This window comes from Salipaludibacillus sp. CF4.18 (assembly GCF_051262595.1).
In the GTDB taxonomy this organism is placed as follows: domain Bacteria; phylum Bacillota; class Bacilli; order Bacillales; family Salisediminibacteriaceae; genus Salipaludibacillus; species Salipaludibacillus neizhouensis.
Genome location: NZ_JBIMEV010000014.1, coordinates 1 through 57,671 on the forward strand (window position 1 = coordinate 1; position 57,671 = coordinate 57,671).

Below are 57,671 nucleotides of genomic sequence, written 5' to 3' on the forward strand. Positions count from 1 at the left end.
TTTTAATACAGGAGACGGTATTTCCGGGACTCTTTTAATGAGTCGGCTGATTGATTTATTAGCTTCGTGTAAAACGATCTCTTTATCGAGTGTTTTCATGATACGGTTTTCCATTACAATTTTCCCGTTAATGATGGTTGTTTCTACATCTGCCCTCGTCGTAGAGTAGACAATACGGGAGATCGTATCAACATCGTAGGACGGATACATGTGAAAATCATTCAGATTCATAATATTCAAATCCGCTTTTTTTCCAACCTCTAAACTGCCGATTTCATTTTCCATGCCCATTGCTCTAGCTCCATCGATTGTCGCCATTTTAAACACTGTTTTTGCATCCATAGCCGTGGGACCGTGTTCCGGTTTTTGAATGAGAGCGGCCAATCTCATTTCATTAAACATATCTAAATTATTGTTGCAAGGGGCGCCGTCTGCTCCAAGGCTGACACATATATGGGCATTTAATAGACTTGGAATTTCCGCAACCCCGGAAGCCAACTTTAAGTTAGATCCTGGGCAGTGAGTGACATTCACTCTATTCCTTTGAATGATTTGTTTCTCTTCCTCACTTAACCAAACACAGTGAGCTAAAATTAATCGCTCATTCGCAAGTCCAAGATGATCCAGGTAAACAACATTTCTCATTCCTGTTTCGGATTCTACAATCTCAATTTCTCCTTTATTTTCAGACGCATGAGTGTGAACATAAACTTGATGCTTTTTCGAAAGATCACTCACTTCTTTTAATAGTTCCTCCGTACACGAAACAACAAATCTTGGGGAAAAAGCATAATTAATTCTTCCGCCATCCTTCTTATGCCATTTCTCCATAAGATCAACACTTTGCTGAATCGATTCACTCGTTTTTTCCTGTAATGCTAGCGGGACCTCATTACCTTTATCCATCATAACTTTACCTGACAATGCACGAATTCCAGTACGCTCAATCGCCTGAAATGCAAAATCAGTGTGATGAACCGTCTCCATATCTACAATCGACGTTGTGCCGCTTTGGATTAATTCGCCGATCCCCAGTATTGCGGAGTAATAGATCGACTCCTCGTCATGGGCAGCTTCAAGTGGCCAGATTCGCTTCTTTAGCCAATCCATCAGTTCTAAATCATCTCCTTTTCCGCGAAAAATTGTTTGACAGAGATGAATGTGCGTTTGAATAAAACCAGGTGTAATGACACGGTTTGTCGCATCGATCACCTTATCGGCTTCAGGATAGTGCAGGTTTTTTCCAATCTCCATAATCGTATCGTTTTCTATAAAAATATCACCGATAAATTGCTCATCGTAGGCGTTCATCGTAATAATTTCAGCATTTTTAATCCATATTGACGTCATAAATGTTCCTCCTATAGTAATGTTTTTAGCAGAAAATCGTGCAGCCTCTTTTATATAAAATGCTTTCTAAACCTTAGCTATTTTGAAAAGATCAAAATAGCTCTGTTCAAAAGCTAAAACAATCTCTAAAACTAATAAGTATAAAAAAACTACGAAGAAGGTGCTTGTTACGCACCTTCTTCGTAGTTAGGAAATCACGGCTCCTATTAGAAACCCTCAAGCCATATTTTTGAGGTTATACGAAGTTTACTTTTTATTTGTTATTTTTATACTAATCGACATCCCATGTAAAGAACAACAACTACGTAAGATAATGAGCCATTCTTTTTGCAGAAGTGAAGTCCTCCGGTGTATCTATATCAAAAGAGATGAAAGGATCCTCCACTTCCATGGCTTCTTTCCTTACTGTTTTCATCAGTTGAAGTCCTCCCCTGTCACCTGATAAGTCCGACAAGGATAACGTTTGAATATTCCCCCAATAAACTGGATGTCCAGGAACTTCTTTAAAGCACGGTTGTATCACGAATCCAGCTGCCTCTCGCTCAGACTTTGAAGCTCCATGCTTGAAAATCGCAGCTATCGTAGTATCGAGAATAAAAGGCTGATCCCCTAGAAATACCATGGCTGAGGAAATAGACGGTCGCACGTTTCGGAGCCCTGTAAGAAACGATGTACTTTGCCCTCGCAGGTAATCTTCATTAGTCAGCCACTGCACCCTTGCAGAATCAATCTTAGTTTTCTGTTTTAGTGCATCCGCTTCATGTCCTACCACGACAATGATTTGTTCAAATGGATGTTTCAGGACTTGATGAATCACACGTTCCAGAATACATTGTCCCTTTAATGGCAGCAGTTGCTTCGGTGTCGCATTTTCCATTCGAGAACCTGTGCCCGCTGCCAATATCACCGCACATACAGATGACTTTTTCTTCTTTAACAAACGACTAGGTTTCCGAAGTTCTGTCTTGCCCGCTGGTTTCTAACTTGAATCAGTTCTGCAATGACACTTATACTGATTTCCTCTGCACCATCCGCATAAATATCGACACCAATGGGGGAAGAAACAAATGCTGGGATAGGATTTCCATCCAATAATCTCGATGTTCGTCGCGTCGGGCCTAAAACACCCAAGTAGGCCAACTCATTCTGTAAAGGCAACAGATTCTGTAAAATAAATTTATCTCTTTCAAAGCTATGCGTCATAATCAGAACATAGCTGTTTTTTTTCATCTTATGGTGTCTAAGAAAGCCTTCGGGATGATCGCATATACAGGCACATGCCTTAGGGAAAATCGCTTTCGTACTGCGACTTTCTCTCGGATCAATAATAATCGTTGAAAAACTGAATTCCGCTGCTCTCTTCACGAGAGGCTCAACGTCCCGTCCTGCGCCAAACAAATAAAGCGTATCTTTCGGCTCATAAATTTCAAATATAAACCAGCTATTTTCAGCCTCAACATCGACACAATTGAATGTTTTTCCTTGTTTCATAAATATGTTGAGCGCGTCTCTGATCGGACCAGATAATTCTAACGCGTGATTTCCCTGTACTTGCTCGCCATCTTCTTTTAAAAAGTATGTCTTCCCGGATTCTTTTCCTTGAATACCTCTTATCGCGACAATGTTATTCCCTTTTTCCACTTCATTAAGAACGAGTGACCAAGGCTGTTTCACCTGCTTATTTGGCCATTGAAGAGCCTCCAAATAAACATGAACTTCTCCATTACATCCGGCTCCCTGTCCCCACCCAAGATCGTCTTCACTTCGTAAATCATACGATGCGATTTGTGACTGTTTCGAATTCATAACCTCGATCACCCGATGAGATAAGTCCTCTTCCAAGCAACCTCCACTTATTAATCCATACTCCTCCCCAGTTTCGGAGAACAGCATTTTTGCCCCTTCATGACGATAAGCTGAACCGTCCACACGAATCACAGTTGCAAGAACAAATAACTTTGTTGGATTGTCTTTCATGATTTGAAGAAATTTGTGTTGCTCCTTCATTGGATAACCTCCCCTTGGATGACAATTACTATTTTAGTTAGATTAATCCGTGCTTAATCTCCGTAAAACTCGGTGAATACCTCCATAACCAGTACAACGGCAAAGATTTCCGGCAATGCTCTCTTTCATTTCTTCATAACTTGGATTCGCATTTTCATGCAAGAGACCTTTTAACGAAATAACCATCCCTGGTGTACAATAGCCACACTGCAGTGCGCCTTCTTCCAAAAACGCTTGTTGAACGAAGTCCATCGAATCTTCTTGAATGCCTTCAATTGTCACAATCCTTTTTCCCTCGCACTGGTAAGCCATCGTCAAGCAAGAATTAAAAGGTTTGCCATCTATTAACACCATACAAGCTCCACATCGGCCAATTTCACAGGATACCTTTGTTCCGGTCAGATTTAGATCAATCCGTAACAGATCCACGAGCTTTCTTGATGGTGCCACTTCAAGACTCATGTGCTTCCCATTTAACTCAAAAGTCAAAAGATTTTCTACTGCATCTACCTTAGCTGCAACGTTTTTTAGGTCATTCATACTTTCTCCCTCCCCCGTGTATTATCCATCATCTCTAAAAAATCCGGGAAAGACTGGTTATTTTTTTGTAATATCGTTTCAGGCGTTATCGGTAATTTGGTGATCCATGTACCCGTTGCTTGTTTTATTGCAGAAACGATAGCTGGTGCAAGGGCGACACTTCCTACTTCACCAACACCCCGCGGTCCATAATTATCTCCGTCAGGAAGTTCCTCTATAGCATCGACATGTTGCGTCTCAGGAACATCATAAATGGTTGGGATTAGGTACGTATCTAAATTTTTAGTGACGTATTTACTAGCATTCATTACTGCATCTTCTGCCATCGCAAAACCTAGTGCCATTATGCTTCCGCCTTCGATCTGTCCTAAATAACCAAGCGGGTTCATCACTTCTCCAGCAGCTACAACATGATCAATGCCAGTTACACGAACCATCCCAGTTAGCATGTTCACTTCCACTTCCGCAATCACTGCCGTAGAACTATAAAGATAGTGGCCGCCAATCACAGGATCAGGGGTTACCGGGAAGTTAAATTCAGTCGAGCATTCTAAAGGTTCGGAACATTGGTCAGCCAATTCTTTGAAACTGATAAGGAATTCCAGTTTCTCCCCACTTCTTGAATCTCTCCAGATGCCACCTTTGCCCGTTTGCATTACATCCGCATTTACGCCTGTTTGCTCCTCCGCCTTGTTAAATAGTGCTGTCAGAAATGGTTGTTTCATATTTTGCAGTGCTTTCCAAACCATGCTCGTTGACCGAGAAGCTGTGGAAGACCCCGTTGATGGCACACGATCTGTATCACCGATAATAATCTCGATATCATTTTCGTCACACTGAAAGTGATCTAACAACATGATCTCCAATGTTCCTAGCAGACCTTGACCAAATTCTTCGTGACCAAACGCCACTTCAATTTTCCCAGCATCATTCAATCGGATAATCCCACCGGCTGGATCAGGAATTCCATATCCTAAACCTGACCCGTGCATCGCGAGTGACATGCCTTTACCTCGCAAAATCCAGGTTTCATCTGGTCTTGAAAGTTCTTTTTGATACAAAGGAGACTGCTGAATCGCTTCCCAAACTTGTTTTGGACCATCATTCGGTACGATTCTCTGTCCCAAAGGTCCGAGGTCATCGATCTTTCTTAGATTTCGTTTTCTTAATTCCCAAGGATCCAGGTTGATCTTTTCTGCAAGACGATCAAGTTGACCTTCTAATGCAAAAATAACCTGATTTCCTCCAAAACCACGAAACTCTCCTGAGATTCCATTATTCGTATAAACCGCTTTTCCTTTCACATCAACATTGGGGATAGTATACCCGCCAATTGCGTGCTCTGTAGCAAAATTCAGAACTGGCCCTCCTAATGTCGCATACGCTCCTGTGTCGGATACGATGTTTACTTGATGAGCGAGGACTCTGCCATTTTTATCACTACCGGTTTTCATCGTCACCTTCATCGGATGTCGCTTCAGCCCCGCCTTCACGGATTCTTCCCGTGAATAGTGCATATTCACTGGTCTTCCGCAAACGATAGCAAGCAGCGACCCGAACGGTTGAACATTTAATTCATCTTTCCCACCGAATGAGCCGCCAATTGGGCTGGAAATAACCCGGATATCTGTTGCTGGAATATCAAGAATACGAGCAAGTTGCATTTGGTCTTTATAGCCATGTTGTGTAGGAGCATATACCGTTAACTTGCCATCGACTTCCGGAACAAATATACCTCCCTCTGTTTCTAAAAAAGTATGCATTTGTCTCGGAGTTTCATACGTCTCTTCCACAACTACTGCACTCTGTTCGAATCCTTTCTCAATATCACCACGAGAATAATTCGTCTCATGCAAAATATTTCCGTTTTCATGTAATTGTCGTGCTCCAGGATCTAAAGCCTTATCTGTCGTATCCAAGACTTCAAATTCCTCGTACTCTACATCAATAAGTTCCAACGCTTCTGCTGCAATTTCTTTTGTCTCAGCAGCAACCGCAGCCACTGCATCAGCTTCAAAGCGAACTAAGTTTTCACAAAATACTGGTTGATTCGGCTCTGCAATTCCAAATCCGTTTAATCCAGGAACATCTTGAGCAGTTATCACCGCTTTCACTCCGGGTAGTGCTTTTGCCTTTGAAGTATTTATCGAAAGAATCCTTGCATGGGGCACGCCACTTCGCAACACTCTTCCATAAAGTTTATTCGGAAAAGTCATGTCCGTTAAATATCGCAGATCTCCTGTCACTTTCGCTTTTCCATAGTTCACTAATTATGACATTCGCTGCTACTTTCTTTTTATAGACCGCTGTTGCAAATGGATCATCAAAAGCTTGGTACTCTTTTAAAATCTGTGTATACGCCTTTTTCAATAAGTCTCTGGAATACATCCTATCCTGCAGGATCGCTTCCGTTTCAGGTAGTCTCACAGGGGGCATCGATCCCCCTCCAGCCGCAAGTATGACTTGATCAAACTGCCCCTTATCTAATTTCAAACCCGCACCTGCAACCGAAACAAGCGAAGGAATAAAGGACTCCCTTCTTCCGGTTTTTGAATAGAAAGAGAATTTTTTTGATTGCTCGGTATCCTTAGAAATAGGAACACTAATCGATACAAGAATTCTCTCCTGAGAATCGAAGTTCATCATCAGTGACTCTTCCACCGTTTCGCTCACTATTTTATCTCCATTAAACCAATGTAGCTTTGCCTGTAACACAAGCAACGCCGGAATAGCATCGCCAACCTTTGAAAGCACATTTCCTCCAAGCGTTCCTCGATTGCGGATCGAAGGGGCAGCAATGTTCTGACAAGCCTGCACAAGAAGTGGTGCTTCCATTTTCAATACCGCACTTTTTATGACTTGAGCCAGTGTTGTAAAAGCCCCAATACTAATCTGCCTCTGTCCATTTAGAGATGTTTCAGCAATCTCACGCATATCAGGAATATTATCCAAACTTATAAGATGAGGAGACATAGCCTTCGTACCAGCTTCCCACTGCGTCCGAAGCAGAGTTCCTCCAGAAATATAACTACTTTGATCGGATAGTCTCTGAGAGAGAGCCCATGCATCATATAAGTTTTCTGGCCTCCATACTTTTTCAATCGTTACCATCCGCTTGGCTCCTCTCTATCCCCTTTTTCATACCCTTTAGTAGAGTAATTCTTTAATACAACCATTTTTAGGAAACTTGCTTTTTGGTCAGTTTAAAGTGTTCCTGCCACTCTGTCATTGGGTGGATTAACTAAAAGCACTTAAATCTTTTATTCATAAAAGCCAAAAAATCAGACTATTTTTAAGAAAATTGTATCCTGTACCTATATGAAAAGTCTCAAAGAGGTTTCTCCTTGAGACAAATGAAAAGAAATAATCTGCAAATAGTTGGATGGATGTTATCACAAATAATGGCTGTAAATCTTACACTCTATTTTTGATCTTCTTTTTATAATACAAATAATGGATGAGAATAAAAAGATTTCTGTAACGAAACCTCTCAAGGAAAACATATTTATGAGAGTTTTCCACCAAAATAAGAAGAAGTAAGGAAGAATTCTTAGTTAGATTAACTAGAATTACGAAAGGGAGGGAATACGTTGAAAAATATTATAATTAATGGCAACGTCTTTGATGGTGTCACTTTTTCTAAACAGACGATCGTCATTGAAAATCAGATTATAATAGATATTTTGCCGGCACATGATCCTAGTTTAACTAGTCTTCCCGTTTTATACGATGCAAAAGGAGCTAAAGTATTCCCTGGTTTCATTGATATCCATGTGCATTTTAACGATCCCGGAAGACAAGAGTGGGAGAGCTTTCCAACCGGCAGCTCAGCAGCGGCGGCCGGTGGAATCACCACCGTATTTGATATGCCGCTCAACAGTCATCCATCTGCTAATAATGCCTCTAGACTACTAGCTAAAAAACAGGCTTTAGAGAATCGATCCCATACCAATTACGGCCTCTGGGCAGGTATGACAGCAGACGTGGCCAGCGATGACACTGTCTTGGATGCTATGTTCAATACTGGAATTGTTGGATTTAAAGGATTTTTATCGGAAAGTGGGATTGACGATTTTAAGCGTCTCGATAGACAAGCCTTATCACGTGCGATGGCGTATTGCGGTCAAAAAGGAGCCGTTCTTGCCCTTCACGCAGAATGGGAAGATACGATCAAACAATTCACGCATCCCATCCGTCAGACCGATCGAAAGGACGTTTTTGCTTTCCTTGACAGCAGGCCCATTGACGCAGAATTGAAAGCTGTAGAACTAGCCATGGAAGAGGCAGCAAAGTACGGGACAAAGGTACATATCGTCCATGTCAGTCATCCGAAAGTAGTGGAATTAATCCAATCAGCCAAAAAAACAGGTGTCGATGTTTCCCTTGAAACATGTCCACATTATTTAATTTTTAACGAAGAAGATTTTATTCAACAAGGTCCCTTGCTAAAATGTGCACCGCCACTTCGAGACTCTGATTGTGTCGATGGGCTCTGGGAGAAGATCAAAAATAAACAGATTGATTGTATCAGTTCCGATCATTCCCCATGTCCTCTTTCGATGAAACAAGCAGGCAACGAAAATATTTGGGAAGCATGGGGAGGAATTCAAGGCGTTCAGTTTGGAACAACAGCCTTTTTAAGTCAGGCAATAAGCCGGGGTCTATCTCTAGAGGAGGTCCTCCCTATGCTAACTGCCAATGTCGCCTCCCGTTTTCCGAGCTTGGAAAAACAAGGTGAAATAAAAATCGGCAATCAAGCGAACCTAACAATCTATCATTCCGACAGTAAAATAGTTTTCAAAAAAGAAGACATTCTTTTTCGCCATCCATATTCACCATATGTTGGTCAAGAAGTCCAGGGAAACGTTGAAGCTACAATTGTGAATGGGAATCTTGTTTTTGATCGTGAAAAAGGCATGCTATCTGACCCATTTGGTAAAGATATTTGTGCGATATAGTTTCGTAGCTGAAACGTTTCTATTTCTGCAGCCCGTGACAATTGCCGTCAATCCTAGTAAGTTAGAGGAAACACATGTATTTGCTAGAATTAAAAAGGAGGAATATCATGACAGATACCTATCAAGCTTTTGTCGATAAAAACAAAGTGATCCAACCAGCTAAGGAAGGTAGCCTTTCAGGGCTGAGCTTCGCTGTCAAAGATGTTTTTCATCTAGAAGGAATGAAAAACTCTGCAGGTAATCCTGATTGGCTCCGCACTCATGATGCTGCAAAGGAGACTGCTCCAGCTATTAAACGCTTACTGGAAAACGGTGCTAAGCTAGAAGGAACAACGATTACTGACGAGATCATGTACAGTTTGCAAGGGGAAAACTTTCACTACGGAACACCGGTTAACCCCCGTGATCCTACTCGCATCCCAGGAGGTTCTTCCAGCGGATCAGCAGTCGCGGTTGCTGGCAGTATCACCGACTTTTCGTTAGGAACCGATACTGGAGGATCTGTTCGGATCCCATCGGCTTATTGCGGTATTTATGGCTTTCGACCAACTCATGGGAATGTCCCCATCGAACATGTCATCCCTTTAGCTCCGTCCTTTGATACCGTTGGCTGGATGGCAAGGGACGCCAAGACGTTAAAAGATGTAGGAAAAGTTCTCCTCGATAATCAACAAATTTCTGGGGCTTTTTCACGAATCCTTTTTAGTAAAGATACGTGGGAACTAGCCGACGGTGATACTCAAAAAGCATTATCTCCTTCTTTTTCTTTATTAGAAGAGCTTGCTGACGAACCTTCTTGGGTGGAGCTTGCCAAAGAAGGATTACCCTTTTGGGCTAACGCTTTCCGCATTATTCAGGGAAAAGAAATCTGGGATGCACATGGGGATTGGGTGAAAGCTGTCAAACCTGAATTTGGACCTGGAATTAAAGAGAGATTTGAAATGGCGAGTCATCTTACATCAATGGATGCCAATCCACAATTAAAGCTGCAGGATCAAATTCGAACAAAACTAATTGAGTTATTGAAAGACGATGCTTTATTGATTCTTCCTACGGTTCCTGGGGAGGCTCCTATGTTGAATTTATCTGGTGCGTTAGTCGAAGCGAGGCGAAAACAAACGCTTCAACTAACCTGCATTGCCGGATTAGCTGGTTTGCCGCAAGTAACGATTCCGATAGAATCTGAACTCGGCAACGCACCGGTTTCTCTATCTGTTATAGCCGGACCTAATCAAGATATTCGCCTGCTAGAATGGATGAATGAATTTGTTGCGTCTGAGAAATTTATAAAAGGAAGAGGCTGAATACGGGGTAAACAACAATCTCTAAAAAGGATCGTGCTGAAGTTTCCAGCACAATCCTTTTATACTACGATAAAATACTGTCTATTTCCTTTAACTCTTCATCACTGAACTCTAAATTATCTAAAATCGCTACATTTTCTTCTATTTGACTCACTCGGCTTGCGCCAATTAAAGCTGTCGTTACATGACCACCCCGGAGAACCCAGGCGAGTGCCATTTGCGCAAGGGATTGCCCACGTCTGCCCGCAATGGTATTGAGCTTTTGCACCTTTTCAACCACTAGTTCCGTCACTTGGTCCTCTTGCAGAAAACTGCCGCTACGCGCTGCGCGGGACTCAGCTGGAATCCCAGCAAGGTATTTGTTCGTCAATAAACCTTGAGCAAGCGGACAAAAAGCAATCGATCCCACGCCATTTTGCTGCAACACATCCTGAAGACCATCTTCCATCCATCGATCAAACATCGAATATTTCGGTTGATGAATCAGCAGAGGTGTTCCTAAATCATCTAAAATTTTAACTGCCTGCGCTGTTTGCTCGGCACTATAGCTAGAAATCCCAACATATAACGCTTTTCCTTGACGCACAATCTGATCAAGAGCGCCCATCGTTTCTTCCATGGGTGTGTTCGGATCAGGTCTATGAGAATAGTAAATATCCACGTAATCAAGACCCATCCGCTTTAAACTTTGATCTAAACTGGAAATCATGTATTTCTTGGATCCCCAATCTCCATAAGGGCCATCCCACATATGGTAGCCGGCTTTTGAGGAAATCACCATTTCATCTCGATACGGTTTAAAATCAGTTTTCATGATTTTACCGAACATCTCTTCCGCAGAACCAGGTGGCGGACCATAGTTATTCGCAAGGTCGAAATGCGTGATACCAAGGTCAAACGCTTTACGAAGCATGGCACGTCCATTTTCAAAAGAATCCACTCCGCCGAAGTTATGCCACAGTCCTAACGAGATTGCGGGAAGTAATAAACCAGAATTGCCTGTACGATTATACTTCATTTTTTCATAACGTTTATCATCAGCTATGTAGGGCATATTAATCTCCTCCTTATAATTGCAAACGCTTAACTATCCTTCCAAAGAAAACCTCCCGCACAAACAATACGGAAGATAGTTTATTATTATTATACAGTAGTTAATCAGATTTCCTAAACATTATGCATTTGCTCTTCTAAAACTGACCGTTGCGAGTAAAATGAGAATGACCGTAAATACGATTATAAATAAAATCTCTTCAAAAATGGTAACCGTGCGACCAAATACACTTAGATTTAGTCCCATTGCTTCTTGAACCATCGGTGACAGGCTTTCTACATCAACCATGATTTTCTTCATTACATCTACACCGTATGTCACGGGATTAATTTTGACAATCACATCCATCCAAGCAGGCATATTATTGACTGGGAATAACGCTCCTGATAAGAAAATCATTGGCATAACCAGAATCTGAACAATAAGCTGAAATCCTTGCGTCGACTTTAAGAAACTAGCAATAAGCAGCCCAAATGATGATAGTGCACAGGCTAGTAAAAACATAACCGGCAGCACTTGAATGAGGGAAATGAATGGATAGCTAAGTCCAATTAAAGGGATTAATAAAAATAACATGATCCCTTGAATCGTCGCCACTGTAGCTGCTCCAAGCATCTTTCCAATCGCAATATTCACACGGGAAATAGGTGAAACGAGTATTTCTTTCATATATCCAAAGTTTTTGTCCTCAATGACAGACAAAGAGGAAAATACAGATGTCATTAAAAGCGTCATCGCCACAATTCCCGGAAAAACGAAAGAAACGTAATTAAAATCATCGGCCAGGCCTTCTCCGCCCATGCCAATCAGCCCTTCCATCGTTCCACTCATACCTCCGCCGAAAATAAGTAAAAATAATATAGGCATGGAAAACGAGCCAATGAGCCTGGCTCGATCGCGGAAAAATTTCGTTATATCGCGTTGCCATATCGCATAAATACCTTCCATAAGATGATTACCTCCTGCCGTATCCTGTTATTTTTATTTATTATTTGTTTGAGTTTGCCCAATATCTCTTCCTGTAAATGCTAGAAAAACATCGTTTAAGGTTGGCTTCCGAATATTTAATTTGGTAATGGGTATTTCCAACGTTTTAATAAAGCTTGAAATAAACGCATCACTACTTGCCACTTTCAAATGGATTGTATCCTCATGCACGGTTACTTCCGCATCTTTCACTTTCTCTTCTATTTCCTGCAGTGCTTTGACATTATCTTCTGTCGATAACTCAATAATGTCGCCCCCCAACTCATCCTTAAGTTTTAGCGGGGTATCAATCGCAATAATTTCTCCTTTGTCCATTATTGCGATTCGGTCACTGATTTCCGCTTCATCTAAATAATGTGTCGTCAAAAACATCGTAATGCCTTCTTTTTCTTTTAATTTCAAGATATATTCCCATAAATGAGCACGCGTTTGGGGATCCAGTCCAACGGTAGGTTCATCTAAGAACAGTACTTTTGGATAGTGTAACAACCCTCGAGCGATTTCCAGTCTCCGTTTCATCCCTCCAGAAAATGTTTCCACACGTTGCTTTTTTTCATCGACGAGATCAACAATTTCAAGAACTTCTTGAATTCTTGCTGCTCTTTTATTCTTTGGCACTTTGTAAAACCGGCAGTGCAACATCAGATTTTCCATTGCAGTCAGTTTTTCATCCAAGGTATTTTCTTGAAAAATAATACCGATACTTTCTCTTACCTTATTTTTTTCCTTTTGAACATCAAATCCATTAATAGATATGCTTCCTAGACTCGGGGCAAGCATGGTACAGATCATATTAATCGTTGTACTTTTCCCGGCACCGTTCGGACCAAGGAAACCAAAAATTTCCCCTTCTTTCACATCAAAATTTATTCCCTTTACAGCATCAACCTTTTTATACGTTTTAGTTAAATTCTTTACCTCAATCATGTTATCCATAAAAGTCACCTGCTTCCAAGCTAAATTAGTTATGATATAATAACTATATTATTCCCTTAACTTAAATTAATGTCAACTAAGAAAAACGCGTAGCGTCTTTTATTAATTACAGCGTCATCTTTAAAGCCACCCCGAGTAGCACCTACGAAGTGTGTGTAGGTGCTACTCGAAAGGAGGGCGAACTTCCCTTGATGCTTGTGGCGTAAAGATAGCTGTCAATTTATAAATTCTTATCTTGCTAAAAACTGCATTGCAGTCTTCAGAATTAGAAATGAATCATTCGGAGGTTATTACATGGATCAGAAAAATACAGATAAGCTTGTCGCTAACCTGCTCTCGATTTTTCCATTGATGAATAAAAAACTCTTTCCCCCAGTTCAAGTTTTTCATGATAACGAATTAAACCATACCCATTTTTTCCTGTTAAAAATCGTTGAAGAATTCGGACCAATCCGTACGTCTGATCTGGGAAAAAAGTTAGCAATAAAAAAATCAAATCTCACTCCTTTAATAAACAAGTTAATCGTAAAAGAACTTGTAACGAGGGAAAAGGCAGCAGAAGACCGCCGAGTAATTTTTATAAAGCTCACATCAAAAGGAGGAGAGTTTTTAGCTAATAGAGAAGAGGTACTTAAAGAAGAAATTAAAGGGAGGTTAACTCGACTTCAGGACAGCGAAGCCGATAAGCTGTTCGAAGCAGTTGCCCAATTAGAAGGGATTCTAAAGAAACTTAATTTAGACTAAAATTGAATAGCACTAGTTAGAGAAATGGAGGAATAATCATGCTAAACATACAGGAGAGCCATTGCGAATCCAAAACTGGAACACTGGATAACGTCGAAGATACCTTTCTTGTTACCCCTGACTTTGCAGCTGTTATCGATGGGGCATCCAACGTTTCTAATCAGCTCATTGCCGGCAAAACTCCCGGACAGCATGCTGCAGTTTTAACTAAGGAGGCCATAGTTGAATTAAACGGCCCGGAGTCTATTGAGGAAATCATTACTGCAATTAATGCAAAGTTCCAGATTTTTTACCACGAGCATTCCATGGTTGAAGAAGTCTTAAAGAAACCCTTTATCAGACCATCTGCTGTGATGTCACTTTATAGTCACCACCACCGAAAAATCTGGATGATTGGTGATTGCCAATGTTATGTAGACGGAGTAAACCATCAACATTTAAAAGAAGTGGACCTCATTACCAGTCAAGCTCGGGCCATGCTGATAGAGTCTCAACTCGCCCAAGGAAAAACGGTCCAGGAGATCATGGATAATGACACGAGTTTTGACCAGATTGTCCCGCTCCTGCAGCGCCAATATCAGTTTCAGAATCGACCACCCAACGAACGGTTTAGCTACGAAGTGATTAACGGTTTTCCGATGTATACAGAAAGTATTAAAGCTGTCGATGTTCCTGCGCATGTGACGTCTTTTTCAATGGGCTCCGATGGATACCCGAGGCTTTTTGATTCTTTGTCTGAAACGGAACAGTACTTAGAAAAGATACTGACAATTGATCCTTTATGCATCAAGGAGAATAGTGCAATCAGAGGCTTAAGTAAAGAGCGTATTTCATATGACGACAGAACGTATATTAAAGTCACGATAAAGGATGCAATGGAAGACACTTTTCCTGGAGAATTTAATAGAGAGATCAATGAAGGTGAAACCATATTGGAACAAACGAGCAGGAAAAGGTGACTAAGAAAAACGGCATAGCGTCTTTTATTAAATACAGCGTTAGCTTCTGCAAGAGTCTGTCGGATTTTTTCGCTTATGCTTTCGTTTTCAACGTGCTACTTTTGTAGGTGCTACTCCGGTAGCAATGTTTTCTGCGACGAGTAACCGCAGGAGTACCTACCTTTTTTTCGACTTTCAAACTCTCTTATTCTCGCTTATGCTCTCGTTTTCAACGTGCTACTTTTGTAGGTGCTACTCCGGTAGCAATGTTTTCTGCGACGAGTAACCGCAGGAGCACCTACCTTTTTTTTCGACTTTCAAACTCTCTTATTCTCGCTTATGCTCTCATTTTCGACGTGCTACTTTTGTAGGTGCTACTCGAAAGGAGGTGGGTTCCCCTTGATACGTGTGGCGTAAAGATAGGTGTTATCTTTTACTTTCTTTCTATATAAAAATAGCCCACGTAAGAATTCTCTCACGGGGGGTGCCTCAATAACTAACTGTTATTTACAACAGTTTCTTTTAGCTGATACGCATTAAGTGCTGCCTGCACTCCCATACCATTATTCAGTTTCACGTCATGCCGAATGAGCACTGCTTCAAACGCTGCTAAAGTTAAAAGAATATTTCTCTTTTGACAGCTATAGCCCATCGTACCGATTCGCCAAATTTTTCCGTGTAACGGACCAAACGAACTCGCAATTTCAATCCCAAACTCCCCTAATAACATGGCTCTGACGGAATCTCCGTCCACTCCTTCTGGAATCACCACACATGTGACAGTTGGCAACTTGCAGTCAGCATCTCCAAATAACGAGAGCCCCATTGCTTCTATTCCAGCCATTAGTGCCTTTTCATTTAATCGGTGACGGTTAAACCGTTCTTCCAATCCTTCCGCCAAAATGACTCTTAAGCCTTCATATAATCCATAAAGCATCGATGTAGCTTCCGTATGATGGTTAAGCCGGGCCGGGCTCCAGTAATCCTGCAGTTGACTTAAATCCAAATAATTACTGCGAATACGCCTGCCTAAATCATTCGAAAGTTTTTGTGAAGAAGCAAGACCTTTTTCAATCGATTTTCGTTGTGCTAAAACTTTTTCAATTCGGTCATTGTATGTAAGAGGTGCCATTCCTGACGGAACCGAAATACATTTTTGTGTACCCGTAATCAAACCATCAATCATCCACTCATCTGTTTTCACTTCGGTTCCTGCTACAGTTGCCACCGCATCAACGACAAAAAGTGCGTCCGCTTCACGACAAGCTTGCCCTATCTCTTTTAATGGCTGCATTCGGCCAGTTGAAGTATCTCCATGAACCATTGCCACAACCTTTGGCCGGACTTTTTTTATTTCCGCAATAACCGTTTCAGGATCAAATACTTTTCCCCATTCACATTCCATAAAATAGACCTCAGCTCCACATCTCTCTGCTATTTCCGCCAGTAAAAAGCCGAATCGTCCAAACCCTGGAATGAGAACTTTATCATTTTCTTCAATAATACTGCACAACATTGCTTCGATACCAGCCCGGGAAGTCCCATCTACAGGAAAAGCCCACTGGTTATCTGTTTGCAGTACTTTCCGGAGCATCTCCATTGTTTCATTCATCATCGAGGTGAAGCTTGGGTCAAATTGTCCTAAAATGGATGATGACATCGCCTTGAGTACACTTGGCTCTGCCTCTACCGGTCCCGGAGTCATTATCGTTCGTGGCGGTACTTGGAATTGATTCATCTGCTTTGTCATGTATGGCCACTCCAATCGATATTATTTAGCAAGGTTTAGTAAAGAATGATAAACAACTTCAGTCCCTGCTGCACAGTCGTCACTACTGCTCCATTCTTTCGGATTATGACTTATCCCATCTTTTGATCGGACAAAAATCATTCCCATTTTCGTAATTTTAGACATGATAAGGGAATCATGACCTGCTCCACAATTTAATCTCATCGTATCAATATTTAAGTCTTCGCATGTTTCCTCTAGTATATTAACAATCTCGTTTGAACAAGAAGCTGGATCCACCGCTTTTTTCACCTCAACAAGAGAACCTATACCTCTCTTGTCACATGAAAGTTCGATTGCCTGATAAACGCTATCTACCATTTTCTGTCTAACTGCTTTATCGGCATGGCGCAGATCCACTGAGAAAGAAGCTTTACCAGGAATAATATTTACTCCACCCGGTTCCACTTTCATGATTCCCACCGTTCCAACTCCATTAAAAGAGGTAGCAATTTTTTCAATCGCTATCACGATTTCAGCCATGGCAATCGAAGCATCTTTTCGCATGTGCATTGGCGTTGCACCGGCATGGTCGGCATCCCCATTTAAAGTAATATCAAGCCAGACTGGCCCTTGAATATCAGTAACGATCCCAACCGGTAAATCATTTTCTTCCAGTACCTTCGCTTGTTCGATATGCATTTCGAGATATGCCTTTATTTCCATCGGGTTTCGAATTGCTTGCTTATAATTATCTGGATCAAGGTTTGCTTTTATAAATGCTTCTCTGTAAGAAATACCATTTTCATCTTTGTAATTAAATATTTCTTCTTTAAGATGACCTGCCATTGCCTTACTTCCAATATAACCAGTGCCAAATCTTGAACCCTCTTCATCAGTAAATGAAACAACTTCAATAGAATGGGTTAATGTTACCCCTGATTCTATAATTGTACGAACTGCTTCTATCGCTCCTATAACTCCAAGGGACCCATCAAATCTACCCCCGTGATAGACAGTATCAATGTGAGAACCAACTAACACAGAAGGAGCCGTCTGATCTTCTCCTGTTAATTTTCCAATAATATTACCAATAGTGTCTACTCGAACATCAAGTCCTATTTCTTCCATTAAACTGATAATGTATGCACGCGCTTTTAGTTCCGGTTCACTCAAAGAAAGTCTCGTAATACATTCTGCATTATCAGGACTGCTGCCGATTTCAGCCAGCTCCATTAGATGATGCCAAAGCCTTTGCTGATTAATTTTATTAGCTAAAATCAATGCACTCACTCCCCCTCACTTTTTATACGTTTGTCTGTGTCTTTTATTCTATGGGAACTGCATGACACAGTCATTATTTAATCTAACTAAAAAAAAGACTTAATTTTAGATCAATTAACTGTTTAAGAAAAACGCGTAGCGTCTTTTCTTACATACATCGTTATCTTTCGCCACTCCCGGGTAGCACCTACGAAGTGCGTGTAGGTGCTACCCGAAAGGAGGTGGGTTTCCCTTGACACGCGTGGCGTAAAGATAGCTGTCAACTTATAAATTTTAATCATGTAAGAAAAACACGTAGCTTTATATTTAAAATAGAAGCAGTTGCTTTCTTAATCTTAGATTAAAACAAGACCAACCAATGTATTGGCTGGCCACTTGTCTTAACACTTAATTTCTAATTAAGAAACTCAGTTGTGAATATTTCATTTGGATCAAACCCTTCATCCAGCATCTCAATCTCTACCAGCTGATCGATAAGTGTTTGCCATCTCTCCTCGGTCATATGCCCAAAGCCGTGCTCCTCAGCATCACCGCTGTAAATAAACTTTTCTTGGCTATCCGTTTCAAATTTCAGATCTTCTACTGCTAGATCAGGATTAGCTTCATGGATGACCTCATTGATCTCATAAGGTGATTCCTCGTAAAACTCCCATCCTTCCACAAACGCACTCGTAAATTTTTGCACCGTTTCTTTGTTTTCCTCTAAGTAATCCTTTGGAACAAATAAGACGACATTGTATGGATCAAATCCTGATTCGGAAACTAGCATTGTTTCTGTTGCAATTCCTTCTTTATCCAGGAAGTAAGGTTCAGAAGTTTCAAAAGCTTGAGAGACACCAGTAGGATCTTCAATGAAATTAACGTGCTGACCGGTATATCCAAGCTCCGTAACATCACTTAAATCATAAGAATTCGTTAAGTACTCCCAATAGGGGATGCCTGCTTGGATATAAGCATTTCTTCCATTTAAATCTTCAAAATCAGTAATTTCTTCGCCTTCATGAAACATAAGCGTTGCTGGACTGTTTTGCATTACAGCAGCTAATGTTACTAATTCGATTCCTTCATTTCTAGCGATGACAATTTGGTCCGCGTGAGCTAAACCGAATTCAGCATTTCCTGAAGCAACAATTTGAATCGATGAAACGCCAGGTCCTCCTGGTGAAATCTCCACGTCTAAACCATTATCAGTAAAAAAGCCTTTTTCTTGAGCAGCGAATACTCCACCCTGCTGACTCTTAGGAAACCAATTTAAAACAACTTCCGCAGATTCTATCGATTCTTCATTATTACTTGCATTTTCTGTTACTGCATTTGTCTCTTCTTCCCCGCTGCAAGCAGTTAACCCAAGTAATACACTTAAGCCTACAGAACCACTTAAAAGAGATTTTCTTTTGAACTCACATAATCTATTAAACATATTTTTCAAACCCCTCTTTATATAAGTTTTTTAATTTTCTATTTGAGAATTCGTTGACTAAGAAGGGTTGTCTTCTTATTTAAATAGGAAACTTTCCCTTCAATCCGACCGAGCTGTCGATCAGTGCTTTATTTCTGAGTCATGCCAAGAACCTAGTGTTGCTTTTGATAGAGCATTAATTAATAAGAAGAACACAATTCCCAGGACTGCGGCCGCTAAACCACAAGCAAACAAATAAGGAGTTTGCAAACGTGATGCAGCTACGGTAATCGAGTATCCTAGCCCGCCATCTCCTCCACCGATACCTGCGATATACTCACCGACAATGGCTCCGATTACGGCCATCGTACAAGAAATCTTCAACCCTGCCATAATGTATGGCAATGCGGCGGGAAGGCGAAGCTTCCAGATCGTCTGCCATTTACTTGCATTATATAAATAAAATAAATCTTTTGAATTTTGATCGGTAGAATTTAATCCAATTAGTGTATTCGACAGGATCGGGAAAAAACTAATTAAAAATGAGATAATTATAATCGCATTCAACCCTGCTCCAAACCATATGACAATAATCGGAGCCACTGCAACGATAGGAATCGTTTGTAATATAATGACATAAGGGTAAACACTTTTTTCCACCAATTTTGATAAAGACAGCAATATTGCTATCCCAATACCAAGAACCACACTAACCAAAAAACCAATTACCGCAGATGTCATCGATGTTGTAACCGCTGATACAAGGTTAGACCAATTTTCAGCAGAAGCCATGATAATATCGGATGGCTTAGGCAGAATGTAAGCTGGTGTCCCTACTACCCTTACGAGTCCTTCCCAACCACCGATAAACAAGACTAACACTGAAATTTGAGGGATAATTTTAATGAAAAGTTGGATCGGCATATTCCCTCCACTTTTGGTCTTCGTCTTGGTTTTCTTTGCCGATGATTTCGAATAGGTTTGTGCATCTACGGTTGCCTCTTTGTTTATTTCCATTATCAACGACCCCCCTTCCATATTTACTCGTTTTAATGTTTTAATGTTTTAAGCAGCTAGAAATCTCCCCGACATATTTATTAAATTCATCTGATGTTCTAAAGTCTTCATCACGTTTTTTAGAAGTTGGAATGTTAATAATATCACCTATTTTTCCCGGTCGAGGCGTCATCACAACAACACGAGTGGATAAATAAGCTGCCTCGAAAACATTATGTGTTATGAACAAGACACTCATTTCTTTTTCTTTATTCCATATATTTAACAGTTCATCCTGTAATGATTGCCTGGTTATTTCGTCTAACGCTCCAAAAGGCTCGTCCATTAACAACAGCTTTGGCCTCGTAATTAAGGCTCTGGCAATCGAGACTCTCATTTTCATCCCGCCGGACAACTGCCTTGGGGGAACATTCATATGATCTTTCAGTCCGACAAGCGTTAGTACTCTTTCCCCTTCGGCCTTTACCTGTTTCTTTGGGAGACCTCTTAACTTCAAAGGCAGAGTCACATTTTCCAACAAGGTTGCCCATGGAAGAAGAGTATGGTCTTGAAATACAAAGGCAATCTCATTATGCTTTCGCGCTTGAGCAGGAGTCGTTCCCAACACCGATAACTCTCCTTGTGAATGGTCAGTTAACCCTGTCACCATATTAAAGATCGTTGATTTTCCGCAACCGGATGGCCCGACAAAACAGATAAATTCACCTTCGCCAGCCTGTAAATTAACATTCGTAACAGCAACGGTCCCATTTGGGTAAACCTTTCTAACATTCGCTAAATTTACGAGTACATTTTTTGCACTTTTATCGACTGCCTTCTCCTTTTGAATAACATTGGAATGAATCATCTTCCTATCTCCTCTCTTATCAATATTTGCTTTCGCTGCGATACCATCTATTTAACTCCCTCGATACGTGCTGTATCCTCCTGGAGCAATGAGTAAAGGAACATGATAATGGATTTCCCTATCAGAGATGCCGAAGCTTACTGGCACAACATTTAAAAAAGGAGGATTTTCTTGGGCTACACCCATTTTTTTAAAATAATTACCTACGTGAAACAATAATTCATAGTTGCCTATCTCCATCGTTTCCTCATCCAGAAGCGCCCCATCAACCCTACCATCTGCATTGGTCTGCTTTTCAATAACTTTTATGTACGTTTCCGTCAGACTGCTGTATTTCCAAAGTTCGATAAGCAAATTACCAGCTGGTTTTCCAATACTAGTATCCAACACATGGGTCGTTAATTTCCCCGTCATGTTCATTCCCCTCCCTATTAATTAATTGGTTAGTCTGCTTCAACTATATCGTCTAAGCGAAACTTAACAATTTTACTAATTTCATAAAGCGCCGCTTCCAGTTCCTGATCCGGATTATTTTCGATTCTTTTCTTCATTTTCTGTTGAATGCGATCTTTATCCTGACCTTTCACCGCCATAATGAAAGGAAACTCAAACTTCTTTACATATGTTTCGTTTAATAAAGAGAATTCTTTATATTCTTGTTCAGAAAGATTATTCAGCCCTGCATTCCGTTGTTCTAGTTTAGACGATTGCGAAATATCCAGTTTCGTTCCTAAATCCGGGTGTGCTCTTAATAAAGATAATTGTAAGGAAGGATGAGCTTGATACATTTCATCGATCATCATCGAATATAGTTGGTTATAATCAGCAAAGGGTTTATGTTTTACGGATTCTTCTGCCACCCAAGGCGAATGTTCAAATACAGAACCTATCTTAGTAACGAATTCACTAGTTCCCATTTTATTTACTTCCGATAATGTATACATGAAATGTCTCCTACCTCCAGTAATCGTAATTTCATTTCTTCACTTCTATGCCATTATCTTAATCTGCTATTGATTAGCCGTCATTGGATATGATAGCTAAAAATATTTCATTATTTTAGTCACAAGTGCTAATGCTAATTTCTGATTTTTTAAATACCTATAAAATACTAAGACCTCTCTCGCCCCACTGTTTAACGATACTCTAGTATACACACCTATTTAAGCGTTACCATACGTACGAACCTCTTAGGATGTGTCTCGTATTTTCTTCCTGTAAGGTTTACTTCCGATCTTTTTTCAACTTTTCTGAATCCACGTAACATTATTTACAATGTTCATAAAGTGAGTGGGAAATCCTCTTTTAGTAATCTATCTTCATTTTGTATATTTTAACTAATTTTTTCACAAATATAGTGATATTACCTTACGTAGAAGCTTCCAAAAGGGCTTATTTCTTGTACATTATTTACAATACATACTTTTATCAAGACATTTTATCGCTGGAATGAATAACGCAAGGGATAGAGGAGTGAGTCTAAAATGAGAATCGCAGATATATTAGAACTATCTACTTTTAAACAAACACGAGTTGTCGCTGGCGAAGTTGGATTGAGCAATCCTGTTCAGTCCGTGAATTTAATGGATGCACCCGATATTATTCATTATTTAAACAAAGATCAGCTCTTGCTCACTACCGCCTATTCGATAAAGAATAATCCTCAAGATCTTATTGATTTAGTCAAACAGATGGCCAAACAAGGGTGTGCTGGATTAGGGTTAAAGACAAAACGGTATATTGAAGAAATACCTCAGGAGATCATCACCATCGCAAACGAAAAAAACTTTCCCATTATCGAATTATCTTTGGAACATTCCTTAGGTGAAATGCTTCAGGAATCCCTTGGTTGTATTCTAAAAGAGCGCACGTATGAATTAAATTATGCGATGACGATCCATCGTCAATTTACAGATATCGTCATTTCCGGCGGAGGTTTTACGAAGATTATTCAAAGCTTAACTAGTATTTTAGATTCTCCTGTAATTCTGTTGAACTATCACTTGGATGTCATTGCATATTCTCCTGATGTGGATAAAGATTCATTCTTCGATATTTATTGGCACATTCACGAGACGATTCATCACCATGACATCGAGGATTATAAAGTCATAAAACTTCCGAATAAATCTTCAAACAGTATTTTTAATGAGGTCTCGATCTATCCAATTAAAACAACGAATTTACAAAAGGGGTATATTATTATTTTTGGCGCATCGCTGGAAAACAATTATCCGTTTACGTTGGCACTAGAGCAGGCTGCAAACGTTATTTCGTTTGAATTTATGAAAATACACGCGATTGAAGAACATTCTCGTAGACTGAAAAATGAATTTTTTACAGATTTAATGGAAGGCACAATTGTCTCACCTGAGGAGATTCTAAACAGAGGTCGAGAATACAAGCTTGATAAAAAGCTTCACTATATATGCATTTCTTGTAAAATGGATGCTGCTTCTGATTTTCATTTATACCCTGCACCTATGCGAACGGAAAGAGAAATCAGTCACCAGCGGGATAGAATATATGAATTACTTGAGTCTTTGTTAGGTAGTCAATTTGAAAATAGTATTTTGTTTACAAAAGGTGATTTATTTATCATTTTATTAGGCTTTGAATTCTATGATGAAATGATGGAGCAAAAAGTTCAAGAAACGATTGCCGCCATTCAATTGGATATTTTTCAAACGTTGAATTCTTCGTTATCCTTCGGGATCAGTAATTACACAGAAACAGTGACAGACCTTCCCACTGTGTTCCATGAAGCCGTGGACGCATTGCGCTCCGGCTATAGAGAAAACACAAAAAGATTTATTAAAAACTATCGCATTAAGGAACTGACAGAGTTATTCAAAACTATTCCCATGCAAAAGTTAAAAGAGTATTATAAATCGTCTTTAAAGGAATTAGCTTATCCGCAGGACAAGGAAAAAGAAGACCTTGTCAATACGTTAACAAGCTATTTAAATAATAATTGCCAGATTTCCGACACAGCAAAAGAAATGTACATACATCGGAATACGGTTATTTATCGAATGAAAAAGTGTGAGAAACTGATTGGGACTGATTTTAAAAAGGATGATGAAACACTCAGGTTACGAATAGCTCTGTTTATTGGTTCTCTTATGGAAAATAAAGCAACGAAATAAGTTTAGTTAGATTTGACACCTTTCCTAAAAAGTCTGGTGTCATTTTTTTATTGTATAAAATACATGTTACTTTATCGGTTTTTTTACACTATAATGTATAAAAGGGAATATTTAAAATAAACGTTTCTCTTTTTGATTGTAGTGCTTATTGTCTAGGAGTGTTGTAGTGTGTGGCCTTTTTTAAAGAAACAACCGACTAAGAACGGAAATACAAAGACTCAGATTGAATTAAATCAAGATAAGTCATTGGATCAAACAGAAGGCAACCAGTCAACAGATGACTACCACAAAGCAATTGGCAAAATGTCTGCATTTTTCGCCCATGAAATTCGAAATCCACTTACTTCTATTATTGGATTCACTCAGGTTTTAGAGCGCGATGAAACAGTAAAATCCGACCCTAACGTCTCAAACTATATTTCTATCATTAAAGATGAAGCCTTAAAAATGGAGCTTTTAATACAAGAGTTGTTAAGTTTATCGAACACCCATCTTCATCAGGATAATCTATCCATCATTGATGTTAAATTAAGCATAAATAAAGTGATTCATCTATTTGAAATGAATCACTCCTTCGACCACGTATCCTTTAGCTCACAAACAACAGATGAAACATATATTACCGGGAATGAGACACGGTTTGAACGAGTTCTTACAAACATGTTCAATAATTCTATAGAAGCCTTCGAAGACAACAAAGGAAAAATTGATATAACGTTAACTAAAAATGATGACTATGTGAATATCAATATTTTAGATAATGGTCCCGGGATAGCTGAGGAACATATTGATCAAATCTTCTTCCCTTTTTATACAACAAAAGATGAAGGCACCGGGATAGGATTACCAATCTGCAAAGCTATTATCGAGACTTTAAATGGAACTCTTGAGATTGAAAATAATCAAAAACTCCCAGGTACACACGTTATTATGAGATTGCCAGCAAGTAAGCATACGTACTACAGGAATTAGTTTCCTCTATGTCTTCAAAAGAAATCTGGTGAATGCTTTGTTTTATATCATTAAAAATGTCGTTTCTATCATAGAATGGGTCACCTTGTTATCCCTTCCTGTAATTTTACTAGGTTATTTCTATCGGAATTATATAAAGAGAATTATTATCATTGCACTAATCATGAGCCTGTTTGCGGTAGTAATACGATACGCTCCATTTCCTATGGCTGTTATTATCGCATTACAAATCTTATTATTAATGGCATTAGTAAAGAAGATTTTTCAAGTAAATTATCTCGAAATGTTCGTCATCACCGGGGTAGGCTACGGATTTTATATTTTCATTCAACTTTTAATTGCAGAAATGATGATGTCCCTTTCCAATTTCAGTTATTTTGACATTATATTTTCAAATCTATTTCTACCGGTTATTTTACAAATTATCACTATAATTATTACAGTCTCACTGTGCTACCTCTTAAGTAAATATACATATTATTTGGATGAATTAAGGGTTCACTTAAGAGAACCCAATCTCACCAAAAGACTTAGAAATATCATCATTACCCTTTCTGTCCTTACCTATGTATTTATTTGCCTAGTGGCTGTCGTGTTACTGGAAGGTGAATTAGTCATAAGAGATACACTCGTTTTGCTATGTATTATCGTGATCTTTATCATTATGTCCGGCTATCATATTCTGTACACTCAATTTCAAACGAAGCGACTGATGGAAGCCAAAAAAATATTTTTAGATCAAGATCAACAAGCAAGTACAATTATTGAAAAACTAGTAAGAGAAAAGGAAGTCCGTAACAATGCAATTCTAAAGCTAACGGAAAAAGATAACTCCATTCAATCTATCAAAGCGTTTATAGAAAAAGGGCAAAACTATACAGCATCACCAGCCTGGACGACAAAAAATGATCTTAGAAAAGGTTTAGAAGGTTTAGACGAGCTTCTATATGCTCTGTTAATTAACAAACGTCGCTTAGCCAGACTATTTGGTATAATCATCTTTGTTTCGGCAGATATTAAATCAGACAACAGCCGGATTACATTAAGGCAAATTAAATATTTGAATATCATCATGGATGAACTTTTATTCGTTCTCTATCAATCTGCCCCGTCCGTTAACAAAAAGATTGCATTTCATATCGGTATTTCCGAACAAAAAATGGAGTTTCTGATTACATGCGATGTTGATGCACAGACATCACCCAATTTAAAGATAATTGATGCGATTACCTTGTTCAAACAAGATAATGCTAAAATTGACTATGAATTAAATCCAGTTAAACTATCCATAATTTGTTCCTTTTTTTAACTTTTCATTAAAGCCATAGTACGCCTGATCCAAAAACCTAAAAGTCTTAGTGTCTCAATGTCGTTACTAGTTAACAATTTTGAATGGCTTCAGAAAAAGTTTATTTTTAATTTTTTCTGAAGCTTTTTTGCACAGGGCCGCTCCTAACAGTCTACCCGATTCCCATTATAGTACTATTTAACATTTATTTAAGATGCTTTTTGCAATATAAGAGTCTTTTTATCTATACATTAAACTATTTAAGTATCAATATTCCTATTTGTTAGGTATAATGTAATCATTAAGTTACTACCTGGATATTTCATATAGATATAAATAACTACAAAATATAATGTAGAAAGCTAAGGTGAATGCAAAAACATGGCAAGATTACTGGTTTATAAAAATGATAACCGAGAAGGAGTCGTAGTTGTTTTAGATATCCCATTAAAGGATACAACCGGGAACATATATTATTCCGCCGCTACGTTACTTACTAGAGGAGCACCCGAGTTAGAACTAATAGTAGAAAATGATGAACGAATCATCCATTCCAAACAACATCACAGTTATCTTTATCCTTATTTAACTCACATGGGGGATCGAGAAATCCTTGGTAAGAGTCTTATGGATTTCTATAGCAAAAACGAAGAGTTTTTAGGTTAAGAATTCTTTAAACAGTGTTAAAAACAATCAAACAAGTAGTCACAGAGAACCCTGGAAACTTTTCTAGCCTATCGGGTTCTTTTTTATACCCTCATCTAGAATTCAGTAGAATAGAAAAAGTAAAAAACCCGAATACTATACGTACGTCAATGTATCGGGCAGGTATCGGTGATGTCATTATCAGTTTTGTTATTGAAGATGAAATCGAGTTTTTGGTGTATTCCATTAGTTTACGCTTTATTTGCTTTTATTCTAGCACTTGTCAGTCTTAAAGTAGATGTTATTATGATGACTCGCACAGACATTATTGATCTAATTCCACAAATTTTATTAACTGACATTGACTTAGCTCGAGTAATCTTGAGCTCTATTTCTGCTTCTTTACTCACGATGACTACCATTACATTTTCAATGATTTTAGTCGTTCTCACGACTTTTCTGTCTGAATTCTCCCCAAGGACTCTTCAAAATTTCATAACGAATACCAGTACACAACAAGTTTTAGGCGTTTTTGTCGGAGGTTTTGTCTACTCCATTCTAGTCCTTCTCTTTTTAAGAGAATCAGAAATAGCCACCCACTTTTTTGTTCCTGTCTTTGCTGTTTTTTTAGCCATCGTCTGTTTAATGGTGTTTGTTTTCTTTATTCATCACACCTCGAATTGGATTCAAGTTAGTAACTTAATCCACAATATCACTCTTGGTGTTATGGAAAAAATAGATACTCAGCTTCTAAATGAAAAAGAATTCCACAAAGATGCTCCTTGGGAAGATTGGGAATCCGAAGAAATAAAGCATATGACTCCCCTAAAAATACACGCTAATAAAGCTGGCTATATTAGAAATATTCATATTAATAAGCTCGTCAAACAAGCAGAGAAAGATGATTGTATCATTCGTTTGGAACGGCTCGTTGGTGAATACGTAAATCCCGACATTTCTATTCTTTCTGTTTGGGCAACTACCAACAAGTCTTTTGAAAAGTATGAAAAATATTTTTCTATCAGTACAAAATTAGCGTCCGTTGAAAATATTGAATTTGATATCACAAAAATTGTTGAAATTGCTCTCAGGGCTTTATCGCCTAGTATGAACGATCCTTACACAGCGATTAATTGCATTAATAACTTAGGAAGAATTTTAAATAAACTCGGAAGTAAACATTTACCCGAGTCATTTCATCATGACCGTAATAAAAACCTCCGAGTAATCTGGACAAAACCAGATTTTACACACTATCTGAATAGAAGTTTTTATCAAATCGTCCGAAACAGTTTTTCAGACATCTCTGTGTTAATTGCTGTCATTAAAGCATTGACACTTGTTGCAGAAAACAATTCAAAGCCTATAAAAGAGAAAGTTTGGGAACTAGGAATGTATATTAATGAAGGAGTTTCCAAAGAATCTTTACTTTCATTAGACAGGCGCTATATTAATAAAGATTTAGAGTCTCTTGCGAAAGCTACGAACCATAGCAAAAGCTTCAAACCTCATTAATAATTGGCATCCGGAAATGTTCGATCATCCCCCTTCAACGTTGATCGTCCGAAAACTTAACACGAATTCGCGTAACTCTCTGTTCTAATTAAAAGACCGTATTATTTAATTTTCCTACTGAACCAAACGAACCCAAGGGTTAAAATCGCCAACATTATCATACCTATTGTTTTTTTCACATCCTTCACTGGCTTGAAGATTGTCTCCGTTGGGCTTATGTGGAAAACTCCCACCGGAGTAATCGATATGTGACCTCCTCCACCTTCTCCCTCAGAAGGTGGAGCCTTTTCCGTTCCAAGCGACTTGCCGCCCCCACCTCCGAAACTGTAATTAACTTTAGCAACCGGTAGAATTTTCATATCTCCAAGTGCAATCGGATCCCCATAAATTAGTGATACGTCCCTTCCTTTGGAGAACTTTTCAAATAGTGGTCTAACAGGTGATTCATAGCTCATCTTAGTGTGTTCATTTTCTAAGGTTTCGTGCTTGTGCTCGTGCTCTACCTTACTATACTTTTGTTTCTCATTCACAGGCTATTCCCCCGCTTTCTTATAATTATTTGTTTTAAATACTTATTCGGCACACGGGATGGAATTACCTTTGCTGTATACTTACTCGGATTTATTTTAAAACTGTTTAATATTCTGATTTTTTTCTAAAAAACTGAATCCCACCAGCACCTCAGTAATATACATGATTGAGTGAAGACGAATTGGAGGAATGCATATGAAAAAATTAATGGCCCCTTTTGTTATTTTATTTTTATTATTTTTATTTAAAGTTCCTGCAGTATCAGCTGATGATGAACAATTAGTCATCATAAACAAAACTCAAAATCAGCTTGTCTTTTATGAGAATAATCGCGTGGCTGAAATATACGATGTAGCCACAGGCGCTACTGCTGATTTAACCCCTGAAGGAGAGTTTAAGGTCATCAATAAAATTGTCGATAGACCTTATTATAAAGAAGAAATTCCAGGTGGAGATCCAAGTAACCCTTTGGGAAGAAGGTGGATAGGAATTAATCCCTTTGGAACAAATGGCAATACATATGCCATCCATGGAAACAATAATCCTAATTCTATCGGCTACAATGTAAGTGCCGGCTGTATCAGAATGCACAATGAAGAAATTGAAAGCTTTTTTGAAGAACTTGAGGTCGATACTCCTGTTATCATTACCAGTTCAGATCAATCCTTTGACAAAATAGGGGAAGAGCATGGCTACGATCTAACTGGAGCCAGCAGTTCTACAGTGATAAGTACACATGCTAAGTTTACTAATGGAAGTCACGGCGAGGCTGTAGAAATGTTGCAAAGGCGCCTAACAATTCTAGGCTATGACACAAAAGGAATTGATGGAAGTTTTGGTCCTGCAACAAATGAAGCCGTAAAAGCATTTCAACAAGATCATGATTTAGAAGTGGATGGCATCATTGATCGTGAAACACGCAAGAAAACCTCTTTGCTATTCGTTAGTCTTTTGCAGCATCATTCACAAGTTATGGAGTAAAACAGAAGAAATATTTTCTTAAAACAGGTGTCTCAGGTCTATTTGAGCCCATGAGACACCCGTTTTTATACTTTAAATATAAATAGGTAACCCTCTATAAGAATTTTATAATTATCATTCAATAAGAGAAATGATCCCTTTCTGCAATCTGGTATATTTCCAATGGACAACCTCATATACTTTGGAACAGGATCTTTTGTTCTGAAGGGATGGATTTGAATGAGTTTTTTTAAAGGATTCAAGGATTTTGCAGTGAGAGGAACCGTCGTAGATATGGGTATTGGTCTTATCATTGGAGCTGCTTTTGGAAGTATTGTAACTTCCTTCGTGTCCGATATGCTGATGCCTCCTCTCGGTCTCTTACTAGGAGCAGTGGAGTTTTCAAATTTGTATGTAAACCTATCAGGTGGAAACTTTGATACTTTGGCTGATGCAGAAGCGGCTGGCGCGGTAACGATTAATTATGGAAGATTTATTGAGACAGTTATCCATTTTATCATTGTTGCATTTGCAGCCTATATCGTAATTATAAACATGGTTAAACTTAAAAAAACATCGATTGAATCAACGAAAGTAAAGACGTGTCCACACTGTTTTTCTGATATTCCAGCTCGCGCATTAAGGTGTCCGAAATGTACCTCCACTATTGAAGAAACAAGAAATCGTAATCCGCAAGATCCGATTGTACGAATGGCATCTGCGAAATCCCGGAGATGATTCACCAACCTTTTCGAGCAGATTCGAACACACTGTTCGAAATCATACATGCTATAAATTCTGTAAAAAAAACTGGCCAAATAATACTTGGCCAGTTTTTTAAGTACAAATAATTTCTATGGATTATTAATCTTTTACTTCCCTCAATGTTTCTACTAAAGTACGAACTACAAAAGCTAAATCCTCTTCCTTTATAGTTAAAGGTGGGGCAAGAGTAAGCACATTGGTGAAACCTGCAACCGTTGCACCATTTTTCCCAATGATAAGCCCTTTTTGTTTGCAGGATGCTATCACTTTGTTTATGACCTTCTCCTCTACAGGTTCTTTTGATTGTTTATCTTTTACAAGTTCAATTCCAATGAGTAATCCTTTGCCACGAACATCCCCAACAAAAGGATGTGTTTCCAAAAGAGATGTTAATTCACTTTTTAATTGTTCTCCCAGTTTTTTCGATCGCGCAGCAAGATTCTCCTCTTCCATGATCTCCAGGTTTTTTAACGCTAATGCACAAGCTGCTGGATTCCCACCAAAGGTATTGATATGACGAAAATAGTCGTATTGGTCCGTCCCTTTGAATGACTCATAGATTTCTTTTTTCACAGCCGTTGCCGACAATGGCAGATACCCACTCGTTAAGCCCTTTGCCATCGTTATAATGTCTGGTTTTACATCATAGTTCATAAATCCAAATGGTTCCCCTGTTCTGCCAAACCCACAAATGACCTCGTCAACAATAAGCAGGGCACCATGCTTTTCACAGACTTTTTTAGCTGATGACATATATTCATCAGGTGGCACAAGCACGCCTCCACCAGTAATAATAGGCTCCATTATCATTCCAGCAACTGTTTCACTTAACTCCCATGTCATCACTTGATCTATATCCTTTACGGATTGAAGAGCCTTAGGTTTGCTGTCTCTTTTTTCATTCGTACGATATAAATCAGGTGGCGCAACATGAATGAAACCCGGTGCGAGTGGTTCATACGCAAATTTTCGTTGTGCTTGCCCTGTGGCAGCAAGGGCCCCCATCGTATTACCGTGATAGGAGCGATATCTCGAAATAAATTTATACCGATGAGGCTCTCCGTTTTGCTGATGATATTGTCGAGCGATTTTAAACGCCACTTCATTTGCTTCAGAACCACTATTCGAGAAAAAAATTACATAGTCATCATCTAATATCTCATTCAGTTTCTCGCCCAATTTAATCGCAGGCAGGTGACTTTGGGTTAATGGATAATATGCTAATTCTTTTAGTTGACTATACGCTGCTTCCGCCAACTCTGCTCGACCATATCCGACATTAACACACCATAACCCTGACATCGCGTCTAAATATTGCTTGCCGTCTGTGTCTGTTATCCATGAACCCTCCGCTTTCTTTACCACCATCGTTCCCTCAGGATTGTACGGCTTCATGGAGTGCCAAATATACTCTTCGTCCTTTTTAAGTACCGTTTGATGATGGTCCTTTATCTCCAATGAAAACCCTCCTCTTTCGATTAAATTTGGTCAATCGTGTCTTGATGTAATCATTTTCTTTCGTGTATAAAAGTTTACTCCATCTTTTCCATTCACATGAAGATCCCCGTAGAATGAATCTTTCCAGCCTGAGAAAGGAAAAAATGCCATCGTTGCAGGGACACCAACATTTACCCCAAGCATACCTGCATCCGCTTCTTCTCTAAACTGACGAATGGCTTTGGCATCTTTTGTGTAAATTGTGGCACCATTGCCAAACCGTGACTTCCGTATAAACTCTAACCCTTCATCTAAATCTTTAGCCCTTAGTAAACTTAAGACAGGGGCAAAAATTTCTTCTTTTGCAATTGTCATTTCCGGAGTAACGTGGTCAAAAATGGTTGGACCTAAAAAGTTACCTTTTTCAGTCTCATCCATTTCATTTCGACCATCCCGAATGAGTGATGCTCCTTCTTCAACGCCAGTTCTGATATAGCCTAATGTCTTTTCTCTATTTTCCCGACGGATCATCGGTGTTAACAAGACATCGTCATCTAACCCATTACCCATGGTTAATTGTCCTGCTTTTTCATTCAGAGCTTTCACAAATTCGTCGTTTTCACCCACCACAACTACTGCGCTACATGCCATACATCGTTGTCCGGCACTCCCGTACGTAGAGCTGATAATTTGTTGCACGACTTTTTCAATATTGCCATCAGGCATAACAATATGATGATTTTTAGCACCGGCAAGGGCTTGCACTCGTTTTCCTTGTGATGCTGCCCGTTCGTAAATATATTTCGCTACCGGCTGTGATCCGACAAAAGATATCGCTTTGACATCTTTATGATCCAGTAAGCCGTTCACAACATCATGCGCACCATGAACAAGATTCAGGGTTCCGTCTGGAGCTCCAGCTTCACTAAATAATTCAACAAGTTTATTCGCAAGCAAGGGTGTTCTTTCAGAGGGCTTTAAAACAAATGTATTCCCGCATGCTATCGCCAAGGGGAACATCCACAGAGGAACCATCATCGGAAAATTAAACGGTGTAACTCCACCTACGACACCAAGCGGGTAGCGGAACATCTCCGAATCAATTCCTTCTGCAATTCCTGATAATGTTTCTCCCATCATTAACGTAGGTGCACCTGCTGCAAATTCGACACACTCAATACCTCTTTGTACTTCACCATAAGATTCTTTAAATGCTTTTCCATTCTCTTGAACAATTAGTCTTGCAAGTTCTTCGTGATTCTCCGATAACAAAGTGTGATACTTAAAAAAGATTCTTGCCCGTTTAGGGACAGGGACATTTTTCCACTTCTCAAAAGTTGCTTTAGCTGACTTTACCGCAAAATCAACATCCTCCTTTGTCGAGATTGGAACATGTGCTAATATCTCACCTGTTGCAGGGTTTGGCACCTCCAACGTTTCATCCGTATTGGATTCGACCCATTGCCCATTAATATAGTTCTTTAAGACATTCGTTTGACTTTTAGTGATAGACATCCTATCCCCTCCTATATTTATTCTAAATTTTCAGAATTTATAAATTAATATTCTCATTATCTATGATTTCACACATACTTTCATTAGACACAATGTAAAAATACACAGCTTAGATGTTCCACATAATGAATGGTTTGCCGCTATCATCCTCGTTGACTGTGATTTTTTTGTTTGAAATGGGCTTCACTCCAATCTCTTTAGTAGTCCATACAACGAAAGAAAGAAAAGGGTAGTATTCCATAAAACGGAATACTACCCTTTTCTTAAATGATCTAACTATAACGAAGCCGAACTCTCTCTGACAATTAAATGAGACGGTGCAACTACTTTCATTGGGAGGGTGCGACCATCTAGTCGATCAAGTAATAACTTTACCGACATTGCACCCATCTCCTCGGTGTAAATTTTCACAGTTGTTAAGGAAGGCTGTACAAAACTAGCCATATCTATATCATTAAAGCTCACAATACTAACATCCTTCGGAACTTGAAAACCTAACTCATGCAATGCACGAATTGCACCTATCGCCAGCGCATCACTTGCAATAAAGAAAGAACTAGGTAATGAACCTGCTTGTACCGCACTCTTCATCCCTTCATACCCATCGCTCATAAAATATTCTTCTACAACGTAGATATTATCGGGAGTATAAAGCTTTTTCTCTGTCATCCACTGTTCATATACTATTTTCCTGGGATCGTCCTGTTTAGCGCGTACTTCTGGATGTTTTTTTGTATGATCACTACCACCTATAAAGCCAATTTCCTTATGTCCGAGGGAAAACAAATGGTCTAGGGCCGATGTGGTAGCTCTTTCATAATCTATTACAACAGTGTCGTATTCATCATGCTCTGGTACATGGTTCACGAAGACGACATTATTGTTTATTTTTTTATTAATGTTCTTTTCTGTTAACTGATCTGTATTTCCAACGACGATAATTCCATCCATATTGTTGGTTTGAATGTTATCCACATCTCCATAATGGAGAATTTTTGTAACAATAATTCCACGTTTTATACATTCGTTCTCGATCCCTTTTCGAATTGATAGAAAATAGGTATCTTCCCATTCATGCTCCTTTGTGCACCACATAACAATTCCAATTTCAACTTTTTGTTTTTTCGCTTGTTGCATTAAATTCGCTGGGCGCTTCCTCACAGGAGTGTAATTTAACTTATTAGCTGCTTTCATAATCCGCTCTCTAGTCTCAACCGCAACAGAAAGATTTTTGTCATTATTTAAAACTCTCGAAACTGTTGCAATAGAAACATTAGCTTGTTGAGCAATTTCTTTTATCGTTGCCATTTTCCATCACCTTATAGACCTTTCGAAGTAAAATTTTAGTAAAGTTATATATAGTGTATCATTTTGCTTCTATGATCACCACTTAATTACCTTATTTTCCTCGATGAATCTTTACTTTAACTTCATGCATAGGAAAAAGCTAGCCAAAACCAAGGTACCGAAATTTGCAACTGTCATTGAAACACCCTACTTTACAAAAGCTACGTGAGATGGGCTCCCTATAGTTAAAAACACTCGTTTAGACTTCTATCAGCTTCCACATAAAACTTTGAAAATCACCCTTCATCATAGGAACGTTTATACCTACATTCATTAACTCATCGCCATAAAAAGTCTTCTCTAGCTCATCAATTCGATACTTTTTATAAGGGGCCAAGCCTTTTAATTTAATAACTGAAAATGCTGGAGCTGGATCGGCCAACACTTGTACATATGCAATAATCGCCTCTTGTTGATCTTCTGACACGAACATCCATGACGTGTCGTTGCCCTCAAATGGATTTTTTAATCGATAGAATTCACCAAACTGAATAACCGAACGATTCTCTTTATAGAAAAAGGTTTGTTTCATAACTTCCGCTCTTTCTTCATCCGTCAACTCTGTAATATCCAACTCGTATCCAAAATTACCCGACATTGCTACGATCCCTCTTGTTTTTAATGACGTGTTACGATGAACTTGATGATTAGGTACGGCAGAAACATGAGCACCCATAGAACTAATTGGATAGACGAGACTTGTACCATATTGAATTTTCAACCGTGAAATAGCATCCGTATTATCACTCGTCCACGTTTGTGGCATATAGTAGAGCATCCCTGGATCAAAGCGCCCACCACCACCAGAGCAGCTTTCAAATAAAATATTTGGAAAACGGGTAGTTATCTCTTCCATCACCTTATATAAACCAAGCATATACCGATGCGCTGTCTCTCTTTGTCTTTCCTTTGGTAGTGCGCCAGAACCAACTTCTGTCATATGGCGGTTCATATCCCACTTTACGTAAGTAATTGGAGCACTCGAAAGAGTATTAGAAATTTGCTGAATAATTTCCTCGCAAACGTCTTCCCTCGAGAAGTCTAAGATCAACTGACTTCGCCCCTTGGAGCGTTGTCTTTCTGGTACATGAATACACCAATCTGGGTGTTTTCGATATAATTCACTATCCTCTGATACCATCTCAGGTTCAAACCATAAGCCAAATTGCATACCCTCTTGTTGAATATTTTCTGCTAAGTTTTTCAGTCCATTAGGAAGCTTTTTCTTATCAACAAACCAATCACCTAAGGAAGAGTAATCATCGTCTCGTTTTCCGAACCAGCCATCATCTAAAACAAATAATTCAATTCCCAATGCTCCACTCTGTGTTGCTAGACCCGTTAATTTATCTTCGTTAAAATCAAAATACGTTGCTTCCCAGTTATTAATTAATACTGGACGTTCTTCATCTCTGAATTTCCCTCTACAAAGCCTCGTTCTATATAGCTTATGAAAGGTTTTAGACATTCCTCCGAATCCATCCCCAGAATAAGCCATTACGACTTCAGGAGACTGGAACGACTCATCTGGCTCCAATAGCCAAGTAAAATCAAACGGGTTAATCCCCATATTTACTCGCGTCTGATTAAATTGATCTACCTCAACGCTACCTAGAAAATTTCCACTATAAACAAAGTTGAACGCAAATACTTCTCCGTGATCTTCATCCGTTTCCTTACGTGCGAGAGCCAGAAAGGGATTGTGCTGATGACTACTCGCACCGCGTCTGCTTTCTACTGATTGAACCCCTTCTCTTAAAGGCGTTCTAGAAATATGCCTCTCTCTAATATGTGCTCCAGGTAAAGTAACAATATCAAAATCGGCATCATGAAAGTCAACATTCATACTAGCTACTTTTAATAGTCGAAGTTTCTCCACGCCTTCATTTACAAAACGAACGGAACGCGTGACGACATCAAAATCTTTAAAGGTTGTATAAGATAGAACAACCTTTAAATGAAGCTCAGAATCTATCAGTGTAACTTCAAGTGTTTCCGCTTCCTCTTCCTTATCAATATAAGTTGAAGGCAACCCTTCTAAATTTGGTTTGCCTTTAACAATCTTGTGAGAATTATAACGAAGGTCTGTTATTGTAGAACCATTCTCACTTTGCACCTGATATGCCGGATCGCGAAAGTCGGTTGTTCCGAATTGCGGATACTCTTGAGGCAATGTATCTAAAGAAAATGTTCGATCAGATTCCAGTGGATTTGGGGAAAAACCTCTGTCTTCAAATCTCACCTTATTTGAATGATTGTATTCTCTAATTCTTTTCCCCCAGTAGAGATGAACGAGATATCCCCCCTCTTTCACCATAAAAATATAACTGGTATTCTTCGATTGTAAATGAAACGTTTGTTCTGATGACTTAAATGTAATACCCAAGTTATAACCTCCTAACAAATTACGTCTACACTTTTTTTCAAGTATTATCCCTTTACCGAGCCAGCCGAAAGTCCCGCGATAAACTGCTTTTGGAGTAAAAGAAACAAGACAATCATCGGCAATGATGCCATTAACGCTGCAGCGGCAACGAGATTTAAATTGCTTTGATTTTCTCCAAAGAAACTGGATAAAGTGACAGTCAACGTATGCACACTGCTATCCTGTAAGAAGAAGATTGCAAACTGATAATCGTTCCAAATAAATACCGAAGAAATAATAAGAACTGTGGCTGTTACTGGTCTTAATAACGGAAAGACAATTCGGAAAAATATAGTCATTACACCAGCACCATCGATTCTGGCCGCTTCTTCTAATTCTTTCGGAATCGTCGAACGGATAAAACCAGAGTATAAAAAGATTGTTAAAGGAAGAAAACCTGCAAAGTTATTTAATATTGCAATTTCATGCGTGTTAATCATCCCCATCCTAACTACTAAATTGTATAAGGGCACCAATGCTGCCAGTGGAGGAATAACCATGATGGCTACAAAAAGATAAAAAACAAACTGATTTAACTTAGATTTTACCCTCGCAAGTGGATATGCCGCCATTGATCCAAACACGATAAGTAATACAGCTGCTCCTACCGTAATAATAAATGTGTTTGTGAAAGCATTTAGTAAATTCGCTCGCTCCCAAGCCTCTGTGAAGTTAGATAAGGTGAAATAATTAGGAAACAACCATTTTGAGCTAAAATCCCCCGTCTCCTTGAAGGCAGTCGTTAGTAAAATGTAAAATGGGACAATATGAACAACGGATATGACTAAAGCTAAAATTGTCAGGAGCCATTTATTTAGTGTTTTCGTACTCATTATGCCTCGACCTCCTTACGCTTAAAGTAAATGAGTGATGCTAGACTAATAAATAATATGATAAATGTCATTAGAATTCCTTGAGTCGCTGCATACCCAGCATCTTCTCTGCGGAAGTATAGAGAATACATGAATGTTGACATAGATTGAGAAGCATTCCCAGGTCCACCGCCGGTAAGAGAGACAATCACATCAAATAACTTTAAGCCACCTATTAAATTTAAAACAACATTGATCGTAATTGCAGGCATTAATAGTGGCATTGTAATATTTTTGAATTGTTGAAAAGCGGTAGCACCATCTATATCTGCGGCTTCATAATAGTCTTTCTGTATACTTTGTAAACCGGCTAGATAGATGATCATCGAAATTCCAACAAATTGATAAGTGTTTACTAAAACAATAATCCATGGGTTTAAACTTGGATTCCCTAAAGCATTGATTTTATCAAGTCCAAATAACATCACTATGTCATTCAATGCTCCACCCTGATAAGCAAAGATGAACATCCAAATGTATCCCATAATTAACGGACTAACAATAACCGGTAAGTAAACAATCGTTCTTGTCAAGGCTTTAAATTTAATACTTCTGTTCAAGAGGAGTGCATAAAGTAGTCCAACCGTCATCTGTAATATGGTACTACCGACTCCATAAAGTAACGTGTTCTTAACGACGAGCCATGTAAGAGGATCAGAAAATAACCGTGCGTATTGATCTAACCCCACCCAGTTAGATGTCTGAGAAAATCCATCCCAATCTGTGAAAGTTATTTGCAAGCCGTTAAAAAATGGGTAAATGATAAACATTGTGATAGCAGCAACAGCTGGAAGATACATCCACCAAAGAGAAGATTGTTTCTTCCGTTTTATTTTACTTTTTTTTGCAGATAATTCTTTATTGATAATCTCCTGATTCATAATTTCCAACTCCTTAGCTGTTAGCATGACTAGGAAAAACATATTAAGGCTATATTTTTGGAGAGGGGAATTATATGATAATCCCCCTCTTCTAAATTAACTTATTCTTCTGTTTCCTCAGCACCCTCATCTCTTAAGCGTTGATATTCCTCTTCCATCACATCTGCGACTTGCTCTGGTGTTAATGACCCTGCCAGAAGATCGGCGCCAGTTGTGGCGTACACATCCCACATCCCACTAGGAAGATACACACGGTCAAAATAAGGTTGTACCTCGATGTGAGACCACTTTTCGTAATATTCTGCATAGAAGTTTTCTGCATCTACATTGGTTAAACCAGAAGGTAATGTCGTAGCTTCTGCAATCTTTTTTGCGTTCTCAGGTTGAGCTAAAAATTCAATAAACATTTTTGCTTCTTCAAGATTTTCTGAATCTTTAGATGCCGCCACAGTATGACGCTCGCCACCTATCCAACTCGGTTCATCTCCTTCAAAAAATGCCGGTACGGGCATCGATCCAATTTCCACTTCAGAATTCAATTCCTGTACATCTGGACCAAAAGCTCCCCCAGCAAACGTGAAAGCAATTAAATTTTGTGACATGAGCTGTGCTCTTTGCGCATCATTTGCCGTTAGAGCATCGACATTTAATAAGTCTTTCTCTTGCATTTCCAATAGCTTTTCCGGCAACAAATTGTAATTCGACCAGTCAAACGATCCATCTAACAGTTCGTCTTCGTAATTGTTGTCGTCATCCGTTACTAACAAAGGTGTAGAAAGTTGATCAAGAATTTGCCCAATCGCAAACTGATCATTCCCAGGGATCCATAACGGAGCAACATCACCTTCCGCTTCGTCTCTCACCGTTTCCATTGCCGCTATCCACTCATCCATCGTTTCCGGAACCTTTATATTTAACTCCTCTAATAACGTTGCGTTATACATAATTCCGTCTTTAGCTTGATTAATAGGAAATGCGTATACTTTTCCATCTTCATCTTTTAAAATTGGTTCCATTGATTCGTCAAAATGATCTGCCCAATCCATATCACTTAAGTCGGCAACATAATTACCATAACGATTCTTTGCCCATCCATGTGTATCAAACAAATCTGGCAAATCATTGGAAGCCATTCTTACACGTAACGTATCCTCATAGGAACCAGATGGAAAATTCCCTTCAATTTTTATACCTGGGTTTTCAGCTTCAAAGTCTGCAAAAATTGATTCAAAGGCATCGATTTCATTTTCTTCCCCCATCGTTGAATAAAAAGTTAAAGTTACTTCATCTTCATTTGAGCCACTTTCATTTGAGTCTCCATTCGTTTCATTATCACCAGAGTTGCAGGCAGTAAGTGCGACTAAAAGAAAAGTAACAGACGACAGACTAAAAATTGATTTTTTCATGTTCATGTTTCCCCCTTAAGTAATTTTTCTGATACCTTGACCTGAGCAGCAAGCAAAAATCCAAATAAATAAGTCTCATTATCCTCCACTTCGTGAAACATAAGAATAGAGACCCCAACTATTTTTCACCAAACATTAAACCGCTTACATAACTAACAATAAAAATATTGCTCAATTATATGCGTGTTAATTGTTTTTAGTAAAATAATTGTTTATTTAACTTAAACTATATATTATTTTTACTAAAAATTCAAACACTTTTCTTAAAAAACAAAAAAATCCCCACTACGACCTAGTGAGGACCATCCTTACAAAATACTATTAATATGCAATTGCAGTAATTTTACTACGTTTCTACGATGACTATCTTTTGTTAGATACAGCGTGAGTTTTCGCCACCCTGATTAGCAACTTTGGATTGCGTGTAAGTATTATCTCTAAATACTAAAATTTCACTAAAAGTATTTAACTATTAACAAAGCCTCACGAGGATTTCACTTCTCGCAAGACTTTACCTATTATTCCACACTCTTCTTCGTCTCTTGGTTCACCATATAATCGTGTGCAACAAGCATAAGTTCCATCACTAACCTTTTTTCAGGACTCATAAAGTCTTCACCGAGTAACTTTTCCAGTTTATCAATCCGATGATACAACGTTTGACGGACAACATATAATTTCTTTGCCGTTTCTTGTTTTGATCCATTGCAAGCAAAATACGTTTTTAATGTATACAACAGTGTCCCATTGTTTTTCTTATCATATTCAATGACAGGTGTTAAATGGTTCATTACCATTTCCGGGAGATCTCCATGCTTATTAATAAGGGATATAATATGATAGATATGTAAATCATCGTAGAATAATCTTCTATTTGATTCAGGTAATGTATGTTGAAGAAGTAACGTTTCTTTCGCTGCTTGATAACTTTTATGTATCTCTTTTAGACTCCCAACAAATTTACCAACGCCAAATGAAATAGATGACAAATCAATTTTTGTTGAGTGATTCGTTTTAAATCGCATGAATCCTTTTTCCATTCTCTCTCTCCAGTTTATGGACTCTCGTTGATTAACAAAGATAAAAATAAGTTGATTCCTAACTTCCGTAGAATAAGTAGAGAATCCATATTGCTCGAATATAGTACGAAAAACGAGCTTAAAGTACGTACTGTCCATATTTTTAATCTGTCCTTTACTTAATCGGCATACACATACAACGCCATCCTTTGCATCTATGTCTGCCTGATGGTAAGAAAGGTATTCACGAATTTCTTCCTCACTGTGTTCTCCATCTAACCAATCTAGCATCCACTCAGTTTCTTCCATCCTTTTTTTCTCTTCAACGAGTAAGTCTCGGAGTAAATGTTGAGCTAGAGCAGTAGCTGTTCGATCAAGAAGCAAATAATCATATTCACTGAGTTCTCTTGTATCAGCATAAATGATAATTTCTGCATACTGGTTTCCTAAGAGTTGCACCGGTTGCTTTGCTATACTGTATTCATTTGTTTCCTCTGTTGTATTAATCTTAAGTAGAAGTCGTTCTCTCTCCTTTCGACCTACTTCGGGGATAAACTTTATATCATTCATATTGAATTTGGCAATAATTTGGACATCTAAATATCTGTGAAAAAAAGTGAGTATCTCCTCATAATGATCGATTTCGAGCATCTTTTTGTTTAATTGTTGCGTGTAGTTTTCTAAATCGGATATCATTTGATACTGTTTGTTAATAAGCAAAGAGTGAATGTCTTGAGTGATTTCTACAAACGGTACTTCCTCATGAAAAATAATGATTGGAAAATGGTGTGAATTAGCATAATCAACTATTTCCTGTGGAATAGAAGAAGTACTTGTCCCAATTTCAATGCAAAGACCTGATGCATTGCATTCGATAAGCTGCTCAAGCAAGGACATAAACAACGCTTCATCCGTCTTCCAACCTAAACCTGTTGTTAATATCAGCTCATTTCCGTTCAATAACGATTTTATCTTTATAACTTCAACGACGTGGACCCACTTTACTTGTCTTCCTAACCCGGTAGCACCGGCCACCACTTCAATATTTGAAAAGTATTTTCTGTCTAAGATGTCTCCAATGGTTAACATTGATTGCATTCAAAACACCCCCTATTGTTATTATAGTAGATATCTAAACAAATACTGAGAGTTTTTTGACAATTACTCAGAATAAGAAAACTACATTGCTATCTTTATAAACTTAGTGTCTTTTTTTCTATTTTGTTACTTTATCGTCACGGAATGTTGTTTGGAAGAATTACCGCTCGCTTTCCGTGGATGATCCGCGAGCCTCCTCGAGCAAACGAACGCTCTGCGGGGTCTCGCTTGGATCATTCTTCCACAGGAGTCTCGCGGATTCTTCTAAACAACAATTTTTTATAAAGGTAGTTTACCTAACAGTTATTTTCTCTGGACTTAAAAAAGCAAATAATCACCCATTTTAAAAGGCGTCTTTGTTGATTCTCATTTTAAAAAAATACCTTGAAGTAGCGAAGGCGGCGACTCCAGCGGGAAAAGCAATAGCTGAAGACCCCAGAGGACTGTTTTTGTCCGAGGAGACTGAAGCATTGCCCGCGGAAAGCGTCCGCCAAGAGCAGATTCGAGTTCTTCCGATACAAAACATGGTCCGATTCTATACTTTCTTACCTGAATAGTAAAAAAACAGGGAGGATATCCCTGTTTCTTTTTCAACATATAAGAAAGATGAAAGCTACCTTTACGCCACACGTTTCAAAGGAAACCCACCCTTGATACTTAATTGATTGTGGCGAAAGCTTACGCAGTATTTAATAAAAGACGCTAAGCGTTTTTCTTAACATATTAACGCTGTTGTTCCATCATCAACGTAGAAAAATACTTTCTTGCATTTGCGTTCATTATTAGTAAGGATGTAGTCTCCTTTTTTTCTCTAAGTACTCCTGATTCATCCACTTGCTGAAACTCAACTAAATCACCGCTTAAATTTTCTGTCACTGCCGTTATTCGATAGCCTTGATCTATTAAAAAATCAATTTTATCTCTTTCAGCAATAAATTCATTGTGAGTTGACATTAGATTTTCCACCTACCCTACAATTGTTTTATCCTTATCCTCTTCTCCATCTTTGATTATCCAGTCTCTTCCAACAGTAATTCCTAAATATTTATCATCATCTGGATCTTCAATTTCAGCCTGTTTATATTTTTTAAACCACCAGTATTTAGCTAAAACGTAGTAAACGCCACCCCCGACAACAAACCCGACTACGAATGAATAATTGGATAATATAGAAGCTGTCGCACCACCAACTATCCAGGCAATGAATCCAGCGACATTAAAACCATTCAAATATCGATACTGGCCCTTACTCTCATATAAGTCAGGAACATTCACTCTTCTTCCTCTCAGGACATAATAATCAACAAATAAGATACCAACAATCGCCGATAAAATCCCTCCAACTATTAGTAATACCGGAATTAAAATATCGAATAAATTCCACGGTTGTACGACTGTTCCGGCAATACCGGCCATGAACACGCCTGCCCAATACGGAACTTTTGGTCCTCCTACATTAGAGAATATCGTTGCTGCCGGAACCAAGTTAGCAGCTATATTTGTCGACCACTGAGCGAACACGATCATGACTAGTAAAATAACTAGCACTATACCACTCGCCGCTTCTTGAAGCGCAATAACCGGATCTGCGTTGGACACTGCGATATAGGAAACCGCACCAATAACAATGATAAATGTTTGCGCCAATGGCATTGCTACGAGACTTCCAAGCAGAGATGCTTTGTTTCGTTTAAACCAATTCCGCTCATGTTTTGGAGCTTTTATATGACGGGAAATCGAAGGAATATCCGCAGCTAGGGTTACCCAAAATCCCATAACACTGAATACGACGACGAAAAATGCAGTGACTGCAGCTCCTCCAGTAACAGGATTTTCCACCCAAACCCAAATATCACGCCCCTGCTCGAGTGCACGTCCCGACAGTGTACTGTAAATCCAAATAGAGATGATGATAATTACTGGTGCCGCTAAATCTGCAAAACGTTCGATTGCTTTTATCCCGAGCGCAGTATTCAATAATTGAACGAAAGCGAAAATACTAAAACAGAGGAACCAATTGTCAAAGTTGAATAAAACAATAAGGATACCGTTTATCGCTGTTGCGCCAAAAAATGTATTTATTCCAAACCAGAAAGAAGCAGCCAGACCTCTTGTAACGGAAGGGATATGTGTTCCTACCGTTCCGAATGGCGCTCTCATATAAACAGGAAATGAGAGTCCATGTTCAATACCTATGTCAGCTGTGATCGAAATGGACACCCCGACGGCAACACATCCCACAAAGCCAGCAACAATAACCCATCCCAACGGTAAGCTTCCAACACCAGCGCCACCTATCGCAAATGCCGCTAACACAACTGCCATACCGACCCACATCAGCATAAAACCAAAGGAACTGATTTTTTTGTCAGCATGTTTAACAGGCAATAAATCCGGTGACTTTAAATAGCTACTCTTTTTACTCATCCCAACACCCCCTTATCTCATTTTAATAAGAAGAATCATAGCCGTCTTTTATTAAACGGTGTTATCTATTAGGCTTTCATCAGCTATTACTCTGGATGCAGTCACGTCTGTTCACTTTCATATCGATCACTTACTTGGGGAAACAGTTAATGCTTGAATACCTTCCTGCTGTTCATTATATTTTCTTCGTTTTAAATACTGACCGCTTCCTGGGTTTCCGACAAATCGTTTATCTTTAATGACAAACTCACCACGTGACAAAACAGTGACTGGCTCTCCGGTTACTTTCATTCCTTCAAATGCATTGTAATCTACGGCCATATGGTGAGTGTCAACCGATATGATACGTTCAATGGTTGGATCAAAAATAACAATATCGGCATCTGAGCCCACGGCAATCGTCCCCTTTTGCGGGAACACTCCAAATAACTTGGCCGTTCGTGTGGCCATAATCTCCACAAATTGATTCAAAGTAAGTCGGCCTTTTTTGACGCCTTCAGAAAATAAAATACTTACCCTGTCTTCGACCATAGGACCTCCGTTAGGAATTTTAGTGAAGTCGCCTCTCCCTAATTCCTTCTGTCCTTTGAAGTCAAAAGAACATTGATCAGATCCTAATGTTTGCAGCTGTCCATTTTTCAATGCTTTCCAAAGTACTTCTTGATTTGATTTGTCACGAAGAGGTGGTGACCAAACATATTTCGCCCCTTCGAAATCAGGTTTCTCTAATGCGGTTTGATCAAGAACGAGGTATTGCGGGCATGTCTCTCCCCAAACGTCATAGCCTTTATTTCTAGCTTCTGAAATCTTTTCAACAGCTTCTGCACACGAAACGTGAACTACATAAAGTTGCGAATGTGCAAGTCCCGTTAACTGTGCAGCTCTCCCGGTCGCTTCTCCTTCAGCTTCTGGTGGCCTCGTTAACGCATGGTAAATCGGATCAGTATTTCCTTCAGCCAATGCCTTTTTCACAAGGTAATCGATCACGTCTCCATTTTCCGCATGTACCATTACCAGTGCTCCAAGCTCTTTAGCAGTAATCAGAGTCCGAAATAATGTTTCATCGTCGGCTTGCAGGACGTTTTTATAAGCCATAAATACTTTAAAGGAGGTAATACCTTCCTCCTCTATCACCATTGGTAATTCGTTTAAAACGTCATCTGTGATTTCGCCTATCATCAGGTGAAAACCATAGTCGATAACTGCTTTATCCTTGGATTTATCATGCCATGTTTGAATCGCGTTTTTTAATGGTTCACCTTTACTGGACAAGCAAAAATCAATTACTGTTGTAGTCCCGCCGTATGCAGCTGCTATCGTTCCAGTTTCAAAGTCATCCTTTGAGACAGTACCACCAAATGGCATTTCAAAATGAGTGTGCGGATCTACTCCTCCAGGAAAGACGTAACAACCATCCGCATCTACTACTTCTGCGCCTTCTTCATTCAAATCCGTTCCAATCATGGCTATTTTCCCATCTACAATAGCTAGATCTGCTTGATAAGTGTCTGATGCAGTTACAATCGTTCCGTTTTTAACAATTTTTTTCATTGTAGCACCCTCCTTTTATTTACCGATATTCACCTCTGATTTTACTTTCGTCCCCTTAATCACCGCTTCTCTTTCATTCCACGTCATCGGTTGGTTACTAGGAATATCGAGCATATCGATAGCCCCATCAACCGGACAGACGATCGAACATAAGTTACAACCGACACAGTCTTCCTCTCGCACCTGTAAATACTCCACTCCGTTGCTGTCTTTAAGCATATCAATACATTGGTGTGAGGCGTCCTCACAGGCAATATGACACTTGTTACAGTTAATGCAAACATCGTTATTAATTCTTGCAATAACCGTATGATTCAAATCTAAATTTCCCCAATTTGTATATTTCGGGACGGATTTACCGATTAGCTCATTCACCGATTTAACCTTTTTCTCATCCAGGTAATTACTAAGCCCGTCGATCATATCTTCAACAATACTAAATCCGTGATGCATGACAGCAGTACATACTTGCACTCCAGTTGCTCCCATTAACATAAATTCAGCGGCATCCTGCCAATTGGAAATACCCCCTATTCCAGAAATAGGTACGTTAATTCGCGGGTTCTTGGCACATTCCCCTACCATGTTCAACGCAATTGGTTTAACCGCTGGGCCACAATAGCCCCCATGCGCTCCTTTTCCCGCAACATTTGGTACCGTATTCCAGGTATCCAAATCAACGCCTGTCAGACTGTTAATCGTATTAATCATACTAATGGCATCTGCTCCACCTTGAACAGCTGCTTCTGCAGTTACTGTAATGTCTGTGATATTAGGCGTCAGTTTTACAATCACGGGCGTTTGTGCTACTTCTTTTGCCCAGTAAGTCTGCTTTTCCACTAATTCAGGAACTTGTCCGGAGGCCGAACCCATGCCTCGTTCTGCCATTCCATGGGGACAGCCGAAGTTAAGCTCCAACCCATCTACACCTACATCTTCTACTCGTTTCACAATTTCATGCCACTTATCCTGTTGCGGTTCCACCATCAATGAAACGATGATCGCGTGATTGGGAAATCTTTTTTTCGTTTCATATATTTCTTTTAAGTTTTCTTCTAGTGGACGGTCTGTAATTAGCTCAATATTATTAAAGCCAGCCATCCGCTGACCATTAAAATCCAACGAAGAAAATCGCGAGGTAACATTCAAAATCGGATCCCCTAAGGTTTTCCAAACCGCACCGCCCCAACCTGCTTCAAACGCTCGTTGCACTTGATAACCGGTGTTGGTAGGAGGAGCCGATGCAAGCCAAAACGGGTTTGGGGATTTAATTCCTGCTAGATTAATCTGTAAATCAGCCATTCTATGACCCCCTCATTTTAATCATTCGCGTGACATCTCTTATTTTTGTTATAGCTCAAATTCAATCTAGGTGGACACTTTCTACGTGCAACATAATGTCACTATTCTTTAAGCTGTTTCCGAAGCTTTCATAAACAGCTGCTTGTGTATGGCATAGGCGGTATTTTTACCTTGTTGGGCTGCTGAAACGACCATTGCTTCCCCTTGTCCTTCACCAAAAATAACATCTCCACAAGAGAACACCTTCTCATTTGAAGTCTGGTGGGTTTCCAGATCTACTTTTACCACACCGTTTTTATGTTCTAATCCAAAACTTTCAATGAAAGATGTGTAACGTGACTGACCAATTGCCTTTATCACACCATCGACTTCCAGAACAAACTCAGAACCTTCCACTGGAACCGGTCGTCTTCGACCATCTTCATTCGCTTCCCCCAGTTCCATTTTCAAACATTCGATTCCTTTGACAACCCCATTTTCATCGCCAATGATTCTCTTAGGGGAAGTCAACCAACGAAACTCTATACCATCTTGTTTGGCGAATTCATACTCGAAATCATACGCAGTCATCTCTTGCTCTGTACGTCGGTATAAGATTTTCACATTTTTTGCACCTAGTCTGACAGAACAGGTGGCACCATCAATTGCCGTGTTTCCTGCACCAATGACAACGATACGCTTTTGTTTAAATTCATCACTGAGCTCACCGGATTTAGTAGATTTCACAAAATCAATCGCATCGTGAACACCTGTTAAATTTTCTCCGTCTATCCCTAAGCTTGGTACGTTGGCCATACCGATGGCTAAAACAACGGAATCAAAAACTTCCAATAACTCTTCCGGTAAAACATCTTTACCGACTCTTGTATTCGTCTTAATCTCCACATCTAGTTTCCTTACTTGATCAACTTCCCAAAATGAAATAGCTTGGGGCAATCGAAAAGAAACGATTCCATAGGTATTCAAACCACCACATTCTTTTTCCGCTTCGAAAATCGTTACTTTATACCCTAGTAATGCCAGTTCACGTGCAGCGGACAATCCGGCTGGACCCCCGCCTACAATTGCTACTTTCCTGCCGTTTTTTTTGCCTGCTTTAAATAGCACCTGTTCATTTTTAATCGCCCAATCTGTAGCATACCGTTGCAAATTCCCGATCATGATTGGCGTAGTAGAATGGTTTAGAACACATGCCCCTTCACATAGTTCTTCGGTCGGACATACTCGAGCACAGCTTGCACCAACTGGATTTGCTGTCATAATTGTTTTAGCAGATCCTTTTAAATTATTTGTCGCAATTTTTTTAATGAATTTTGGAATGTCAATGTCTGTTGGGCAAGCTTTAATACAGGGGGCGTCATAACAATAGAGGCAGCGTGCGGCTTCTTCATTCGCCTCTTGCTTTGTTAATGCTTTTGTTACTTCTTCAAAGTTACTCTCTAAATCTTGAAGCGAGATGTTCGGTCCCTTATTGGTCACTAGTAGTTCCTCCTTTACAGAGTTAGTTTCTAAAGAAAAACGCGCAGCGTCTTTTATTAAATACAGCGTGATCATTCACCACCCCGAGTAGCACCTTCGTACTGAGTGTAGGTGCTACTCGAAAGGAGGGTGGGTTTCCCTTAATACTTTTTACGTAAAAAAAGCTATCATCTTATACTTTTTTACCTTGGAATAAAAAACCTTTTCGAAAATAAGTTTTTTACGGAAGAAGCGAGGTCATATCTTCGTAAGTTTCTGGTCGACGGTCCCGATAAAACTGCCACGTGTCACGGACTTCACGAATCAATTTTTTATCCATGTCACCAATGATGACTTCGTCTTGGTCACGACTTGCCATCGAAACAAATTCTCCTCGTGGGTTAACTAAATATGATTGACCATAAAATTCTCCCATTTCCCAGGGAGCCTCTAGTCCGACTCTATTAATTGCACCAACATAATAACCGTTCGCAACGGCATGAGCTGGCTGTTCAAGTTTCCATAAATATTCCGATAATCCAGCTACAGTCGCTGAAGGATTAAAAACAATTTCGGCGCCATGTAAGCCTAATAATCTTGCACCTTCTGGAAAATGACGATCATAACAAATATAGACACCAATCTTTGCATAAGCTGTGTCAAAAACCGGATAACCTAGATTACCAGGTTTAAAATAGAATTTCTCCCAAAAACCATGACCGTTATCTCCTACACCTACATGAGGGATATGTTGTTTGCGATATTTTCCTAAATAGGATCCATCGGCGTCAATCACCGCGGCTGTATTATAATAAGTAGCGATTCCTTCTCTCTCATAAATAGGCAAGACGATAACGACTTCTAATTCTTTCGCCAAATCCTGAAATAATTTTGTTGTTGGACCATTTGGAATTTCTTCCGCAGCATCATACCATTTTGTATTTTGTTCCGAACAAAAATATGGGCCGTAAAAGATCTCCTGTAAACAAATGATTTGAGCACCTTTATCTTTAGCCTCTCTTACAAGTTTAATATGCTTTTCAATTGCTTTTTCTTTATGAATCTCAATCGGTTGGTCTCCATGAACATCATTAGAAGCTTGTATTAAGCCGATTTTAACATTATCTGACATTGCTATTCCCTCCTCGAAAATTAGGTCTATAATAAGAAAAACCTTATCTTCCTATTATTATAACCTCCGTAGTTTGAATATTGTTAATTTACTGACTATTGTAAGGTTAAATCGATTGTACGGGTAATTGTTGTACAATACACTATACATAATGTTAAATGATCCTAAAATCTGAATGATCAAATTGTAAAATAGAAATATCTGGCCACTTCATATATGATCTCTCTTCCTCTACCTCGCTTGATATATAAGTATTTCTAACATAAATTAGCTTTTACCTTATGTATAGCATATTCTATATGCAAAGGTTGTAGTATTAAGGTTTTATGTAAGATAAACTACCAGATTTTTCTATACTCGGTACTCTTTATTCAGAGATTCACTAACACAGTGTAAGTCATTACATGGAAAATTTGCACAAAAAAAAAAAACAAGATAGATATCGTACTCTACCTCGTTTTACTTCTACATCTATTTATCAATCTGGTACTGTCGTTTAATCATTTCAATAAAGTAGGGCACATACTCTGGATCGAATTGTGTTCCCGAACATTTTTCAAGCTCTTCAATCCCCTGTGCAAAAGACTTTGTAGATTGATAAGGTCGCTCGGTTGTCATCGCATCAAACGAATCTATGATACAAAGGATTCGTGCCAGTTTCGGTGTTTCTTCCCCTTTTAATCCATGCGGATAACCTTTTCCATCGTATCTTTCATGATGAAGCTCCACTAACGGAACTAAATGCTGTAATGCTTTATCCGTAGAAACAATTTCTTTGCCCCACGTAACATGCTGTTTGATCATTTCCCATTCAGCTTGTTCTAATTTCGTTTTTTTATTAATAATTTCTCTAGGAATTTCAATCTTACCTATGTCATGAATTAAAGCCCCTAAAACTAAGACCTTTTTTTCATGGTCCGTCAGATCTAACTCATTAGAGAATTTAACCGCATATTGAAATACTCGTTTACTATGTTGATAAGTAGAAATATCTTTATATAGAAAAAATCTTAACTGCTGTTCTAAGTGATCAACCTCTTTTTCATAATCTATTAAAGAAGAATCGAGATCATTTTTGTGATAAAGGTGAACGGCATTTTTCCCTTCAGACTTGGCCCGATACATTGCCTGGTCGGCCTTGCCGATAAATTCCGCAGAGTTATAAAAATCACTTTCGTATTCCACGACTCCACCAGAAAAGGATAAACATCCATGTGGAAGTATTTCCACACCTTTGAAATAAGAATCATTAATCTCTTTTCGCAGTTTATTTATGTACTTCGAAGCTTCACAACCCTTAACTTCCGGCAGTAAGATAACGAATTCTTCTCCGCCATAGCGAGCTGCAAACCAACCGTTCTTTTCACATTTTTCTCTTAACTGCTTGCCAAAGTACTTCAACAATTCATCTCCGGATACATGTCCGTGATAGTCATTGTATTTTTTAAAATCATCGATATCGATAAAAGCCAAGCTCAATGTATCAGCTTTCTTAGTCATAAGATAATCATCAATTACTTCTTTAAAGTGACTATGATTATAAAGCGTAGTTAACTCATCAAAATTAGCCTTTTTGGAAACCTCTTCATATAGAACAAAATATTGTCTGAATACAATAGAAAGTAGAACAACAACACTAGTGAATAGGATTAAGCCGAAGTTTTGGTATGACGTTATTAACATACCTAATATAATAGAAAGAACGAGTGTACTTAAGTAACTAGAAATTGTTTCTTTTACCATTCCTTTTATCACTTTTAAAAGACTTTCTGTTTCTAATAGTATGAAATAGATCCCTACCAAAAGAACATTCAAAGCAAAATAGATAAATAATGCAATAACATAAGGAACAAGCTGTTCAATCTCTATCGCCCCAACAATCCCCCCCGTGTAAATAAACGAGTGGTATGCTGCTATGATCATTAAAGAATAAATCGAAAAATTAAATACATGTTTCCACCAGACAACTTTATACTGATACAAACCGAAAATTATACTGCTCCAAAACAATACTATTAGCGTAACCTCAATACCAAAAACAAAGGTTGAAGCCAAATAAATAGCAGAATCTAGAGACAGAGCGTTCCCTTTAGGAGGAAGAATAACAATGAAATGATTAAGCAATATGATAGAGAGAATTAATAGAAGGACAGTTGTCCATTTAGCAGCCTCTATATTAAATGAATTATTAATAGTCAACAAAAATAGAATAAATCCGGACAAAGAAATGATTGCTATATAGATGTGGGATTTACGAACATTAGTCACACTTATCACACTCTTAACATTTTTAATTAGAGGGAGTGTTTCCACTCCCCTTTTGACTAATAATTATACTAGTTTAAAGCCTGATGTTAAAGCTACAATAACAGAAGTTAAAATAGCAATGTTCACAATAACCTTTGTGATTTTAATATTTTTCATATTATTCACCTCCTTTTTAGCTTAATTTAACCTCATCCGTTGCCCGTTTCTCATGATTGACCATAGTCTCCTGTATAAACAGAAATACACCAATATTCATTAAGACATCACCTATACTTATCACTTGTCCGTTCCGAAATGGAAGTGTCACGGGGATAACATCCCCTAGAAATGCTACCCTCGTACTTTCTGTAAGTAAAGCATGTTTACCATATATACCGTTCTTTAAAACTTCGATATATATTGGATCTAGTATTTCCGCTGCCTCAAGCGATACTGGCATTCTACCACCATTAACTGCCATCACTAAGAAATTTAAAAAGACACCTGTAAATATTAATAGAAATCCGTGTAAATTCCTGTTTAACCAAAGGAAATATAAACCTACTATATAAACAGCCATAAAAATATAGCTACTTGCGGCACCTAAAATTGGAAGTTTATCCTGAAATAGATAGACTAGAACTTGTATTACTAAGATGATAGGGAAAATAAGTGCACCTTTTAATTCTAAATAAGCTAACCCTTTTAAACTGCCTTTTCTAATAAAACCAACCAAAATTGATAGAACAACACCATCGAATACCATCGTTATCCACCTATATTTCTATTAAACTTTTATTTACTATAATAAGCCAATTGTACTAATATCTACATAGTTATACAACAAATTTTTACAAATTATATTCTATCTATCATTTAGTTCAGAGCGTTACTGACAGAGGAAAAGACACATATACATGTCCGAGGAGACTGAAGCATTGCCCACAGAAAGCATCCGCCTAGAGCGGATTCGAGAATTGTTCAACGATAACAACAATCTCTAAAAAACCAATAATTTATATGAATTATCTTTCTAAACAAAAAGATCCCCTTATATACAGGGGATCCATTGGTTGAATTATTTTTTATTAATTGAAAGCCAATCCAATTTAATGCTTCTTTCAAATTTGCCTTTACTGTCAGATCAGAAATACCTGTTTCGTTTTTTTGAAAATCCATCGCTTGATCTGGCCTTACACCTGTCAGTACAGGGATCGCTCCTAGTAATTTCAAGGATTGGGTAAGTTTGAAAAGGTTGTTTGTAACCGATTTGTCATCATAAACAAGACCCGAAACATCAATAATAAAATAATCTATACCATCCTGATAACTTTTCGTTAATACTTGTTCCAGGATAATCTCAGAGCGAACCTCATCCACCTCGCCTACAAGCGGCAAGACTACAACTCCCTCCTCTATCGGAACAATCGGCACAGAATAATTTTGAATCCTGCTCTTCGCTTCATCTAAATCTATGACATAGCCAAGAAGCGTTGCCATCGTTTGGAATAATTCTCTTTCTTCATCCTTGAACTTACGGGGCTTATTATCTATTCCACAAAGTGTTCCGTAGTTATTTTGAGAATCTCCATACGTTATAGGAACACCAAGTAACGTCCCGCCACCAAGTTCTTTTGTTACGAGCATTCCCTTAGTCAAAACATGTTCATTTAAATCTTCCACGAGAAATGACTCACGGCCATTTTCAACGATATATTGTCAATACGACTCACTATATTTTGTCTCAAACCCCTCTTCAATAATCATATAATCGCGATTGAATGAATGAGTGATTTCAACTGTTTCCTTATCGTTTTTTGCAATAAATACGGTATTTATATCAATAAACTGGCTCAATCTTCTCAATAGCAGCCTGTTCTAATTCTTTGTAATGACCTTTTCTTAAAAACTGCAAAAGTATTTCCCTCCTACTTTAAGGCACTTTCCTGTTCAATAAATTATAACATATCTGAAACTCCACACGAATGAATTCGGTGGGTTCTAAGGTACTTTTAGGTTTCTTCTATATCTCACTTGTCTGATACAGACACTCACCTTGTTCCCTTAGACTTTCATGAACCACGCTTGTCCTAATGGACTACGTTGGCGTTCTGTCGGCTCATTTCAAAACCGTTGCCTCTAAATTAAACACCCATACTTGCAATCGTTCGAATACTGGTTCTTAAGCGCTCGATCTCACGATCATGAGAAGCCTTAAAGCCTTCCCACTTTTTGATACATGAATCTCGATCTATTTCTTTCAGATTATCCTTCACATTCATGATAAGAAAAGCACTATATAGGTCTCCTCAAAATGGTTGTACTGACTCGCTTTCACTTTATATGTATCGATTTTCTTTAATGCTTTCTCGTCGTACTTTAACTTGTTAGTCAATAACATAGAAGGTGCTTTATTCGCTAATGACTTGCCAAAGCGTTTCTTTTTATTCATTCGCCCTGTTCTCTCATTAACCGTTGTCTCTTTAGCTCTTGCTTGTTCAAATCATCCAGCTTGATAACCTGCAGGATGATTTAAGTTTTATTCGTTTACTATTGGATCTCGTTTGAGAAATGCGGTCATGCAGTGGATGGCTCCCCAACCGTTCATAATTTCGTCCATCTCCACTTCGATGACCTCCACTCCATGTGATTCGAGTAGTGCTTTCGTTTCTGGACTGCCTGCAGGAGAAATTACCTTTCCTGGTTCCAGTGCAACAAAGTTCATGCTCATACCTTGCTTTAATTCTTCAATATTTGTAACTTCAATTATTTCTACCCCAAGGTCTTGTAACTGCTTGGCACAATCATAGGTGATATGCCATGGAAAGACGAGTAATTTGTTTTTATCAATCATATTCATATATCCATCTAAATGAATCGATCCGTATGGAATTTGTTTACGAATAATGTTTTTAACGCCAATATTTCGCAATTCGGTCTCTACTTGCCTTGCCCCATCTTCGTTCGTGCGACTACCTGTACCAATGACAACTGTGTCACGATTCACCCACATTGCGCTTGCACCTTCAAAATATCCGCTTCCATTTATAGTCTTAATAATTGGTACTCCTAATGAGGCTAATGTTCTAGCAACCGCTTTTTCTTCTCCGCGTCGAGCTGGAATCGCTGGGCGGCAAACGATTGCTCCCTCCGGTGTCATGAATACAAGATCTCTCATAAACATTGCGTTAGGACGATCAGTACGCTGGTTTTCTACATAATGAACATCCACACCGTGGGCCCGATAAATCTCTGCTAGAGCATCTTGCTGTTGCCTTGCTCTAGTGGGTTCAATTGGAGCGCGAAAACGATATTTTTCAAAATTTCCTTCTGTAATTCCTTCTATTTCTGATCCAGGACGATGCATAAGTACGGCACGAAGCTTGCCCACTTCTGAATCACAGTACCAATCTCCCCATAACTCTTTCATTTCGTCTGAGAAACTCTGCTCCGATGGAAACCAACGCTCTCCTTGGACTTTTACTTTTGTATTCATAGACATTCTAATCCCCCCGAGTAACTAAATAATTAGACAATTGCATCTTCACTTTATCATAACAAATTTTTTACTCATAAAGCCTGTAATTTTTATGCACAAACACCCACTTCACTCAATATGATAACCGTGTAAGGAGGGAGAATGAATATGACTTATAATAATATGAATCAGATGCACAATAGCGCCGGTCACGGACATGGTCCTGGTTTCGGTGGCGGCCAGCAAAACAACCATATGCAACAACAACCAGGTGCTGTGGATCCTGCAGCACATCAACAACACATGCACGACTTGTGTCAACAGTACAATAATCATTTAGTACAATTAGAAACTACCGATGGGCAGGTTCACGACGGAATTATTGATGGCATTGACCAGAACGGTGTGGAGATGCTGGTACCTGAAGGCGATATGGATAACAATCACCACGAAAATGAGCGTCAATTCGGTTTTGGATATGGCGGATATGCTGGTTTTGACGGTTATGGGGGAGCTCTCGGGTATGGATATGGTGGACCAGGATATGGGTATCCGAGACGTTTTCGTCGATTTAGACGTCACCGTTTCCCGTTTTTTGGAATAAGACGATTACTCTTCCCGTTTTTCTATTAGCATAAAAAAGGTAAAGACCATCAGATTCAAAGTCTGATGGTCTTTAGCAATTCTAGATCACTCATCGCAGAATGATAAGTGATCTAGAACATAAATTTTACAAACTTAGTTACTTTCTCGTCCCTCTAACAACCATAAAATACTCGTCACACCACGTGGGTAATATCTACTTGCAGAAATTTCCCCCGCAATAATTTGATCGCTCCAGCTCCAATAGGATAATTCCGGATGAGTTAACCACTCGACGTGAGCTTTGTCAGATGCTTCTCCTTGCTCATCCCACTCAAATCCTAAAATGTGACGATAGACAAACTGACAAAGATATATTTTACTTAACCATGAATTGTCGCTCGTAGAAGAGAGCTTCCAGCCTCCGTCATCAAAAATACACGTACCTGGCTTAAGAACAGTAGTGATATGCTCTTTTAATGTTTTTATAAAGTAACCAAACTTCCCATTCTCGTCCAGGGCTTCTGTACACCCTGTGAAATATGGAAACACGAGACCTTCGATTGCAGGGATAA

At 38.8% G+C, this 57,671-nt stretch carries 48 protein-coding genes and 1 riboswitch (1 of these 49 running past the window's edge); of the genes, 12 read left to right on the top strand and 36 right to left on the bottom strand.

The window, feature by feature from the left end:
* The 6 genes from ACHABW_RS10980 to ACHABW_RS11005 form a co-directional block, all read right to left on the bottom strand.
* A partial coding sequence (locus tag ACHABW_RS10980) for a 5'-deoxyadenosine deaminase (RefSeq protein WP_435755341.1) occupies positions 1 to 1,350 on the bottom strand: 1,350 nt, incomplete at its 3' end.
* A 163-nt stretch (positions 1,351 to 1,513) separates the two neighbouring features.
* Positions 1,514 to 1,613: riboswitch (purine riboswitch) on the bottom strand.
* A 38-nt stretch (positions 1,614 to 1,651) separates the two neighbouring features.
* A complete protein-coding gene (locus ACHABW_RS10985; RefSeq protein WP_435755342.1) occupies positions 1,652 to 2,290 on the bottom strand; it encodes a nucleotidyltransferase family protein in 639 nt (212 codons plus the stop codon).
* Positions 2,284 to 3,357: an XdhC family protein gene (locus ACHABW_RS10990; RefSeq protein WP_435755343.1), complete on the bottom strand. Its 1,074-nt coding sequence runs from the start codon at positions 3,355 to 3,357 to the stop codon at positions 2,284 to 2,286. The genes ACHABW_RS10985 and ACHABW_RS10990 overlap by 7 nt, the downstream gene beginning before the upstream one ends.
* Before the next feature lie 42 nt (positions 3,358 to 3,399).
* Entirely contained in the window at positions 3,400 to 3,897 is a 498-nt protein-coding gene (locus ACHABW_RS10995; RefSeq protein WP_435755344.1) for a 2Fe-2S iron-sulfur cluster-binding protein, read from the bottom strand.
* Complete coding sequence (gene pucD / locus ACHABW_RS11000; protein WP_435755418.1) at positions 3,894 to 6,113, bottom strand: xanthine dehydrogenase subunit D; 2,220 nt, start codon at positions 6,111 to 6,113, stop codon at positions 3,894 to 3,896. Before pucD ends, ACHABW_RS10995 begins: the two co-directional genes overlap by 4 nt.
* Positions 6,097 to 7,008, bottom strand: a complete 912-nt coding sequence (locus ACHABW_RS11005) for an FAD binding domain-containing protein (RefSeq protein ID WP_435755345.1) — start codon at positions 7,006 to 7,008, stop codon at positions 6,097 to 6,099. Before ACHABW_RS11005 ends, pucD begins: the two co-directional genes overlap by 17 nt.
* 479 nt (positions 7,009 to 7,487) lie before the next feature.
* Between ACHABW_RS11005 and allB the strand changes: the two genes are divergently transcribed.
* Together allB and ACHABW_RS11015 are read left to right on the top strand one after the other, a co-directional pair.
* A complete protein-coding gene (allB, locus tag ACHABW_RS11010; RefSeq protein WP_435755346.1) occupies positions 7,488 to 8,855 on the top strand; it encodes an allantoinase AllB in 1,368 nt (455 codons plus the stop codon).
* Positions 8,856 to 8,962: 107 nt separating this feature from the next.
* A complete protein-coding gene (locus ACHABW_RS11015; protein WP_435755347.1) occupies positions 8,963 to 10,159 on the top strand; it encodes an amidase in 1,197 nt (398 codons plus the stop codon).
* 64 nt (positions 10,160 to 10,223) lie between these two features.
* Here ACHABW_RS11015 and mgrA read toward each other — a convergent pair whose 3' ends face one another.
* From mgrA to ACHABW_RS11030, 3 genes are all read right to left on the bottom strand, one after another.
* On the bottom strand, positions 10,224 to 11,213 hold the full coding sequence (gene mgrA, locus ACHABW_RS11020) for an L-glyceraldehyde 3-phosphate reductase (RefSeq protein ID WP_435755348.1): 990 nt from the start codon (positions 11,211 to 11,213) through the stop codon (positions 10,224 to 10,226).
* A 120-nt stretch (positions 11,214 to 11,333) separates the two neighbouring features.
* Positions 11,334 to 12,161, bottom strand: coding sequence for an ABC transporter permease (locus ACHABW_RS11025; RefSeq protein ID WP_435755349.1), 828 nt, complete (start codon positions 12,159 to 12,161; stop codon positions 11,334 to 11,336).
* 33 nt (positions 12,162 to 12,194) lie between these two features.
* Positions 12,195 to 13,136, bottom strand: coding sequence for an ATP-binding cassette domain-containing protein (locus ACHABW_RS11030; protein WP_435755350.1), 942 nt, complete (start codon positions 13,134 to 13,136; stop codon positions 12,195 to 12,197).
* Positions 13,137 to 13,430: 294 nt separating this feature from the next.
* Between ACHABW_RS11030 and ACHABW_RS11035 the strand changes: the two genes are divergently transcribed.
* Both ACHABW_RS11035 and ACHABW_RS11040 read left to right on the top strand, forming a co-directional pair.
* The gene (locus tag ACHABW_RS11035; protein WP_435755351.1) at positions 13,431 to 13,880 is read left to right on the top strand and encodes a MarR family transcriptional regulator; all 450 of its coding nucleotides are present in this window, start codon (positions 13,431 to 13,433) and stop codon (positions 13,878 to 13,880) included.
* Between the two features lie 38 nt (positions 13,881 to 13,918).
* Positions 13,919 to 14,839, top strand: a complete 921-nt coding sequence (locus ACHABW_RS11040) for a hypothetical protein (RefSeq protein WP_435755352.1) — start codon at positions 13,919 to 13,921, stop codon at positions 14,837 to 14,839.
* Positions 14,840 to 15,314: 475 nt separating this feature from the next.
* On the opposite strand, the gene ACHABW_RS11045 is transcribed toward ACHABW_RS11040, so the two are convergent.
* From ACHABW_RS11045 to uraD, 7 genes are all read right to left on the bottom strand, one after another.
* Entirely contained in the window at positions 15,315 to 16,568 is a 1,254-nt protein-coding gene (locus tag ACHABW_RS11045; RefSeq protein ID WP_435755353.1) for a pyridoxal-phosphate-dependent aminotransferase family protein, read from the bottom strand.
* Between the two features lie 21 nt (positions 16,569 to 16,589).
* A complete protein-coding gene (locus ACHABW_RS11050; RefSeq protein ID WP_435755354.1) occupies positions 16,590 to 17,840 on the bottom strand; it encodes a Zn-dependent hydrolase in 1,251 nt (416 codons plus the stop codon).
* 385 nt (positions 17,841 to 18,225) lie between these two features.
* Complete coding sequence (locus ACHABW_RS11055) at positions 18,226 to 19,251, bottom strand: ABC transporter substrate-binding protein (protein WP_435755355.1); 1,026 nt, start codon at positions 19,249 to 19,251, stop codon at positions 18,226 to 18,228.
* 120 nt (positions 19,252 to 19,371) lie between these two features.
* Entirely contained in the window at positions 19,372 to 20,154 is a 783-nt protein-coding gene (locus ACHABW_RS11060) for an ABC transporter permease (protein ID WP_435755419.1), read from the bottom strand.
* 133 nt (positions 20,155 to 20,287) lie between these two features.
* Complete coding sequence (locus ACHABW_RS11065; protein ID WP_435755356.1) at positions 20,288 to 21,094, bottom strand: ABC transporter ATP-binding protein; 807 nt, start codon at positions 21,092 to 21,094, stop codon at positions 20,288 to 20,290.
* Between the two features lie 51 nt (positions 21,095 to 21,145).
* A complete protein-coding gene (gene uraH, locus ACHABW_RS11070; RefSeq protein ID WP_435755357.1) occupies positions 21,146 to 21,508 on the bottom strand; it encodes a hydroxyisourate hydrolase in 363 nt (120 codons plus the stop codon).
* A gap of 29 nt (positions 21,509 to 21,537) precedes the next feature.
* Positions 21,538 to 22,038 (bottom strand): 2-oxo-4-hydroxy-4-carboxy-5-ureidoimidazoline decarboxylase, encoded by a 501-nt coding sequence (gene uraD, locus ACHABW_RS11075; RefSeq protein WP_435755358.1) that lies wholly within the window; start codon positions 22,036 to 22,038, stop codon positions 21,538 to 21,540.
* Between the two features lie 540 nt (positions 22,039 to 22,578).
* Between uraD and ACHABW_RS11080 the strand changes: the two genes are divergently transcribed.
* The 5 genes from ACHABW_RS11080 to ACHABW_RS11100 all read left to right on the top strand — a co-directional run bounded on the left by ACHABW_RS11080 (position 22,579) and on the right by ACHABW_RS11100 (position 28,663).
* Positions 22,579 to 24,243: a PucR family transcriptional regulator gene (locus tag ACHABW_RS11080; RefSeq protein WP_435755359.1), complete on the top strand. Its 1,665-nt coding sequence runs from the start codon at positions 22,579 to 22,581 to the stop codon at positions 24,241 to 24,243.
* A 168-nt stretch (positions 24,244 to 24,411) separates the two neighbouring features.
* On the top strand, positions 24,412 to 25,215 hold the full coding sequence (locus ACHABW_RS11085) for a sensor histidine kinase (protein ID WP_435755360.1): 804 nt from the start codon (positions 24,412 to 24,414) through the stop codon (positions 25,213 to 25,215).
* Between the two features lie 37 nt (positions 25,216 to 25,252).
* Positions 25,253 to 26,524 (top strand): hypothetical protein, encoded by a 1,272-nt coding sequence (locus tag ACHABW_RS11090; protein ID WP_435755361.1) that lies wholly within the window; start codon positions 25,253 to 25,255, stop codon positions 26,522 to 26,524.
* A 360-nt stretch (positions 26,525 to 26,884) separates the two neighbouring features.
* Complete coding sequence (locus tag ACHABW_RS11095; RefSeq protein ID WP_435755362.1) at positions 26,885 to 27,169, top strand: hypothetical protein; 285 nt, start codon at positions 26,885 to 26,887, stop codon at positions 27,167 to 27,169.
* A gap of 171 nt (positions 27,170 to 27,340) precedes the next feature.
* Positions 27,341 to 28,663: a DUF2254 domain-containing protein gene (locus ACHABW_RS11100; RefSeq protein ID WP_435755363.1), complete on the top strand. Its 1,323-nt coding sequence runs from the start codon at positions 27,341 to 27,343 to the stop codon at positions 28,661 to 28,663.
* Between the two features lie 101 nt (positions 28,664 to 28,764).
* Here ACHABW_RS11100 and ACHABW_RS11105 read toward each other — a convergent pair whose 3' ends face one another.
* Positions 28,765 to 29,193: a spore germination protein GerW family protein gene (locus tag ACHABW_RS11105; protein WP_435755364.1), complete on the bottom strand. Its 429-nt coding sequence runs from the start codon at positions 29,191 to 29,193 to the stop codon at positions 28,765 to 28,767.
* Positions 29,194 to 29,389: 196 nt separating this feature from the next.
* Between ACHABW_RS11105 and ACHABW_RS11110 the strand changes: the two genes are divergently transcribed.
* Complete coding sequence (locus ACHABW_RS11110; RefSeq protein ID WP_435755365.1) at positions 29,390 to 30,175, top strand: L,D-transpeptidase family protein; 786 nt, start codon at positions 29,390 to 29,392, stop codon at positions 30,173 to 30,175.
* A 219-nt stretch (positions 30,176 to 30,394) separates the two neighbouring features.
* The gene (mscL, locus tag ACHABW_RS11115) at positions 30,395 to 30,892 is read left to right on the top strand and encodes a large conductance mechanosensitive channel protein MscL (protein WP_435755366.1); all 498 of its coding nucleotides are present in this window, start codon (positions 30,395 to 30,397) and stop codon (positions 30,890 to 30,892) included.
* Positions 30,893 to 31,018: 126 nt separating this feature from the next.
* On the opposite strand, the gene ACHABW_RS11120 is transcribed toward mscL, so the two are convergent.
* The 18 genes from ACHABW_RS11120 to ACHABW_RS11205 all read right to left on the bottom strand — a co-directional run bounded on the left by ACHABW_RS11120 (position 31,019) and on the right by ACHABW_RS11205 (position 56,538).
* Positions 31,019 to 32,377 (bottom strand): aspartate aminotransferase family protein, encoded by a 1,359-nt coding sequence (locus ACHABW_RS11120; RefSeq protein WP_435755367.1) that lies wholly within the window; start codon positions 32,375 to 32,377, stop codon positions 31,019 to 31,021.
* Between the two features lie 30 nt (positions 32,378 to 32,407).
* Positions 32,408 to 33,871, bottom strand: coding sequence for a CoA-acylating methylmalonate-semialdehyde dehydrogenase (locus tag ACHABW_RS11125; protein WP_435755368.1), 1,464 nt, complete (start codon positions 33,869 to 33,871; stop codon positions 32,408 to 32,410).
* A 276-nt stretch (positions 33,872 to 34,147) separates the two neighbouring features.
* Positions 34,148 to 35,179, bottom strand: coding sequence for a LacI family DNA-binding transcriptional regulator (locus ACHABW_RS11130; protein WP_435755369.1), 1,032 nt, complete (start codon positions 35,177 to 35,179; stop codon positions 34,148 to 34,150).
* 238 nt (positions 35,180 to 35,417) lie between these two features.
* Positions 35,418 to 37,604, bottom strand: coding sequence for an alpha-galactosidase (locus tag ACHABW_RS11135; protein WP_435755370.1), 2,187 nt, complete (start codon positions 37,602 to 37,604; stop codon positions 35,418 to 35,420).
* 44 nt (positions 37,605 to 37,648) lie between these two features.
* Complete coding sequence (locus tag ACHABW_RS11140; protein WP_435755371.1) at positions 37,649 to 38,476, bottom strand: carbohydrate ABC transporter permease; 828 nt, start codon at positions 38,474 to 38,476, stop codon at positions 37,649 to 37,651.
* Positions 38,476 to 39,396, bottom strand: a complete 921-nt coding sequence (locus ACHABW_RS11145) for a carbohydrate ABC transporter permease (protein WP_110938590.1) — start codon at positions 39,394 to 39,396, stop codon at positions 38,476 to 38,478. The genes ACHABW_RS11140 and ACHABW_RS11145 overlap by 1 nt, the downstream gene beginning before the upstream one ends.
* Before the next feature lie 101 nt (positions 39,397 to 39,497).
* On the bottom strand, positions 39,498 to 40,802 hold the full coding sequence (locus ACHABW_RS11150) for an ABC transporter substrate-binding protein (RefSeq protein WP_435755372.1): 1,305 nt from the start codon (positions 40,800 to 40,802) through the stop codon (positions 39,498 to 39,500).
* Positions 40,803 to 41,320: 518 nt separating this feature from the next.
* Positions 41,321 to 42,919: a PucR family transcriptional regulator gene (locus ACHABW_RS11155; RefSeq protein WP_435755373.1), complete on the bottom strand. Its 1,599-nt coding sequence runs from the start codon at positions 42,917 to 42,919 to the stop codon at positions 41,321 to 41,323.
* 723 nt (positions 42,920 to 43,642) lie between these two features.
* Positions 43,643 to 43,873, bottom strand: coding sequence for a hypothetical protein (locus ACHABW_RS11160; protein WP_435755374.1), 231 nt, complete (start codon positions 43,871 to 43,873; stop codon positions 43,643 to 43,645).
* A gap of 12 nt (positions 43,874 to 43,885) precedes the next feature.
* Entirely contained in the window at positions 43,886 to 45,346 is a 1,461-nt protein-coding gene (locus ACHABW_RS11165; RefSeq protein ID WP_435755375.1) for an NCS1 family transporter, read from the bottom strand.
* Between the two features lie 126 nt (positions 45,347 to 45,472).
* Complete coding sequence (hydA, locus tag ACHABW_RS11170; RefSeq protein WP_435755376.1) at positions 45,473 to 46,897, bottom strand: dihydropyrimidinase; 1,425 nt, start codon at positions 46,895 to 46,897, stop codon at positions 45,473 to 45,475.
* A gap of 15 nt (positions 46,898 to 46,912) precedes the next feature.
* Positions 46,913 to 48,199 carry an NAD-dependent dihydropyrimidine dehydrogenase subunit PreA gene (gene preA, locus ACHABW_RS11175; RefSeq protein WP_435755377.1) on the bottom strand — a complete coding sequence of 429 codons (1,287 nt, stop codon included), beginning with the start codon at positions 48,197 to 48,199 and terminating at the stop codon, positions 46,913 to 46,915.
* Between the two features lie 108 nt (positions 48,200 to 48,307).
* A complete protein-coding gene (locus tag ACHABW_RS11180; RefSeq protein ID WP_435755378.1) occupies positions 48,308 to 49,678 on the bottom strand; it encodes an NAD(P)-dependent oxidoreductase in 1,371 nt (456 codons plus the stop codon).
* A gap of 220 nt (positions 49,679 to 49,898) precedes the next feature.
* Positions 49,899 to 50,789: a nitrilase-related carbon-nitrogen hydrolase gene (locus ACHABW_RS11185; protein WP_435755379.1), complete on the bottom strand. Its 891-nt coding sequence runs from the start codon at positions 50,787 to 50,789 to the stop codon at positions 49,899 to 49,901.
* A gap of 471 nt (positions 50,790 to 51,260) precedes the next feature.
* Positions 51,261 to 53,057 carry a bifunctional diguanylate cyclase/phosphohydrolase gene (locus ACHABW_RS11190; protein ID WP_435755380.1) on the bottom strand — a complete coding sequence of 599 codons (1,797 nt, stop codon included), beginning with the start codon at positions 53,055 to 53,057 and terminating at the stop codon, positions 51,261 to 51,263.
* 172 nt (positions 53,058 to 53,229) lie between these two features.
* Positions 53,230 to 53,802, bottom strand: a complete 573-nt coding sequence (locus tag ACHABW_RS11195) for a DUF5317 domain-containing protein (RefSeq protein ID WP_435755381.1) — start codon at positions 53,800 to 53,802, stop codon at positions 53,230 to 53,232.
* A gap of 215 nt (positions 53,803 to 54,017) precedes the next feature.
* Positions 54,018 to 54,719 carry an STAS domain-containing protein gene (locus ACHABW_RS11200; RefSeq protein ID WP_435755382.1) on the bottom strand — a complete coding sequence of 234 codons (702 nt, stop codon included), beginning with the start codon at positions 54,717 to 54,719 and terminating at the stop codon, positions 54,018 to 54,020.
* 856 nt (positions 54,720 to 55,575) lie between these two features.
* Positions 55,576 to 56,538: a dimethylarginine dimethylaminohydrolase family protein gene (locus ACHABW_RS11205; RefSeq protein ID WP_435755383.1), complete on the bottom strand. Its 963-nt coding sequence runs from the start codon at positions 56,536 to 56,538 to the stop codon at positions 55,576 to 55,578.
* Between the two features lie 144 nt (positions 56,539 to 56,682).
* Here ACHABW_RS11205 and ACHABW_RS11210 point away from each other — a divergent pair, with 144 nt between their 5' ends.
* Positions 56,683 to 57,147: a hypothetical protein gene (locus ACHABW_RS11210; RefSeq protein WP_435755384.1), complete on the top strand. Its 465-nt coding sequence runs from the start codon at positions 56,683 to 56,685 to the stop codon at positions 57,145 to 57,147.
* A 105-nt stretch (positions 57,148 to 57,252) separates the two neighbouring features.
* Here the strand turns inward: ACHABW_RS11210 and ACHABW_RS11215 are convergent, their stop codons facing one another.
* Positions 57,253 to 57,671, bottom strand: the final stretch of a protein-coding gene (locus tag ACHABW_RS11215; protein ID WP_435755385.1) for a glycoside hydrolase family 52 protein. 1,705 nt of this gene lie beyond the right edge of the window; only the last 419 of its 2,124 coding nucleotides appear in the window; its start codon lies off the right edge, out of view — the gene reads right to left on this strand; the stop codon is at positions 57,253 to 57,255.

What these genes read in the sequence shown, in the direction of transcription:
- hydA (WP_435755376.1), bottom strand. Translation starts at nt 46,897, where the DNA reads ATGAAAAAAATTGTTAAAAACGGAACGATTGTAACTGCATCAGACACT.
- ACHABW_RS11145 (WP_110938590.1), bottom strand. Translation starts at nt 39,396, where the DNA reads ATGAATCAGGAGATTATCAATAAAGAATTATCTGCAAAAAAAAGTAAA.
- preA (WP_435755377.1), bottom strand. Translation starts at nt 48,199, where the DNA reads ATGGCTGATTTACAGATTAATCTAGCAGGAATTAAATCCCCAAACCCG.
- ACHABW_RS11185 (WP_435755379.1), bottom strand. Translation starts at nt 50,789, where the DNA reads ATGTCAGATAATGTTAAAATCGGCTTAATACAAGCTTCTAATGATGTT.
- mgrA (WP_435755348.1), bottom strand. Translation starts at nt 11,213, where the DNA reads ATGCCCTACATAGCTGATGATAAACGTTATGAAAAAATGAAGTATAAT.
- ACHABW_RS11110 (WP_435755365.1), top strand. Translation starts at nt 29,390, where the DNA reads ATGAAAAAATTAATGGCCCCTTTTGTTATTTTATTTTTATTATTTTTA.
- ACHABW_RS11045 (WP_435755353.1), bottom strand. Translation starts at nt 16,568, where the DNA reads ATGACAAAGCAGATGAATCAATTCCAAGTACCGCCACGAACGATAATG.
- uraD (WP_435755358.1), bottom strand. Translation starts at nt 22,038, where the DNA reads ATGTATACATTATCGGAAGTAAATAAAATGGGAACTAGTGAATTCGTT.
- pucD (WP_435755418.1), bottom strand. Translation starts at nt 6,113, where the DNA reads ATGACTTTTCCGAATAAACTTTATGGAAGAGTGTTGCGAAGTGGCGTG.
- uraH (WP_435755357.1), bottom strand. Translation starts at nt 21,508, where the DNA reads ATGACGGGGAAATTAACGACCCATGTGTTGGATACTAGTATTGGAAAA.
- ACHABW_RS11130 (WP_435755369.1), bottom strand. Translation starts at nt 35,179, where the DNA reads ATGGCAACGATAAAAGAAATTGCTCAACAAGCTAATGTTTCTATTGCA.
- ACHABW_RS11140 (WP_435755371.1), bottom strand. Translation starts at nt 38,476, where the DNA reads ATGAGTACGAAAACACTAAATAAATGGCTCCTGACAATTTTAGCTTTA.
- ACHABW_RS11025 (WP_435755349.1), bottom strand. Translation starts at nt 12,161, where the DNA reads ATGGAAGGTATTTATGCGATATGGCAACGCGATATAACGAAATTTTTC.
- ACHABW_RS11060 (WP_435755419.1), bottom strand. Translation starts at nt 20,154, where the DNA reads ATGCCGATCCAACTTTTCATTAAAATTATCCCTCAAATTTCAGTGTTA.
- ACHABW_RS11195 (WP_435755381.1), bottom strand. Translation starts at nt 53,802, where the DNA reads ATGGTATTCGATGGTGTTGTTCTATCAATTTTGGTTGGTTTTATTAGA.
- ACHABW_RS11205 (WP_435755383.1), bottom strand. Translation starts at nt 56,538, where the DNA reads ATGTCTATGAATACAAAAGTAAAAGTCCAAGGAGAGCGTTGGTTTCCA.
- ACHABW_RS11055 (WP_435755355.1), bottom strand. Translation starts at nt 19,251, where the DNA reads ATGTTTAATAGATTATGTGAGTTCAAAAGAAAATCTCTTTTAAGTGGT.
- ACHABW_RS11160 (WP_435755374.1), bottom strand. Translation starts at nt 43,873, where the DNA reads ATGTCAACTCACAATGAATTTATTGCTGAAAGAGATAAAATTGATTTT.
- ACHABW_RS11155 (WP_435755373.1), bottom strand. Translation starts at nt 42,919, where the DNA reads ATGCAATCAATGTTAACCATTGGAGACATCTTAGACAGAAAATACTTT.
- ACHABW_RS11125 (WP_435755368.1), bottom strand. Translation starts at nt 33,871, where the DNA reads ATGTCTATCACTAAAAGTCAAACGAATGTCTTAAAGAACTATATTAAT.
- mscL (WP_435755366.1), top strand. Translation starts at nt 30,395, where the DNA reads ATGAGTTTTTTTAAAGGATTCAAGGATTTTGCAGTGAGAGGAACCGTC.
- ACHABW_RS11030 (WP_435755350.1), bottom strand. Translation starts at nt 13,136, where the DNA reads ATGGATAACATGATTGAGGTAAAGAATTTAACTAAAACGTATAAAAAG.
- ACHABW_RS11035 (WP_435755351.1), top strand. Translation starts at nt 13,431, where the DNA reads ATGGATCAGAAAAATACAGATAAGCTTGTCGCTAACCTGCTCTCGATT.
- ACHABW_RS11150 (WP_435755372.1), bottom strand. Translation starts at nt 40,802, where the DNA reads ATGAAAAAATCAATTTTTAGTCTGTCGTCTGTTACTTTTCTTTTAGTC.
- ACHABW_RS10990 (WP_435755343.1), bottom strand. Translation starts at nt 3,357, where the DNA reads ATGAAGGAGCAACACAAATTTCTTCAAATCATGAAAGACAATCCAACA.
- ACHABW_RS11015 (WP_435755347.1), top strand. Translation starts at nt 8,963, where the DNA reads ATGACAGATACCTATCAAGCTTTTGTCGATAAAAACAAAGTGATCCAA.
- ACHABW_RS11065 (WP_435755356.1), bottom strand. Translation starts at nt 21,094, where the DNA reads ATGATTCATTCCAATGTTATTCAAAAGGAGAAGGCAGTCGATAAAAGT.
- ACHABW_RS11040 (WP_435755352.1), top strand. Translation starts at nt 13,919, where the DNA reads ATGCTAAACATACAGGAGAGCCATTGCGAATCCAAAACTGGAACACTG.
- ACHABW_RS10995 (WP_435755344.1), bottom strand. Translation starts at nt 3,897, where the DNA reads ATGAATGACCTAAAAAACGTTGCAGCTAAGGTAGATGCAGTAGAAAAT.
- ACHABW_RS11005 (WP_435755345.1), bottom strand. Translation starts at nt 7,008, where the DNA reads ATGGTAACGATTGAAAAAGTATGGAGGCCAGAAAACTTATATGATGCA.
- ACHABW_RS11210 (WP_435755384.1), top strand. Translation starts at nt 56,683, where the DNA reads ATGACTTATAATAATATGAATCAGATGCACAATAGCGCCGGTCACGGA.
- ACHABW_RS11095 (WP_435755362.1), top strand. Translation starts at nt 26,885, where the DNA reads ATGGCAAGATTACTGGTTTATAAAAATGATAACCGAGAAGGAGTCGTA.
- ACHABW_RS11165 (WP_435755375.1), bottom strand. Translation starts at nt 45,346, where the DNA reads ATGAGTAAAAAGAGTAGCTATTTAAAGTCACCGGATTTATTGCCTGTT.
- ACHABW_RS11080 (WP_435755359.1), top strand. Translation starts at nt 22,579, where the DNA reads ATGAGAATCGCAGATATATTAGAACTATCTACTTTTAAACAAACACGA.
- ACHABW_RS11100 (WP_435755363.1), top strand. Translation starts at nt 27,341, where the DNA reads ATGTCATTATCAGTTTTGTTATTGAAGATGAAATCGAGTTTTTGGTGT.